This is a genomic window from Paenarthrobacter sp. TAF1, from assembly GCF_052113825.1.
GTDB lineage: Bacteria > Actinomycetota > Actinomycetes > Actinomycetales > Micrococcaceae > Arthrobacter > Arthrobacter nicotinovorans.
On record NZ_JBFRDO010000009.1, the window covers coordinates 1 to 55,653 of the forward strand.

Annotated in this window: 55 protein-coding genes, 1 pseudogene and 2 riboswitches; of the genes and pseudogenes, 28 read left to right on the plus strand and 28 right to left on the minus strand. The window is 63.9% G+C overall.

Translation table 11 applies throughout. From position 1 onward, the window contains the following. A partial coding sequence (locus AB4Y81_RS13045; RefSeq protein WP_441996049.1) for an aldehyde dehydrogenase family protein occupies nt 1-822 on the plus strand: 822 nt, incomplete at its 5' end. On the opposite strand, the pseudogene AB4Y81_RS13050 reads toward AB4Y81_RS13045, so the two are convergent. Beyond that, nucleotides 767-1,168, minus strand: a pseudogene (locus AB4Y81_RS13050) (MepB family protein); the annotation flags it as partial. The gene AB4Y81_RS13045 and the pseudogene AB4Y81_RS13050 overlap by 56 nt on opposite strands. Nucleotides 1,169-1,253: 85 nt before the next feature. Here AB4Y81_RS13050 and AB4Y81_RS13055 point away from each other — a divergent pair. Beyond that, nucleotides 1,254-2,111: a prephenate dehydratase gene (locus AB4Y81_RS13055; protein WP_018778233.1), complete on the plus strand. Its 858-nt coding sequence runs from the start codon at nt 1,254-1,256 to the stop codon at nt 2,109-2,111. 21 nt (nt 2,112-2,132) lie between these two features. On the opposite strand, the gene AB4Y81_RS13060 is transcribed toward AB4Y81_RS13055, so the two are convergent. Genes AB4Y81_RS13060 through arsB form a run of 4 tightly spaced genes read right to left on the minus strand, consistent with a single transcriptional unit; the run spans nt 2,133 to nt 6,075 of the window. After that, nucleotides 2,133-3,506, minus strand: coding sequence for an NAD(P)-binding domain-containing protein (locus AB4Y81_RS13060; protein WP_441996050.1), 1,374 nt, complete (start codon nt 3,504-3,506; stop codon nt 2,133-2,135). A 28-nt stretch (nt 3,507-3,534) separates the two neighbouring features. Continuing rightward, nucleotides 3,535-4,512, minus strand: a complete 978-nt coding sequence (gene trxB, locus AB4Y81_RS13065; protein WP_055972774.1) for a thioredoxin-disulfide reductase — start codon at nt 4,510-4,512, stop codon at nt 3,535-3,537. 25 nt (nt 4,513-4,537) lie between these two features. Then, nucleotides 4,538-4,960, minus strand: a complete 423-nt coding sequence (locus tag AB4Y81_RS13070) for an arsenate reductase ArsC (protein ID WP_039243062.1) — start codon at nt 4,958-4,960, stop codon at nt 4,538-4,540. Between the two features lie 14 nt (nt 4,961-4,974). Next, nucleotides 4,975-6,075, minus strand: a complete 1,101-nt coding sequence (arsB, locus tag AB4Y81_RS13075; RefSeq protein ID WP_441996051.1) for an ACR3 family arsenite efflux transporter — start codon at nt 6,073-6,075, stop codon at nt 4,975-4,977. Nucleotides 6,076-6,185: 110 nt separating this feature from the next. On the opposite strand from arsB, the gene AB4Y81_RS13080 reads away from it, so the two are divergent. Further along, nucleotides 6,186-6,542, plus strand: a complete 357-nt coding sequence (locus AB4Y81_RS13080) for an ArsR/SmtB family transcription factor (protein WP_018778228.1) — start codon at nt 6,186-6,188, stop codon at nt 6,540-6,542. A gap of 59 nt (nt 6,543-6,601) precedes the next feature. Continuing rightward, complete coding sequence (locus AB4Y81_RS13085; protein WP_441996096.1) at nt 6,602-7,084, plus strand: GNAT family N-acetyltransferase; 483 nt, start codon at nt 6,602-6,604, stop codon at nt 7,082-7,084. On the opposite strand, the gene AB4Y81_RS13090 is transcribed toward AB4Y81_RS13085, so the two are convergent. Further along, nucleotides 7,085-9,259 (minus strand): MMPL family transporter, encoded by a 2,175-nt coding sequence (locus AB4Y81_RS13090; protein ID WP_441996052.1) that lies wholly within the window; start codon nt 9,257-9,259, stop codon nt 7,085-7,087. A gap of 168 nt (nt 9,260-9,427) precedes the next feature. Between AB4Y81_RS13090 and AB4Y81_RS13095 the strand changes: the two genes are divergently transcribed. The 5 genes from AB4Y81_RS13095 (at nt 9,428) to AB4Y81_RS13115 (ending at nt 13,504) form a co-directional block, all read left to right on the plus strand. Then, nucleotides 9,428-9,952: a MarR family winged helix-turn-helix transcriptional regulator gene (locus tag AB4Y81_RS13095; protein ID WP_441996053.1), complete on the plus strand. Its 525-nt coding sequence runs from the start codon at nt 9,428-9,430 to the stop codon at nt 9,950-9,952. Nucleotides 9,953-10,006: 54 nt separating this feature from the next. Continuing rightward, nucleotides 10,007-10,822, plus strand: a complete 816-nt coding sequence (locus AB4Y81_RS13100; protein WP_018778224.1) for a methyltransferase domain-containing protein — start codon at nt 10,007-10,009, stop codon at nt 10,820-10,822. Between the two features lie 90 nt (nt 10,823-10,912). After that, the gene (locus tag AB4Y81_RS13105; protein ID WP_018778223.1) at nt 10,913-11,272 is read left to right on the plus strand and encodes a YciI family protein; all 360 of its coding nucleotides are present in this window, start codon (nt 10,913-10,915) and stop codon (nt 11,270-11,272) included. A gap of 18 nt (nt 11,273-11,290) precedes the next feature. Next, nucleotides 11,291-12,502, plus strand: coding sequence for an RNA polymerase sigma factor (locus AB4Y81_RS13110; protein WP_441996054.1), 1,212 nt, complete (start codon nt 11,291-11,293; stop codon nt 12,500-12,502). A gap of 18 nt (nt 12,503-12,520) precedes the next feature. Beyond that, a complete protein-coding gene (locus tag AB4Y81_RS13115; protein ID WP_416429610.1) occupies nt 12,521-13,504 on the plus strand; it encodes an aldo/keto reductase in 984 nt (327 codons plus the stop codon). Here the strand turns inward: AB4Y81_RS13115 and AB4Y81_RS13120 are convergent. The 3 genes from AB4Y81_RS13120 to AB4Y81_RS13130 form a co-directional block, all read right to left on the minus strand. After that, on the minus strand, nt 13,489-13,935 hold the full coding sequence (locus AB4Y81_RS13120) for a hypothetical protein (RefSeq protein ID WP_144401333.1): 447 nt from the start codon (nt 13,933-13,935) through the stop codon (nt 13,489-13,491). The genes AB4Y81_RS13115 and AB4Y81_RS13120 overlap by 16 nt on opposite strands. Continuing rightward, a complete protein-coding gene (locus AB4Y81_RS13125; RefSeq protein WP_189076286.1) occupies nt 13,932-14,123 on the minus strand; it encodes a hypothetical protein in 192 nt (63 codons plus the stop codon). The genes AB4Y81_RS13120 and AB4Y81_RS13125 overlap by 4 nt, the downstream gene beginning before the upstream one ends. Nucleotides 14,124-14,344: 221 nt before the next feature. Then, entirely contained in the window at nt 14,345-15,436 is a 1,092-nt protein-coding gene (locus AB4Y81_RS13130; protein WP_441996055.1) for a DNA polymerase IV, read from the minus strand. A gap of 654 nt (nt 15,437-16,090) precedes the next feature. On the opposite strand from AB4Y81_RS13130, the gene AB4Y81_RS13135 reads away from it, so the two are divergent. Both AB4Y81_RS13135 and AB4Y81_RS13140 read left to right on the plus strand, forming a co-directional pair. Beyond that, the gene (locus AB4Y81_RS13135; protein ID WP_431229738.1) at nt 16,091-16,717 is read left to right on the plus strand and encodes a LysE family transporter; all 627 of its coding nucleotides are present in this window, start codon (nt 16,091-16,093) and stop codon (nt 16,715-16,717) included. A gap of 37 nt (nt 16,718-16,754) precedes the next feature. Then, on the plus strand, nt 16,755-17,108 hold the full coding sequence (locus AB4Y81_RS13140) for a hypothetical protein (RefSeq protein WP_275776485.1): 354 nt from the start codon (nt 16,755-16,757) through the stop codon (nt 17,106-17,108). Between the two features lie 25 nt (nt 17,109-17,133). Here AB4Y81_RS13140 and AB4Y81_RS13145 read toward each other — a convergent pair whose 3' ends face one another. Further along, entirely contained in the window at nt 17,134-18,171 is a 1,038-nt protein-coding gene (locus AB4Y81_RS13145) for a LacI family DNA-binding transcriptional regulator (protein WP_055972802.1), read from the minus strand. 173 nt (nt 18,172-18,344) lie between these two features. On the opposite strand from AB4Y81_RS13145, the gene uriH reads away from it, so the two are divergent. From uriH to AB4Y81_RS13160, 3 genes are read left to right on the plus strand one after another with little or no spacing between them, the layout of a single operon-like run. Then, complete coding sequence (gene uriH, locus AB4Y81_RS13150) at nt 18,345-19,361, plus strand: uridine-preferring nucleoside hydrolase UriH (RefSeq protein ID WP_018778214.1); 1,017 nt, start codon at nt 18,345-18,347, stop codon at nt 19,359-19,361. Then, nucleotides 19,361-20,803 (plus strand): uridine transporter UriT, encoded by a 1,443-nt coding sequence (gene uriT, locus AB4Y81_RS13155; RefSeq protein WP_275776491.1) that lies wholly within the window; start codon nt 19,361-19,363, stop codon nt 20,801-20,803. Before uriH ends, uriT begins: the two co-directional genes overlap by 1 nt. After that, nucleotides 20,800-21,765, plus strand: coding sequence for a ribokinase (locus AB4Y81_RS13160; RefSeq protein WP_441996056.1), 966 nt, complete (start codon nt 20,800-20,802; stop codon nt 21,763-21,765). The genes uriT and AB4Y81_RS13160 overlap by 4 nt, the downstream gene beginning before the upstream one ends. Nucleotides 21,766-21,896: 131 nt before the next feature. Here AB4Y81_RS13160 and AB4Y81_RS13165 read toward each other — a convergent pair whose 3' ends face one another. Further along, nucleotides 21,897-22,211: a hypothetical protein gene (locus AB4Y81_RS13165; RefSeq protein WP_210077589.1), complete on the minus strand. Its 315-nt coding sequence runs from the start codon at nt 22,209-22,211 to the stop codon at nt 21,897-21,899. A gap of 99 nt (nt 22,212-22,310) precedes the next feature. Between AB4Y81_RS13165 and AB4Y81_RS13170 the strand changes: the two genes are divergently transcribed. The 3 genes from AB4Y81_RS13170 (at nt 22,311) to pabB (ending at nt 25,616) form a co-directional block, all read left to right on the plus strand. Beyond that, nucleotides 22,311-22,916: a TetR/AcrR family transcriptional regulator gene (locus AB4Y81_RS13170; RefSeq protein ID WP_018778210.1), complete on the plus strand. Its 606-nt coding sequence runs from the start codon at nt 22,311-22,313 to the stop codon at nt 22,914-22,916. 106 nt (nt 22,917-23,022) lie between these two features. Further along, nucleotides 23,023-23,583: a low molecular weight protein-tyrosine-phosphatase gene (locus AB4Y81_RS13175; RefSeq protein ID WP_441996057.1), complete on the plus strand. Its 561-nt coding sequence runs from the start codon at nt 23,023-23,025 to the stop codon at nt 23,581-23,583. Beyond that, complete coding sequence (gene pabB, locus AB4Y81_RS13180) at nt 23,580-25,616, plus strand: aminodeoxychorismate synthase component I (protein ID WP_441996058.1); 2,037 nt, start codon at nt 23,580-23,582, stop codon at nt 25,614-25,616. Before AB4Y81_RS13175 ends, pabB begins: the two co-directional genes overlap by 4 nt. A 14-nt stretch (nt 25,617-25,630) precedes the next feature. Here pabB and cls read toward each other — a convergent pair whose 3' ends face one another. Then, on the minus strand, nt 25,631-27,103 hold the full coding sequence (gene cls / locus AB4Y81_RS13185) for a cardiolipin synthase (RefSeq protein WP_018778206.1): 1,473 nt from the start codon (nt 27,101-27,103) through the stop codon (nt 25,631-25,633). An 87-nt stretch (nt 27,104-27,190) separates the two neighbouring features. On the opposite strand from cls, the gene AB4Y81_RS13190 reads away from it, so the two are divergent. Further along, nucleotides 27,191-28,132, plus strand: coding sequence for an aminodeoxychorismate lyase (locus AB4Y81_RS13190; RefSeq protein WP_055972822.1), 942 nt, complete (start codon nt 27,191-27,193; stop codon nt 28,130-28,132). 251 nt (nt 28,133-28,383) lie between these two features. Continuing rightward, complete coding sequence (locus AB4Y81_RS13195; protein ID WP_018778204.1) at nt 28,384-29,838, plus strand: amino acid permease; 1,455 nt, start codon at nt 28,384-28,386, stop codon at nt 29,836-29,838. Between the two features lie 146 nt (nt 29,839-29,984). Here AB4Y81_RS13195 and AB4Y81_RS13200 read toward each other — a convergent pair whose 3' ends face one another. From AB4Y81_RS13200 to AB4Y81_RS13215, 4 genes are all read right to left on the minus strand, one after another. Then, the gene (locus AB4Y81_RS13200; RefSeq protein ID WP_018778203.1) at nt 29,985-30,467 is read right to left on the minus strand and encodes a carboxymuconolactone decarboxylase family protein; all 483 of its coding nucleotides are present in this window, start codon (nt 30,465-30,467) and stop codon (nt 29,985-29,987) included. Nucleotides 30,468-30,546: 79 nt separating this feature from the next. Then, the gene (locus AB4Y81_RS13205; RefSeq protein ID WP_441996059.1) at nt 30,547-31,599 is read right to left on the minus strand and encodes a PLP-dependent cysteine synthase family protein; all 1,053 of its coding nucleotides are present in this window, start codon (nt 31,597-31,599) and stop codon (nt 30,547-30,549) included. After that, nucleotides 31,596-33,158, minus strand: a complete 1,563-nt coding sequence (locus AB4Y81_RS13210) for an aromatic amino acid ammonia-lyase (protein WP_416429616.1) — start codon at nt 33,156-33,158, stop codon at nt 31,596-31,598. Before AB4Y81_RS13210 ends, AB4Y81_RS13205 begins: the two co-directional genes overlap by 4 nt. Continuing rightward, on the minus strand, nt 33,158-34,486 hold the full coding sequence (locus AB4Y81_RS13215) for an NtaA/DmoA family FMN-dependent monooxygenase (RefSeq protein WP_018778200.1): 1,329 nt from the start codon (nt 34,484-34,486) through the stop codon (nt 33,158-33,160). The genes AB4Y81_RS13210 and AB4Y81_RS13215 overlap by 1 nt, the downstream gene beginning before the upstream one ends. Nucleotides 34,487-34,641: 155 nt before the next feature. Beyond that, nucleotides 34,642-34,753, plus strand: a riboswitch (SAM riboswitch). Nucleotides 34,754-34,766: 13 nt separating this feature from the next. Here AB4Y81_RS13215 and AB4Y81_RS13220 point away from each other — a divergent pair. From AB4Y81_RS13220 to AB4Y81_RS13235, 4 genes are read left to right on the plus strand one after another with little or no spacing between them, the layout of a single operon-like run. After that, nucleotides 34,767-35,030, plus strand: coding sequence for a DUF1737 domain-containing protein (locus AB4Y81_RS13220; protein WP_018778199.1), 264 nt, complete (start codon nt 34,767-34,769; stop codon nt 35,028-35,030). Next, the gene (locus AB4Y81_RS13225; protein WP_039243084.1) at nt 35,027-35,437 is read left to right on the plus strand and encodes a rhodanese-like domain-containing protein; all 411 of its coding nucleotides are present in this window, start codon (nt 35,027-35,029) and stop codon (nt 35,435-35,437) included. The genes AB4Y81_RS13220 and AB4Y81_RS13225 overlap by 4 nt, the downstream gene beginning before the upstream one ends. Beyond that, nucleotides 35,438-36,646 (plus strand): O-succinylhomoserine sulfhydrylase, encoded by a 1,209-nt coding sequence (locus AB4Y81_RS13230; protein ID WP_079581891.1) that lies wholly within the window; start codon nt 35,438-35,440, stop codon nt 36,644-36,646. Nucleotides 36,647-36,656: 10 nt separating this feature from the next. After that, entirely contained in the window at nt 36,657-37,274 is a 618-nt protein-coding gene (locus AB4Y81_RS13235; protein ID WP_441996060.1) for a hypothetical protein, read from the plus strand. On the opposite strand, the gene AB4Y81_RS13240 is transcribed toward AB4Y81_RS13235, so the two are convergent. Further along, complete coding sequence (locus tag AB4Y81_RS13240) at nt 37,271-38,455, minus strand: glutamate--cysteine ligase 2 (RefSeq protein WP_441996061.1); 1,185 nt, start codon at nt 38,453-38,455, stop codon at nt 37,271-37,273. The two genes, AB4Y81_RS13235 and AB4Y81_RS13240, sit on opposite strands and share 4 nt — an antisense overlap. A gap of 218 nt (nt 38,456-38,673) precedes the next feature. Between AB4Y81_RS13240 and AB4Y81_RS13245 the strand changes: the two genes are divergently transcribed. Continuing rightward, on the plus strand, nt 38,674-39,498 hold the full coding sequence (locus tag AB4Y81_RS13245) for an endonuclease domain-containing protein (RefSeq protein ID WP_441996062.1): 825 nt from the start codon (nt 38,674-38,676) through the stop codon (nt 39,496-39,498). 103 nt (nt 39,499-39,601) lie between these two features. On the opposite strand, the gene AB4Y81_RS13250 is transcribed toward AB4Y81_RS13245, so the two are convergent. After that, a complete protein-coding gene (locus AB4Y81_RS13250; RefSeq protein WP_018778193.1) occupies nt 39,602-41,125 on the minus strand; it encodes a UDP-N-acetylglucosamine 1-carboxyvinyltransferase in 1,524 nt (507 codons plus the stop codon). Nucleotides 41,126-41,275: 150 nt separating this feature from the next. After that, nucleotides 41,276-42,001, minus strand: a complete 726-nt coding sequence (locus AB4Y81_RS13255; protein WP_441996063.1) for a siderophore-interacting protein — start codon at nt 41,999-42,001, stop codon at nt 41,276-41,278. Between the two features lie 102 nt (nt 42,002-42,103). On the opposite strand from AB4Y81_RS13255, the gene AB4Y81_RS13260 reads away from it, so the two are divergent. Further along, nucleotides 42,104-44,227, plus strand: a complete 2,124-nt coding sequence (locus AB4Y81_RS13260) for a penicillin acylase family protein (RefSeq protein ID WP_441996064.1) — start codon at nt 42,104-42,106, stop codon at nt 44,225-44,227. A gap of 29 nt (nt 44,228-44,256) precedes the next feature. Then, nucleotides 44,257-44,856 carry a GNAT family N-acetyltransferase gene (locus tag AB4Y81_RS13265; RefSeq protein WP_441996065.1) on the plus strand — a complete coding sequence of 200 codons (600 nt, stop codon included), beginning with the start codon at nt 44,257-44,259 and terminating at the stop codon, nt 44,854-44,856. Here the strand turns inward: AB4Y81_RS13265 and AB4Y81_RS13270 are convergent. The 3 genes from AB4Y81_RS13270 to AB4Y81_RS13280 are packed head-to-tail and all read right to left on the minus strand — an operon-like array spanning nt 44,853 to nt 47,835. Beyond that, entirely contained in the window at nt 44,853-45,647 is a 795-nt protein-coding gene (locus AB4Y81_RS13270) for an energy-coupling factor transporter transmembrane component T family protein (RefSeq protein WP_018778189.1), read from the minus strand. The two genes, AB4Y81_RS13265 and AB4Y81_RS13270, sit on opposite strands and share 4 nt — an antisense overlap. Then, complete coding sequence (locus AB4Y81_RS13275) at nt 45,644-47,215, minus strand: ABC transporter ATP-binding protein (protein ID WP_441996066.1); 1,572 nt, start codon at nt 47,213-47,215, stop codon at nt 45,644-45,646. Before AB4Y81_RS13275 ends, AB4Y81_RS13270 begins: the two co-directional genes overlap by 4 nt. After that, the gene (locus tag AB4Y81_RS13280; protein WP_018778187.1) at nt 47,215-47,835 is read right to left on the minus strand and encodes an ECF transporter S component; all 621 of its coding nucleotides are present in this window, start codon (nt 47,833-47,835) and stop codon (nt 47,215-47,217) included. Before AB4Y81_RS13280 ends, AB4Y81_RS13275 begins: the two co-directional genes overlap by 1 nt. 76 nt (nt 47,836-47,911) lie before the next feature. Further along, nucleotides 47,912-48,048: riboswitch (TPP riboswitch) on the minus strand. A gap of 225 nt (nt 48,049-48,273) precedes the next feature. Between AB4Y81_RS13280 and AB4Y81_RS13285 the strand changes: the two genes are divergently transcribed. Together AB4Y81_RS13285 and AB4Y81_RS13290 are read left to right on the plus strand one after the other, a co-directional pair. Beyond that, the gene (locus tag AB4Y81_RS13285) at nt 48,274-48,951 is read left to right on the plus strand and encodes an NUDIX hydrolase (RefSeq protein WP_441996067.1); all 678 of its coding nucleotides are present in this window, start codon (nt 48,274-48,276) and stop codon (nt 48,949-48,951) included. Nucleotides 48,952-48,977: 26 nt separating this feature from the next. Further along, on the plus strand, nt 48,978-49,226 hold the full coding sequence (locus AB4Y81_RS13290) for a DUF4235 domain-containing protein (protein WP_441996068.1): 249 nt from the start codon (nt 48,978-48,980) through the stop codon (nt 49,224-49,226). 92 nt (nt 49,227-49,318) lie between these two features. Here AB4Y81_RS13290 and mnhG read toward each other — a convergent pair whose 3' ends face one another. From mnhG to AB4Y81_RS13320, 6 genes are read right to left on the minus strand one after another with little or no spacing between them, the layout of a single operon-like run. Next, complete coding sequence (gene mnhG / locus AB4Y81_RS13295; RefSeq protein ID WP_018778184.1) at nt 49,319-49,708, minus strand: monovalent cation/H(+) antiporter subunit G; 390 nt, start codon at nt 49,706-49,708, stop codon at nt 49,319-49,321. Continuing rightward, a complete protein-coding gene (locus AB4Y81_RS13300) occupies nt 49,698-49,976 on the minus strand; it encodes a monovalent cation/H+ antiporter complex subunit F (protein ID WP_018778183.1) in 279 nt (92 codons plus the stop codon). Before AB4Y81_RS13300 ends, mnhG begins: the two co-directional genes overlap by 11 nt. Next, nucleotides 49,973-50,539 (minus strand): Na+/H+ antiporter subunit E, encoded by a 567-nt coding sequence (locus AB4Y81_RS13305; protein WP_018778182.1) that lies wholly within the window; start codon nt 50,537-50,539, stop codon nt 49,973-49,975. The genes AB4Y81_RS13300 and AB4Y81_RS13305 overlap by 4 nt, the downstream gene beginning before the upstream one ends. Beyond that, entirely contained in the window at nt 50,536-52,104 is a 1,569-nt protein-coding gene (locus AB4Y81_RS13310) for a Na+/H+ antiporter subunit D (RefSeq protein ID WP_039243098.1), read from the minus strand. Before AB4Y81_RS13310 ends, AB4Y81_RS13305 begins: the two co-directional genes overlap by 4 nt. Next, nucleotides 52,101-52,601 (minus strand): Na(+)/H(+) antiporter subunit C, encoded by a 501-nt coding sequence (locus AB4Y81_RS13315; RefSeq protein ID WP_018778180.1) that lies wholly within the window; start codon nt 52,599-52,601, stop codon nt 52,101-52,103. Before AB4Y81_RS13315 ends, AB4Y81_RS13310 begins: the two co-directional genes overlap by 4 nt. Continuing rightward, on the minus strand, nt 52,598-55,633 hold the full coding sequence (locus tag AB4Y81_RS13320; protein WP_441996069.1) for a Na+/H+ antiporter subunit A: 3,036 nt from the start codon (nt 55,631-55,633) through the stop codon (nt 52,598-52,600). The genes AB4Y81_RS13315 and AB4Y81_RS13320 overlap by 4 nt, the downstream gene beginning before the upstream one ends. Between the last annotated feature and the right edge of the window lie 20 nt (nt 55,634-55,653).

The window sequence follows — 55,653 nt, forward strand, 5'->3', positions numbered from 1 at the left end:
ATCAACCAGGAACTGCCTGAAGGACTGCTGTCCGTGGTCTCCGGCGGCCGCGACGTCGGCGAAGCGCTGGCCTCGCACGACGCCATCGGCAAGGTCATGTTCACCGGCTCCACCGCCACGGGCAAGGCGATCATCCGTTCGTCGGCCGACACGGTCAAGCGGCTCACGCTGGAACTCGGCGGCAACGACGCCGGTATCGTCCTGCCGGACTCCGACCCCAAGGCCATCGCCGAGGGGCTGTTCTGGGGGGCGTTCATCAACACCGGCCAGACCTGCGCCGCCCTGAAGCGCCTGTACGTGCACGAGTCCCAGTACGAAGCCGTCTGCTCAGAGCTTGCAGCTGTTGCTGCTGCCATGCCGATGGGCAACGGYCTGGATGAGAACAACGTTCTGGGCCCGCTGCAGAACCGGCAGCAGTACGACATCGTGGCCCGCCTGGTTGAAGCCGCCCGCGATTCCGGTGCGCGCGTGTTGATCGGCGGCAACCCCGACGCCGACCAGCCCGGCAACTTCTACCCGACCACCCTGGTGGCGGACATCGATAACGACAACCCGCTGGTGGCTGAAGAACAGTTCGGACCCGCGCTGCCGATCATCAAGTACAGCACCGTTGACGAGGCCGTCGCCAAGGCGAACGCGCTCGACGTCGGACTGGGCGCCTCACTCCACCGGCCGGGGCAGGCCCCGCTGCGCATGTCGACGGTAGCTCGACGAACGCAGCGGCCTGCCCGCGCTGGGTGCGCAGCGCCTGGGGATTCAGTTGAGTGCACCACGGTGGATAGACCCGGAAGCCGCGTTTGCCCTGACTCGGGCCGGAACTGACATAGCCCAGTGAGATCAACTGTTCAGGGGTGAACCGGAATACTCCGAAACGCTCACCGTCCTCCACGAAGACGAGCAGGCCTGACAACGACTCCGCCGCGGTGAACGGGCGGGTTGAACCACTGACGTCCCGCTTCCACACCGCCACAAAAGCACCCGGTTTCGTCGGCGTGATCCGCGCAGTCCGTATGCGCCACTGCTGTCCGGCGATCAACGCAACTCCGGATTCATAGTCGCTGTTCTGCTCTTCCGCGTGGACAATGCCGCTGGAATCATCAGGAACCGGCTGCCGGGCTACGAAGCGCTCAAAGGCGTGGAAGTTCACCTGTCGAACCCTACAGGCCACGAAAGCTGTTCCTCGCCCCCGCTTGTCCAGTCACAGGTTGGACGCGGTTGGGTCGCCGGACGCTCACCGTGTAACCATGAGCAGCATGGCCCAAAAGATTGCGTACCAAGGCGAGCCCGGAGCCAATTCGGATCTCGCATGTAAGGAAATGTTCCCCGAGCTTGAAAGCGTCCCATGCGCCAGCTTTGAGGACGCGTTTGAACTGGTCTCCAATGGAGACGTCGATCTGGCCATGATCCCCATCGAGAACTCCATCGCTGGACGAGTGGCCGACATCCACGTGCTGCTCCCCCAGTCGAAACTCCAGATCGTCGGCGAGTACTTCCTGCCGATCCACTTTGACCTGATGGGAATCCCAGGCAGCACCATTGAGGACGCCACCGAGGTCCACAGCCACATCCATGCGCTGGGTCAGTGCCGCAGGATTATCCGCGAAGCCGGGCTCAAGCCTGTCATTGCCGGGGACACAGCGGGATCAGCCCGCGAAGTCAGCGAGTGGAATGATCCGCGCAAACTGTCGCTGGCTCCGCCGCTTGCCGCCAAACTGTACGGACTGGACGTGCTTGCCTCCGGCGTCGAAGACAACCCAAGCAACACCACCCGCTTTGTTGTCCTGGCCCGGGAACGCGAACTTCCCACCAAGGAAGAACTCCCCGGTCCCGCAATCACCAGCTTCGTCTTCCGGGTCCGCAACGTTCCCTCAGCCCTCTACAAGGCACTGGGTGGATTCGCGACCAACGGCCTCAACATGACCCGTTTGGAAAGCTATATGGTGGGCGACGAGTTCGCGGCAACCATGTTCCTGTCCGACGTGGAGGGGCACCCCGAGGACGCCCGCCTGCGCCGTGCGCTGGAGGAATTGGAGTTCTTCACCACGGAAGTGCGCGTCCTCGGCGTCTACGCAGCAGATGCCTACAGGGAACGGAACACGGTCAGCGCCTGACCCGGTTGATAGCCACAGCGTCTAGGCTCCGGAACGACCGTGGGCCAGCCCGGTCGGAATGCCGATGAGCACCGGCTCCGGAGCGGAGCAGCAACTGTTGGAATCATCCTCCGCAGACGCAGCGGCAACAGCAGGAACGTCACAACTGGTGCCGGCATCGGACGAACACACGCCGGTTTCCGGTAGTTCCAAGTGCACGGCGTCAGCCGCCACTCGATCCCCTGCCAGCGCCGCCGCCACCGAGCGGACCTGCTCGTAGCCGGTAGCCAACAGGAATGTGGGAGCACGGCCGTAGGACTTCATGCCCACAATGTAGAAGTCCTTCTCCGGGTGCGAAAGTACCTTGGCGCCGTGCGGCGGAACAGTGCCGCAGGAATGGAACTCGGGATCGATGAGCGGCCCCAGTTCAGTAGGCGCCTCAACAGCCGGGTCCAGGTCCAGGCGCAGCTCACGGAGCATATCCAGGTCCGGGCGGAATCCAGTACAAGGCACGACGACGTCTGCCACCAGGTCGCGTCCGTCGCCGGACTTTACGGTCACGCCGTGCTCGGCATCGGTCAGCGAGCTGATGCCAAAGCCCGTGTGGAGTTCTATCGTTCCGGCGTCGACCAAGCGGCGAAGACGGGAGCCAAGTTGTCCGCGCGCGGGCAGTCCATCGGCATCTCCGCCACCGTAGGCTTTCTCTGCCGAGGCTCCCCGGACAGCCCAAAGAATACGTGTTCCCGGTTCTTCCTTGGCCAGTTCCGCAAGGTTGATCAAAGTATTCGCCGCGGAGTGCCCCGCACCGACCACCAGGACCCGGCGTCCAGCGAAGGTATGCCGGTCCCGCCCTGAGACGTCGGGAAGGGATGATGAGATCCTGTCAGAGGCGCGGTCCTCACCGATGGCAGGCAGGCCCGACATCCCCAGCGGGTTACGCCTTGACCATGTGCCTGAGGCATCGATGACCGCCGAAACGGCGTAGTCGCGTACCTCCCCCGCGGTATCTTGAACGCGCACAACAAAGGGGGTCGTGTCGCGGTTGCGCCCTTGGGTCTTGTCCAGGCCGCTACGGGTGACGGCGAGAACCCGGTCTCCCGTCCGGAGTCGGGAAGCGATCGCCGGGATGGCGGACAACGGGGCAAGGTAGTTGTCGATGAGTTCGCCGCCGTAGGGAAGCGCAGTCAGCCGCGGTGACTCCCAACCCGTGGGTTCAAGCAGGCGGACGGCCGCGGCGTCGAGGTTGAATCGCCATGGCGAGAACAACCGGATGTGGCGCCATTGTCCAATGGCGGCACCTGCCGTTGCTCCGGCTTCGAAGATCAGCGGGTCCAGGCCGCGCTCGAGCACGTGGGCTGCTGCAGCCAATCCGACGGGACCCGCACCGATTATGGCGACGGGAAGGTTTTCAACCATGAGTGACTCATACCTCCATTGGTATTGCTCAGAAGTGGGTTGGCTCTTCGACCAGTGCTGTTGCGATGCTGTCCGCATCATCCAGGGCGGCCAGGTACCGTTCGGCGTCCAAGGCAGCCGCGCAGCCCGTGCCGGCCGCTGTGATGGCTTGCCGATAGCGGTGATCCACGGCGTCGCCGCAGGCGAAGACACCCGACAAGTTGGTCAGCGTGGTGGGCGACTCCACCTTGATGTAGCCCTCGTCGTCGAGGTCCACCTGGCCCGCAACGAGCTCCGTGCGTGGCAGGTGGCCAATAGCAACGAAGATGCCTGTAGCTCCCTGCTCCCGGGTTTCGCCGGTACGGGTGTCCGTGAGGGTCACGCCAGTTACTTTGCTGTCGCCGTGGATCTTGGTGATGGCCGAGTTCCAGGCGAACGTGATTTTCGGATTGTCCTTGGCGCGCTGGGCCATGATGCGGGATGCCCGCAATTCACCCTTCCGGACCACCACTGTCACGGACTTGCCGAAGCGCGTGAGGAACGTGGCCTCCTCCATGGCTGAGTCCCCGCCACCAACCACGATGATGTCCTGTTCGCGGAAGAAGAAACCGTCACAGGTGGCACACCAGGACACACCGTGTCCGCTGAGCTTCTTCTCCTCCGGGAGGCCTAGCTCCTTGTACGCGGAACCGGTGGCAAGGATGACGGCCGGAGCCTCGTGGGTCTCACCCGCCCCGGTAACCACCCGCTTCAGGTGACCTCTGAGTTCAACTTCCGTGACGTCGTCGAACACTATGCGGGCGCCGAACTTTTCGGCCTGTTCCTGGAGACCGTCCATGAGCTCGGGACCTTGGATGCCTGCCGGGAAACCGGGGAAGTTCTCCACTTCGGTGGTGTTCATCAGGGCGCCGCCGGCCGTGACTGAACCTGCCAGGACCAGGGGGTTCAGGCCTGCCCGGGCGGCATAAATGGCGGCCGTGTACCCCGCGGGGCCGGACCCGATGATGATCAATTGTTCGTTGCTCACGGGTGTCTCTCCTGTTTCTCGGGGTTTACTTGGCTGCAGGGATCAATGAGGCAATCAGGTCCTCGATACGTGTCTTGATTTCGTCGCGGATCGGGCGGACTGCGTCCAGGCCTTGGCCTGCGGGGTCTTCCAAAACCCAGTCCTCGTAGCGCTTGCCTGGAAAATACGGGCACTCGTCGCCGCATCCCATGGTGATGACGACGTCGGACTCCTTGACCGCCTCCGTGGTGAGGACCTTTGGTATCTCGGCGGACATATCGATGCCAAGTTCAGACATGGCTTCGACGGCAGCAGGGTTGACTTTGTCTGCGGGCTGCGAACCGGCGGAGCGGACTTCGATGGCTCCGTCGGAGAGCGTCGTGAGGAATGCTGCGGCCATCTGGGAGCGTCCCGCGTTATGGACGCAGACGAACAGGACTGAAGGCTTCTTGGCGTTTTCGGTGGTCATGGTTTCCTCGAAGGTCAGGCAGCGATGGTGGTGGAAGGAAAATAGCGCTCGCGCGCCCAGAGGGCTACATACACAAGTGCAACAAGGACGGGTACTTCAATCAAGGGCCCGACGACGCCGGCGAGGGCTTGGCCCGAGGTTACGCCAAAGGTTCCGATCGCTACAGCGATGGCGAGTTCGAAGTTGTTGCCGGCGGCCGTGAAAGCGAGGGTGGTGGTTTTGGCGTAGCCGAGATTCAGCAGGCGGCCTGTCAGCATCCCGGCGCCGAACACCACCAGGAAGTAGACCAGCAACGGCAAAGCAATGCGGAGAACATCCATCGGCCGGGACATGATGATGCCGCCCTGGAGCGCGAACAGAAGTGTGATGGTGAAAAGGAGGCCGTAGAGCGCCCACGGACCAATCCTGGGCAAGAGGACGTCCTCGTACCAGATGCGTCCTTTGGCCTTCTCGCCAAAGACCCGGGTGAGGAAGCCGGCGAGCAGCGGGATACCAAGGAAGACGAGAACTGAGAGCGTGATGGCCCAGAAGGAGAAATCGGCAGCGGTGGTGGGAAGACCAAGAAGGGAGGGCAGCCACTGGAGGTAGAACCAGCCAAGGCCCCCGAATGCGACCACTTGGAAGACTGAGTTGATGAAGACAAGAACGGCCGCGGATTCACGGTCTCCGCACGCGAGGTCGTTCCAGATCATCACCATGGCGATGCAGCGTGCCAAACCCACAATGATCAAGCCTGTCCGGTATTCCGGCAGATCGGGGATGAACAACCACGCCAGCGCAAACATGAAGGCAGGGGCCAGAACCCAGTTGATCACCAGCGAGGTGACCATCAACTTGCGGTCGGCCAGCACCCGGTGTGCCTGGTCGTAGCGGACTTTGGCGAGAACCGGGTACATCATCGCCAGCAGGCCCAGGGCGATAGGCAACGAGACTTCGCCGATCTTCACGCCCTCCAGGGCACTATTCAGCCCTGGAATGAGACCGCCCAGAAGCAAACCCAGGACCATGGCGGCGATTATCCAGAGGGGGAGGAAACGGTCAACGGCCGAAAGCTTTCCCACGACGGCGGCGCCCTGGTTCACCTCACGGGCTGCGGTTTTCGTCGGGATGCTCACGTGGCTCCTGATCTCGATGCCCGCTATCGACGGGGCAGAACATTGATGAACTTCGATATTGAGTATGTCCAACTATATCGATGCTTGTCAATGTATGGCACCATGGGTGTATGAAGTCCGGGCCTGTTCTTGAGTTGACACAAGTAGAAGCGGAAGAGTGCTGCGAGCCGTCGGGGCCGTCGTCCATCGACGAATACGAGGCTCAACTCCGGGCATCGGTATTCAAAGCCCTTGCGGACCCCAACCGCCTGCGCCTTTTGTCCATCGTCAAGGGTTCGGAAGGAGGCGAAGCCTGCGTTTGCGACCTCACCGGGCCCCTGAGCCTCGGCCAGCCCACAGTGTCCCACCACCTTAGAATCCTCGTGGATGCGGGCCTCCTCCACCGCGAGAAGCGCGGCACCTGGGCTTATTACTCCATGGTCCCCGGCGCAATGGAACGGACCAGCAGCCTCCTGGAAAGCCTGTGACTTTCCCAGCCGCCACCAGCCCACGCCCGCTGGACGGCGCACGGCAAGTTATACGTCCGATGACGGGACAGGACTGGCCCGGAGTGAGGGAGATCTTCACAGCCGGAATCGAGTCCGGGCACGCCACTTTCGAAGCCAATGCACCGGAATGGGAGCAATTCGACGCTTCGCGCCTGCAGGAACACCGGCTGGTTGCTGACGTGGACGGCGTGGTGCTGGGCTGGGCCGCGGTTTCGGCGGTGTCGTCCCGGGCCGCTTACGCCGGCGTCGTGGAGCATTCCATCTACGTTGCCCGGGAAGCCAGGGGCTTGGGCATTGGGAAGAACCTCCTCCGGGCACTGATCGCCTCCACGGAGAGTGCCGGCATCTGGACCATCCAAGCCAGCGTGTTCCCCGAGAACGAAGCCAGCCTTCGGCTCCACACAGCCGAAGGCTTCGTCGTTGTCGGACGCCGGGAGCGCATCGCCCGCATGCCTGGAGGTCCCCGCGTCGGTCAGTGGCGTGACACCGTCCTGATTGAGCGCCGGTCGCGGCAGGTGTAACTACCTCCCCACCGGCGCTTCTTCCTCTTCACGGGTCCCGGCCGAAGGTGCCGAAGATTCACGGGCCAGCTTGCCCGGCCACCAGATCCTGCTGCCGATGTCATAGGCGAGCGCGGGGACCAGCAGCGAGCGGACCAGCACGGTATCCAGCAGCACGCCGAAGGCCACGATGAATGCCAGCTGCACCAGGAACATGATGGGGATGACGCCCAACGCCGCGAACGTAGCTGCCAGAACCACACCGGCGGAAGTGATGACCCCGCCAGTAACGCCCAAGCCGCGGAGGATGCCTGGGCGGGTTCCGTGCTTCAACGACTCTTCGCGGACCCGGCTCATCAGGAAGATGTTGTAGTCCACACCCAAGGCAACAAGGAACACGAAGCCGAACAGCGGCACGGTGGCATCGGCTCCGGAGAATCCGAAGAACCCGTTGAACACCCATGCCGAGACACCCATCGCGGCACCGTAGGAGAGCACTACGGAGAGCACCAGCAGCACAGGTGCTACCACGGAGCGCAGGAGGAGCATCAGGATGAAGAGGATGACCACCAGGACGATCGGAATGATGACCACGAGGTCGCGCTGGGCAGTGGTGTTGGTATCCAGCGCTGTGGCTGTCACCCCGCCCACCAATGCCCCGGAGTCAACCTCGCGGACTGATGACCGCAGTTCTTTCACGGCGTTTTCGGCTTCGATGGAGTCCGCCGCTGAGTCCAGGGTGGCATTGATGAGGACCCGGCCGTCGCGGACGGCGGGATCGGAAGGAGTTCCCGGCGCTCCGGTAATGGGGACGTTTCCTTCGGCCAAAAGGTAGGCGTCACCAACTCCGTTGGCTGCTTTGACCTTGTCCAGGACCTGCTGCGCGGAACTTTGCGAGGCGACGACGACGGCGGGGCTGCCGCTGCCGGCGTCGAAATGGCGCGCCAAAGCTTCCTGGCCGTCGACGGCGTCGGACTTGGCCAAAATGACGTCCGTCTGCGGCACACCGTTTGCCTTCAGCTGCAACACACCTGTGGCAGCGACCAGGAGCAGCAACACCGATGCCACCCAGACAACGCGGGGACGTCGTGAAACCAGACGGCCCGTGGCGCGCCACAAACCCTTTTGCCCCTCAAGTCCGGTGACAATCTCAGGTTCGCGTTCGTCGTCGGGCAGGAGCTTGGGGCGGAAGGGCCAGAAGGCAGCGCGGCCCAGCAGCGCCATCAAGGCGGGCAGGAGCGTGAGCGCGGCGAACAATGAGCAGAGAATGCCTGCCGCCGCTACGGGACCGAGGGCCTTGTTGGAATTCAGGTCTGAGAAGAGCAGGCAGAGCAGGGCGATGATCACTGTGGCACCCGAGGCGAGGATCGGCTCAAAGGACGCCTTCCAAGCTGTCAGGACTGCCCGCGTCCGGTTGCTGGTGTGGGTCAGGGCCTCACGGAAGCGGGCCACGAACAGCAGCGCATAGTCGGTGGCCGCGCCGATCACCAGGATGGACAGGATGCCCTGGCTTTGCCCGTTGAGCTGGATCCAGCCCATCTTGGCCATGGCGAAGACCAGCAGTATTGCGGCGCACAAGGCGAACACCGAGGTGAAGAGTACCGCCAGCGGGAGCACCACCGAGCGGTAGACCAAAAGCAGGATCACGAACACGGCGCCCAAAGCGACCAACAGCAGGATGCCGTCAATGCCGCCGAATGCGTTGACCAGGTCAGCGGTCAATCCCGCGGGGCCTGTAACGAAGGCCTTCATGCCATCCGGGGCGCCCGGCTGCACGACGTCGCGCAGTTCCTTCACCACGTCCCGTATTTCATCGGTGGAAGCGATCGGAACGATGTACTGGACGGCTTTTCCGTCTTCGGACGGAATAGGCCCGACGACGGCGCTCCCCAGCTTGAGTGCCTCAATGTCGGTTTTCAGTTTGGCTGCTTCGCCCAGTTGGGCCGGGGTGAACGCTGCATCGTTTTCGAGGATGACCACCGCGGGGATCTCTTCGGAGTCGCGGAACTTGGCCTGCCAGTCGCCGGCTTCGGTAGCTTCGGCCCCGGCCGGGAGGAAGGAAGCCTGGTCATTCGATGAGACCTCGTCCAAACGCCCGAAGGTAGGGCCGCCGACTCCTGCAATGCCCAGCCAGGTGATGACCAGCACCACGGGCACCAGCCAGCGTAGCCAGAACGGTACTTTCTTCGGGTTCATGAGTCCTTCTTCTGTGGGGATGCCAGTGCGGGTCTTTATTCCACCATAGATTATCTCTATGATGGAACTATTCCAAGGCCTCAAGGGAAGGAATGCCGGATTCGGGGACTGCGGGGAGTAATATCCGGAAGGCAGCAAACACGAGACGACGCTGGCAGGAGGGCGGACATGTCGGACTCATCAGTCCCGCGCCCCGACGCATTCCAAGGAGCGGACTTTCCTCAATCCGCCGCGCCCCAAGAACTTGTGCGGATCCTCCAGGACTTCACCTTGGAAGCCAACCATTACGTGGACGCAGCCGGCGGGCAGAACGACATGCACCGGACCGACATGAATGCCCTGGCCGTCATCATGCGCCACTCCGCGGCCGGCCAAGTGGTCACGCCTGGCGTGCTCCGTGCTGAACTCCGGCTCAGTTCCCCCGCCACCACCGCCTTGATTGATCGCCTGCACGCCTCCGGGCACGTTGTCCGTGAGCGTCTGGGAACGGACCGCCGCCAGGTCCAGCTCCACATGACACCCAAGGCGTACCGCGACGGCAGCGCAATGTTCATGCCGCTCGCCATCCGGATGGGCAAGGCGATGGCCGCGTACAGCACCGAAGAACTGGAGCTGGTCCAGCGCTTCATGACCGACATGGTGGAGGCAACCGTCGAGGCCCGCCAACAGGCAACGCACCCGGAACCGAAGTAGCGGCAGTTCAGGCCGTTCCACCAAAACCGGCATGCGTGGTTGTAGCGTTTCCCTATGAACGCGCAGCAGCCTGAAGATGTCTATACCCACGGACACCACGAGTCGGTTGTCCGGGCCCACGCCTCACGGACGGTCGAAAATTCGGCCGCGTTTGTCATCCCGCATCTCACCACCGGGATATCGGTCCTCGACGTCGGCTGCGGACCTGGCAGCATAACGTGCGATTTCGCGGGGCTGGTTGCGCCCGGGCAAGTAATAGGCCTGGACCGGTCTGCCGATATTGTGGCTCAGGCAACCGCACTCGCCGCCGAGCGCGGCGTGGACAACGTGACCTTCCAGACGGGCAACATCTACGATCTCGACTTCGAAGACGAATCCTTCGACCTCGTCCACGCCCACCAGGTCCTCCAGCACCTCACCGACCCCGTCGCCGCGCTGCGCGAGATGCGCCGGGTGGCCAAGCCCGGCGCTATCGTTGCCGTGCGGGACGCCGATTTCCACGGCATGAGCTGGTACCCGGAAGTCCCTGAACTTGATCACTGGATGGAGCTCTACCAGAAGATCGCGCGCCGCAACGGAGCAGAACCCGACGCCGGCCGACGCCTGGTCTCGTGGGCGCAGCAGGCAGGTTTCACACAGGTGGCGCCCACCAGCAGCAACTGGCTCTACGCCACGGCCCAACAGCGCGCCTGGCAATCCCGGGTGTGGAGTGAACGGGTACTGCACTCCGCTTTTGCCGAGCAGGCCTTGGAGTACGGCTTCGCAAACGAGGCCGACCTCGCCCGGATCGCAGCCGGATGGCACCGCTGGGGCGCTACCGAAGACGGCTTTTTCCTCATTCCCAACGGAGAGGTCATCGCCCGGGCCTAGAAAGTTTTGGGACCCATGTAGAAAAGTCCGCCGCTGTTCCGACCCATGGGTGAAGCGCCCACACAGGGCGCCACGTCAAAGGAGTTTGAGATGAAATACATGATCATGATGTTCGGATCGGCCGAGGGCATGATGGAGACCGCCGATCCGGAATGGATCCGGGAAATGATCGGCTTCATGATCCAGATCGACAAGGACCTGACCGAATCCGGCGAACTCGTCTTCAACGCGGGCCTGGCCGACGGCAGCACCGCCAAGCTCGTCAAACAAACCCCGGATGGCGTGATCACCACCGACGGACCCTACGCCGAGGCCAAGGAGTCCTTGGTGGGCTACTGGGTGGTCGATGTTGCCAGCGAGGAACGCGCCGTGGAGATCTGCTCAAGCATTGTGAAATACGCGCAGGTCGTGGAGCTTCGTGCCATCCCGGACGGACCACCGGAGGTCTAGCTGGACTCTGACCGGGACATGCACATCGAGGACCTGCTGCGCACCCTCGCGCCGCAGGTCCTCGGCGTGCTGGCACGCAAGAACGGCCAGTTCGATGCATGCGAAGACGCCGTCCAGGAAGCCCTGCTGGAGGCCGCACTTCAGTGGCCCCATGACATGCCACGTGATCCGAAGGCCTGGCTGACGGCCGTCGCAAACCGAAGGCTTGTGGATATGTGGCGGAGCGAAAGCGCCCGGCGTGCCCGCGAAGAACGCGTGTCGGCCATGGACGCCGATCACTCCTACCAGTCAGCTCCGGAAGCAGACGACACCCTTACCCTCATGTTCCTTTGCTGCCACCCCGCCTTATCGGCACCGTCGCAACTCGCCCTTACCCTGCGGGCAGTTGGAGGACTCACGACGGCGGAAATCGCCTCGGCTTTCCTGGTCCCCGAAGCGACCATGGGACAACGCATCAGCCGTGCGAAACAGGGGATCCAAAAGGCGGGAGCGACGTTCAGCATGCCGCCGCCTGCCGAGCGGAAGGCGAGGCTCGGCGTCGTACTTCACGTCCTGTACTTGATCTTCAACGAAGGCTACGCAGCGAGTTCGGGTTCGTCGCTGCAGCGCGAGGACCTCACCACGGAAGCCATCCGGCTGACCCGGTTGCTGGTGGCCGCTGTGCCGTCGGAGCCTGAGGCGACCGGGCTGCTGGCGCTTATGCTGCTGACCGATTCCCGTCGCCCGGCACGTGCCATGGCCGATGGAACACCGGTTCCGCTGGCTGAGCAGGACCGGAGCCTGTGGAACCGCGGGCAGATCGATGAGGGCATTGCGTTGTTGTCTTCAGTGCTGGGACGGCGCGCCGCCGGACCGTACCAACTGCAGGCGGCGATTGCTGCTGTGCACTCCGAAGCGTCCTCCCATGACCAAACCGACTGGCCTCAGATCCTGGCCCTCTACACGGTCCTGGAGGCCATGGCTCCCAGCCCCGTCGTGACGCTGAACCGTGCGGTTGCGGTGGCGATGGTGAACGGGCCGGCCGCCGGTTTGGAGTTGCTCGCCGGCTTGGATGATGCACTCGGTCGGTCACACCGCCTGGACGCAGTCAGGGCCCATCTGCACGAGATGGCGGGCTCCTTTCCCGAGGCCCGCGCAGCGTTCCTGGACGCAGCAAGGAAAACCCGCAGCCTCCAGGAGCGGCGATACCTGCTGGGCAAAGCCGCAAAGCTGGACTCCACCGGGCCCTGACCCCATATAGTCGGAACCATGGAACAGCGCATACTTGGCAGGACCGGCCGATCCGTTTCAACCGTCGGGCTGGGAACATGGCAACTCGGAGCCGACTGGGGTTCCGTCACTGAAGCGGACGCCTTTGCCGTGCTGGAAGCCTCAGTGGAGCATGGCGTCACGTTCTTCGACACGGCGGACGTCTACGGCGATGGGCGCAGCGAGCAGTTCATTGGACGCTTCCTCAGTGCCCACCCGGAACTGAATGTCACCGTAGCCACCAAAATGGGGCGCAGGGTCGATCAAGTCCCCGAAAATTACACCCTCAAGAACTTCCGCGAATGGACCGATCGTTCGCGCCGCAACCTGCAGCAGGACACCCTGGACCTCGTCCAGTTGCACTGCCCGCCCACCTCTGTTTACAGCAACGATGAAGTGTACGACGCCCTGGATACCTTGGTCAGTGAGGGTGCCATCCGCAACTACGGCGTCAGCGTGGAGCGGACGGACGAGGCCCTCGAAGCCATCAAACGCGGAAACACTGCCTCCGTGCAGATCATCCTCAACGCGTTCCGCCTGAAGCCCCTCGACGAGGTCCTGCCCGCAGCCAAGGAAGCCGGCGTCGGCATCATCGCACGCGTACCGCTCGCCTCCGGCCTGCTCTCCGGAAAGTACACGCCCGAAACAGAGTTCCCCGCCAATGACCACCGGAACTACAACCGGGACGGGTCCTCGTTCGATGTCGGCGAAACGTTCTCCGGCGTCGACTTCGCCACCGGCGTCAAGGCCGCGCAGGAGTTCAGCGCACTGGTTCCCGACGGCGTCACCACCCCGCAAGCGGCCCTCGCCTGGGTCGTAGCCCAGGACGGCGTCACGTCAGTGATTCCGGGAGCCCGCTCCGCCCAGCAGGCTGCTGCCAACGCGGAAGCCGGAGAGATGAAGGTTGTCGGTGCGGGTCTCGGCGATGGGGTTCGGGATATCTACGACCGTTACTTCCGCGAAGCGATTCACCCGCGCTGGTAGGCGGCAGGCCGGCGTCGCTTGCTGTGAATCGTGTCCGCTGCGATGACCGCGATAAACCCCAATATCAGTGGGGAAATGCCCCCATCAACAAATGCCATGGCCAAGAGACTCGTCCTTGTCGTGTGAACGGTTTCATAAAACAGCAGAGACAGAACCGACGCCAATACCAAGGTGCCAAACACGAGCATCTTTAGACGCCTGTCGACTGCAAGTCTTCGATAGGCAACCGAGGCAGCGAAGCACGCCAGCACGGTGGCGACCTGAAGCTCCCACGGAAAGCGTTTGGCAATTGAGGTGGCCGGGGTGCCGGAGAGATCGAACAAGTACCCACTAAGCATGCCCTCCGTTTGAAGAGCGAGGTAGCCGATCACCAGTACCACCAACACTGAGCCGATGGGCATCACCACTGCTGCGAGTTTTGGTTTTTTCATGTGAACGACTGCTTCAAAGCAAAGAGCAAATTGGAAAAAGTAAATTTGACGGGCGTTGCATCCACATCCGAGGACAGCAGGTAAATGGTGACGGAGCGGCCGCCACACCTGGCGTTTGCGTCCTTATCCAAAACTCGACCACTGACGGTATCAACGGCAATATTCATTCTTGATGATGCAATTTGCATTTCTCTCCATCCCCATTACGGGACCCCCGGTTAGAGAATAATACTGAAGCGCAAAGCGATCAACTATAGTCACCGGCAATTTTCGAAGCCCAAGACATGCTGGACAAACATGGAGATGCACTTAGAACGTGAACCATCAATTCGTGACGCGAATTGTGAAACTATTTATTGAATCTTAGCTGTCAGGTCCGCGCCGATAGGCGGCAGGCCGGCGTCGGGCGTTACCAACCGCTGCGCGTTGGCGTGTGGCCCTTCCTGGCTTCCTCGGGCATGGCCATTTCTGCCCGCAATCCGAGTAATCGGATGGGGCGGTCGGGCTCGATCTTGGCGGTGAGGCCGAGGGCCTGGGCCAGGACTTCGTCGCGGTCGTAAGTCTCGGGAATTTTCCTGGCATAGGTCTTGGTGAAGAACGGCTTATACCTGACCTTGAGCGTCAACCCAACCACGGGGCGACCTTCGGCGGCGACGTCTTCCAGGACCCGGGCCGTCAGCTCCTTGAGGGCGTCCTCGATCTGGCCAGGTTCCGTCAGGTCCTGTTGGAACGTGGTTTCGCGGCCGTGGGCCCGGGCAACCCAAGGGGTGTCGTCCACTTCCGCGGCACCCTCGCCACGGCCCAGTTGCGCGTACCACGGGCCCATTTTCGGGCCGAATTCCGGGACCAGGTCCTGGGGATCAGCGGCAGCGAGGTCGTTGACTGTGGTGATCACGTGGGTGGCCAGCCGCTTGGAAATCTTCGGCCCGACGCCCCACAGCTCAATGGTTGGCCTGTCCCCCATGACCTCCAGCCAGTTGTCCTTCGTCAGGCGGAAGATGCCGGCGGGTTTGCCGAAATCAGTTGCGTTCTTGGCGCGGACCAGCGTGTCACCGATACCCACGCTGCAATGGAGCCGGGTGGTTTCGAGCACGGCTTCCTGGATCTGCTGTGCGTAAGCTACCGGGTCCTCGGTTTCCACTCCGACAAAGGCCTCGTCCCAGCCCAGCACTTGCACCGTTGCGCCGGGTTGCTCACGCAGGGTGGCCATCACGGTTTCCGAGGCCGCCAGATAGGCTTCCTGGTCGACCGGCAGGATGATGGCGTCCGGCACTTTCCGCGCTGCGATGCGCAGCGGCATGCCCGAGCCCACGCCGAACGCCCTGGCCTCGTAGGACGCCGTCGAAACGACTGCCCGTTCGGTGGGGTCTCCGCGGCCGCCGACAATGATCGGCTTACCGGCCAGCTCGGGCCGCCTCAGTACCTCGACCGCCGCTATGAACTGGTCGAGATCAACGTGCAGCACCCAGGGAGTTCCGCTCACGGGATCAGTCTGCCTCATTGCCGGGGGCCTTGGCTGTACCTTCACGACCCTCTTTCAACCCACAGCAGCGCTAAATCAACCTATTCCGGGTGCATTCCGTGGCTGCAGCGGCTAAACAAGGTCAGGAAGCATCGCGTCCCGGGCACCCGGCCTGAGCCTTCTCAACAAAGCAGCAGGGAAGCGATCCACAGCTTAAAACCCCTCGGGGGAAAGAAGCCTCCGTTCCCTTAGGGTTGGAGGACCAGGAAGAAGTCCTGTGGTGCCGTTAAAGAACAATGGACCCGACGGCAATCGGGTCCCTGTTCGGCGCGGTGCGCTCATTTGGTGCGGTTGGAGGGCCTTAGAACCTCAAACATCACCTCTTGAGTCTATGGCCCCCGACACCATGGGCGCAACGCTTGTAGCTCCCATGGTGTGGCCGCGTCCTGTTCCCTCGGGAGGAGGTGCCCGGTATGAAGTCCAAACGGAAACGCGAGGAATCATGGGGCGCCTGGAACCTCGTGGTCAACATCATCCGGCTAGCCGTTGATGTTGCCCGCTGGTTCTGGCACAACATCCCCTAAGCGGGGGCAGTGGCCGCCAGCCCCAGGTTGGCGGCCACTGTCACAAGTCCGGCAAAGGTGGTCGTCGCGGTACGCGTCCCGGCCACCCGCCGCCCCCGCATAAGCTGAGATGGTGCAGTTTTCACTTTGGCTGGCCCTGGTAAGCGCCGGCACCCTCATCAGTTTCACTCCCGGCGCCGGCGCGATCTTCACCATGAGCAACTCGCTGAACTCAGGCTTCCGACGCTCCATCTGGGGCATCCTCGGCCAACAGGTGGCGTTGATCATCCACATCCTGATCGTCGCTCTCGGTGTGGGTGTCCTGGTTTCCAATTCGCCGGTCATCTTCAACGTCATCCGATACGCTGGCGCCGCGTACCTGGTCTACCTTGGTATCCGCCAGTTCCTGCGCAAGCCTGACTTGGACAAAGAGCAGGTCGATGACAAGAAGAACGAGCCCGCACTGTCCATGTTCCAGCGGGGTGTCTGGGTCAACCTGCTGAACCCAAAGGCAATTGTTTTCTTCCTGGCCTTCATGCCGCAGTTCATCCGCCCGGACCAGCCCCTGGTACAGCAATATGTAGTGCTGACCGCAACAGTCCTCGCCATCGACATCATTGTCATGTGGTTCTTCTTCGCCTTGGCAGCACGTTCATTCCAACGCTTTACCCATGACCAGAAGGGCCAAAAGGTCCTCAACCGCGTGTTCGGTTGCCTATTTGTGCTGGTCGGCATCCTGCTGGCGGTCATTCACTAACCCCGGTACGTCATGGCCGAATGCTACGGTCGGAGGCATGGAAGCTGACTGGATCGAGCACCGGCGTGCGGATGGCGGCGAGCATGTGGGGTGGATGAAGCCCGTGGATGAGGGATTCGTCGCCATCGACATGCTGGGACGCCCGCGCACGGACGTTGTGGATTGGTTCACCGCCGAGGAAACGCTCAATGACCTCGGCCTGCGGTACCTGGCCGACCCCCATGAATTACGGCTCGACGACGGCGGCTGGCTGCGCGTGCGGATCGCGGAGGTCACGCCCTCCGCAGTTCGGGTGAAGAAGGACGACTGGGGCGACATGACCGCTCCGCAGATCTACTTCACAGTTTCGCTGCCTGTCACAGAGGAACAGCTCCGCCCGTTGAAGCGATAGCCGGCCGGAGCTATGCAGACCGGTTCTACGCCGTAGATCCGCGCACCACCAGGGAGCTCTCCAGCGTCACATGCGGCTCCTTGAGAGCCACACCCTCCATCAGCCCGCGGAGCTGCTCCCCAGCTCTGCGGCCCAGCGGTCTCGCGGGCAGGTGCACAGTGGTGAGGCTGGGATTGCTGGTGGCCGAGTATGGAAGGTCATCGAAGCCCGCCACGGCCAGCTTTCCCGGAATGGCGACACCCTCCACCCGCGCTTCCTGCAGTACGCCGTAGGCATGGGTATCCGTACCGCAGACGACGGCGGTCACCCCCTCGCGCTCCCACGCGGGCCAGGCGTCGGCGAAAGCAGCGGCGGCAGCACCGACGTCGATCGCTGTACTGATGACATGCCCGGCGTCGACCACCAGCCCGCAGGCAGCGGCTTCTTCCAGGAAGGCTTCACGGCGCAGCTGGAACGTCGCGGTTCCGGTGATGCCGTCGACGTAGGCGGCACGGGTGTGTCCGGATGCAGCCAGGTGCCGGGCCAGTTCGCGGGCTCCTTGGGCGACGTCGAGGTTCACGGACGGCGCGTACGACTCCAGCCCGGGAGCGTCCAGCAGCACCAGTGGACCGGCTGCGGAAAGGTCTTCCAGGAACTCTGCGCTCGGGGCACCCACCAGCAAACCTGCCGGGCGGAGGGCCAACAACTTCTGCACGTCGGAAGCCTGCGGCGATTCGCCGGCGTCGGTCACTGAGAGGAGCAGCTGGTACTCCGCACCCAAGGATTCCCGCACCCCGGCGATGACGTTGGCGAAGAACGGGTTGGACACGTCAGGGGTGACCAGGATGACGATGGAGCTGACTCCGCGGGCCAGCGAGCTGCCGATACTGTCCACCACGTAGCCCAGTTCGGCGATCGCAGTACGGACGCGGGAGATGTTGTCGTCGGATACCCGGCCCTGGGTTTTGCCGTTGGCCACCAGGGAGACCGTGGCTGTGGAAACACCGGCCCGGGCGGCCACCATGGCAGCCGTCACCCTGGGCGTGCGATGAGCACGGCTGCTGCGCCGATCCAGGGATTCCATGCATCGATCGTAGCGTTGTTCCGCTGCTCTGACCTGCGCCAAGGCATCAAGCGCTTGACGCACTCTACGTTAAGCGTTTGACGTTCTGGCCGGTCGGATGCCAGAATCGCCCTGAATGCTTATCGCCCTGCCCGGGCAAGTTCCCGGCAGGCCCCAATGACGTGGAGACAAACGTGGACCCCAACACACGCAAGAAGATCATTCTTGACTGCGACCCCGGCCATGACGACGCAGTGGCACTGCTGCTGGCGCACGGCAACCCGGACATCGAATTGCTCGCTGTGACCACTGTGGTGGGCAACCAGACCCTTGAGAAAGTCACGCGCAACGCCCTCTCGGTAGCCACCATCGCAGGCATCACCGGAGTTCCGTTCGCCGCCGGCTGCGACCGCCCCTTGGTCCGCACCATCGAAACGGCCCCCAGCATCCACGGCGACTCGGGCATGGACGGCCCGGAACAGCCCGAGTCCGCCATCGAGCTCGACCCGCGCCACGCCGTCGACCTCATCATTGAAACCGTCATGGCGCACGAGCCGGGCACCGTCACCCTGGTTCCCACCGCCGGACTCACCAACATCGCGATGGCCGCGCGCAAAGAACCGCGCATCGTGGAGCGCGTGAAGGAAGTCGTCCTCATGGGCGGCGGCTACCACGTGGGCAACTGGAGCGCGGTGGCCGAGTTCAACATCATCATCGACCCCGAGGCCGCACACATCGTCTTCAACGAAAAGTGGCCCGTGGTGATGGTCGGCCTCGACCTCACGCACCAGGCACTGGCCACGGACGAGGTGGTCAACAACATCGCGGCCATCGGCACCAAGCCGGCCAAGTTCGTCCTGGAACTCATGGAATTCTTCAAGAAGACCTACAAGGACGCCCAGGGCTTCGACTTCCCGCCGGTCCACGATCCGTGCGCCGTGGCCTACGTCATCGATCCCAGCGTCATGACCACCCGCAAGGTGCCCGTGGACATCGAACTCCAGGGCAAGCTCACCCTCGGCATGACCGTAGCCGACTTCCGCGCGCCCGCGCCGGAGGACTGCCACACCTCGGTGGCAGTTGACCTCGACCACAAGAAGTTCTGGGACCTGGTCACCGATGCGATCCAACGGATCGGCGAACCAACGCACGACGGCGGCGCTGACGCCACCGTGATTGCCGAAACGGTCCTGGCAGGAGAGTCCAACTAATGTCCACGCTCACCGAAACAAAGTCCGCCCGCGGCAACGTCACCGCGCTCATGGTTGCCCTGCTGGCAGCCTGCGTGGCCTTCCAGCTCAACGCCTCCATGCTCAGCCCTGCCCTGGTCACCATGGGCAACGAACTCAACACGGATCAAGCCACCATCGGCCTGTCCCAGACCTGGTTCTTCACCGCTGCTGCCCTGTTCTCGCTCTTCCTTCCGCGCCTGAGCGACATCGTTGGCCGCAAGAAGATCCTGGTGGGCATGATGCTCCTCATGGCCGTCGGATCCGTCATCGCCGCGATGGCCCCTGACGTGACGTGGCTCTTCGTGGGCCGCATCATCCAGGGCGTCAGCGGACCGACCGTCCCGCTGTGCCTGATCATGCTTCGCTCCGCCGTCAGCAACCCGCGCAAGTACGGCACGCTCATGGGCCTCATCACGGCCGTCAACGGCGGCGTGGCCGGCGTCGACTCTTTTGTCGGAGGCTACTTCGCTGAGAACTTCGGCTTCCGCAGCATCTTCTGGCTCATGGTGGCCCTCGCCGTGGTGGCCACGGTCCTTATCGCCGTCCTGGCCGGCGAGAGCAAGCCCGCCGCCGGCACCACCATGGACTGGCTGGGCGTCTTCTTCATCGTGATCGCCGTGGGCGCACTGCTGACGGCACTGAACGAAGGCTCCAAACTGGCCACCGCCTTCGATTCCGGCACGTTGACCCTGGCCATCAGCCTGACGGTGATTGCCGCCGTCGCCTTCTTTGCGTTCTGGACTGTCGAGAAGCGCGCCAAGCAGCCCATGGTGGAAACCGTGCACCTGCGCCAGCGCTCCACGTGGGCACCACTGCTGACCACCACCCTCACCATGACCGGTATCTTCGCGGTCATCAACGGCATCGTCCCGGCCTACGTCCAAGCTGCCGATCCGGGCTTCGGCGTCGGCCCCACGGAGATGTCGCTGATCATCCTGACGCCATACGCGCTGCTCGGTTGGATCTTCGGCCCGATCAGTGGCCGCCTCGCACCGATTCTGGGCTACACCAAGGTCCTGCGCATCGGCCTGGTCGGCAGCCTCGTGGCACTGGCCATCATTGCGTTCTTCGGCCTCAACAACCTGCCCATGATGATCCTGGGCACGGCCCTGCTGGGCATCATGTACGCCGGCACCGTCAACATCATGCTGAACGGACTTGGCGTGGTCCTTTCGCCGCAGGGCAACCCCGGCTTCCTCCCGGGCATGAACGCCGGCGCGTTCAACCTCGGTGCCGGGTTGAGCTTCCTGGTCCTTCCCGCGGTCCTCGTCGCAACGGCCTCCTTGAATGACGCCAAGGCGTCGTACCTGACCGTTGTGGTAGTGGGCCTCGCGATCACCTTCGCCGCGTTTGCCGCTTCGCTGCTGATCCCCAAGCCGGTGGACGCAGAAGTGGCCGAGGCCGGGACGGTGGCCGCATGAGCAACGGCAGCAACGCGCCCAAAGCGGGGATCGTCGTCGTCGGCTCCCTCAACGCCGACCTCACCATCTACACCGACCGCCTCCCCAACCCAGGCGAGACGGTCCATGGCAACGGGTTCGCGGTGAACCCCGGGGGCAAGAGCGCCAACCAGGCGGTGGCTGCCAGCAAGCTCGGCGGCAAGGTCAGCCTGATTGGCGCGGTGGGCGAGGACCCCAACGGCACCATGCTCCTGGACTCGACCGCCAGCGCCGGAGTGGACGTGTCCCGCGTCCGACGCTCCGATGCAGCTACCGGAGTCGCGGTCATTTCCGTCGATGCGCGCGGCGAGAACAGCATCATCATCTCCGCCGGAGCCAACGGGACGCTGCGGCCAGCGGACGTGGAGGCTGCCGCTTTCGCCGACGCTGCCGTCGTCTGCCTGTGCCTGGAAGTGGGGATGGATACCGTGGTGGCCGCCGCGCAGGCAGGGCACGACGCCGGAGCTACAGTCTTGCTGAACCTCTCACCGTACGCTGAGGTGCCCGAGGTTCTGGCCGGCCTGAGCGACGTTCTGCTAGTGAATACGCACGAGGCCGCGATGTTCCTTGGCTCGGAGGCCGACATTCCCGATGCCGACGCCGAAGCTGAGGCATGGGAGCCGGTCCGGGCCCAATTCGCGGACCGTGGACTGCAGCGTGTGCTCGTGACGCTGGGCGCGCAGGGCTCCGTGGTCTTGGACTCGATCGCCCGTGGAGCGGAGGACCAGATCACGCGCATCTCCCCCACCAGGGTGGACGCCGTGGACACGACGGGCGCCGGAGATGCGTTCACGGGTGCTGTTGCTGCCCGGCTGGCCGCAGGTGATTCGCTGGCCGACGCGGCCGCGTTTGCCTCGGTGGCCGCCGCCCTGGCCGCAACGAAGAAGGGCACGCAGGCCGCGTATGCGAGCCGCGAAGAAGTCGAGGCTGCACGGGCGTCCTAAGCGGCACGGCACCCAACCAGGGGACAGCACGCGCTCTCATGAGCCTTCATTGGAGCGTGCACTGTCCCCTCTTTGGGTTAAGCGGACTTGCGGGCTGCCTTGGGTTAAGCGGACTTGCGGGCTGCCTTGGGTTAAGCGGACTTGCGGGCTGCGCGCTCCACGGCTTTGCGCTCCACGGCTTTGCGGGACAGCGCTCCGTGGCCGGCCATGAGGCGCGGCACCACGAGATAGACGGCCGTGGGGACAACGAATGCGGTCAGCACGAGTGCGCGCAGAACGGGATGCCAAGGCTCCATGATCGGGCCGAGCAGCAGCATTCCTACAGATACAAGCGGAAATATGGCGATCCAGGTAATGAGCGCCCGCATGTGAACGGAGGGCCCCTGTGGGCGGGCTGCGGCCGGGGCCACGGGGGCAGTTGTTTCGGCGGCGACTTCGGTCGTCATCAGATTCTCCAACCAGATAGTTGCAATTGACTTGAGATCACAATAGCCGGACCTTGGAACAATTACAACTACTTAGTTGGAAACTGCTAATATGACCCTATGGCATGGGACACGGAACGAACCAAGGCACTGCTGCTGGAAGCGGCAACCACCGAGTTCTGCACACGTGGACTGGCGGGCGCCCGCATCGACAGGATCGCGTCCGAGGCCGGCGTCAACAAAGAGCGGATCTACCAGTACTTCGGGAACAAGAACGGGCTGTTCGACGCCGTGATTGTCGCGGCGCTCAGCTCCCTCATGGACGAAGTACCCATCGAGGGCAACGGCCCCGAAGCCATGGCGGACTATGCGGGCCGGCTCTTCGACCATCACCAGGAAGACGCAACGGCCCCCCGTTTGCTGTTCTGGGAAGGCCTGGAACGGGGGTCCGACGTGGTTGGCCTGCCTAAACGCATGGCCAACTGCGCATCGAAGGTAAACAGCACCATCGCAGCCCTGCCCGGAATCTCCCGGGAAGACGCGGGAGACCTCCTCATCACCATCGTGAGCCTCTGCGATTCCGCACCGGTGTTGCCGGCCTTGGACGGACTCATGGCCGGCAATGACCCCGGCCGCATCCAAAGGCGACGCGCCGCCGTCGTGCGCACCGTCCACCTGGCCGCAGCAGCGCTGGCCGCCGAAGCCACAGCAGCCGCCACCGCCTGATCGAAGCGGTGCAGAACCTCCCCCTGTGACAGCTTTGACAGCAAAAGTGACTCACTTGTGAAGTTGCCCCTAGCCAAGAGGGGGTGCCATCAACCATGCTTGCTCCATGTACTCAACGACGAGCCCATACCGCATCATCACGGTCTGCACCGGAAACATCTGCCGCTCGCCCATGGCAGCGCTCATGCTGACCGAAGCCTTCACTGCGGAAGGGCTCGGCAAGCTTGTAGTGGTGGATTCAGCGGGCACTACGGGCTACGAGGTCGGCCACCCCATCGACCCACGCGCCGCCCGCGTCCTGACAGCCCAGCACATCGCCTCCGAGGACCACGTGGCCCGGGAATGGCGGCACGAATGGTTCGCCGGGCGGGACCTGATCCTGGCCCTGGACGTCGACCACTTCGGCTGGCTCCAGGAAGGCGCCCCTGACCGCGCCTCACTGGAAAAGGTCCGCATGCTGCGAAGCTTCGACCCCCAAGTGGCCGACCGCAGCTCCCTGGACCTTGGCATCGAAGACCCCTGGTACGGCGGGCACACGGACTTCGACAACACCTGGACGCTCATCAAATCGGCCATCCCGGGAATCGTGGAACACGTCAAAGCAGCCATCGCCTCCGGAGACACCGAAGCAGGCCAGGAGCACCAGCAGGTAACCTCTATGACATGACCCCTGCACCCGTGATCATCGCTGTTGACGGCAGGTCCGGCGCAGGCAAAACCACACTGGCCGTCGAGCTGGCGGCCCGGCTTCGGCAACACCATAAAGTTTCGCTCTTCCACCTCGAGGACATCTATCCGGGGTGGAACGGCCTGCGTACCGGCATCGAGCGTTACGTGGCCACCGTGCTCACCCCGCTCAGCCAGGGAACGGCCGCAGAATGGGTCAGCTGGGACTGGGAACGGCACTACGACGGCGGGTTGAACGTCACGCTGCCCGCGGAAATCGTCATCGTGGAGGGCGTGGGATCCGCCGCCGACGCCGCCCGCCCCATGCTGGACGCCGTGGTGTGGGTGGAAGCGCCGGGTGACGATCGCCGTCGTCGAGCCCTGACGCGCGACGGAAGCACCTACGAACCCTACTGGGACACCTGGGCTGCGCAGGAAGAAGAGTGGCTCTCGGACGACTCCGTCATCGCCGAAGCCGACATCCACGTCCAAAATCCCGCCAACGGCAGCGCGCCGGACCACGTTCTCCAGGCACTCATGTACCTGCCGGCGCTGGCAGCCATCCTCTCCCCCGAACTGAGCGCACGGCGCGGGCTGCAGTTGCGGTCCGAGCGCCTGGAGGCGACGCCGGACGCCGCACGCCTTTTCGAAACCCTCTACGGGCAGTCGCGGAACGCCGTGTGGCTCGACTCGTCCAACGCGGCCGCAGTGGCCGGCCGCTCCCAAGCCGCGGCCCGCAGCCGCTTCAGCATCCTGGCCGACGACGGCGGCACTTTCGGCCAGACGGTATCGCACCGTTCCGGGGTCACCACCGTCACGGCAGGGTCAGCCTCTGTGACCACATCCGGCCCCTTCTTCCGGTGGCTGGACTCGGTCTGGGGCAGACGGGCGGTCCGCGCGCCCCGCGGATACGACGGCCAATTCACGCTCGGCTGGCTGGGGTACCTGGGGTACGAACTCAAGCGCGAGACCGGGGGCAACGATGTCCGTTCCGACACCCCGGACGCCGCACTCCTCTTCGCGGGCCGGGCCGTGGTGCTGGACCACCGCGAACAGACAGTATGGCTGCTGGCCCTGGACGCCCCCGACGCGGACGAGTGGCTACGCGAGGCGCGGGCCGCCGTCGTCGGGTCTTCCGGTGCCGCTTCTCCAGGCGCGGATGCCGCCCCCACGGCAACCGTCCCCGAATTCGTCAGCCGCGATTCCGCCACCGACTACAAACGCAAAATCGCCGACTCCCAGCACCAAATCGGCGAGGGCAACTCCTACGAAATCTGCCTGACCACCACGCTGGAAGCACCCGCGGGGAGCTTCGACGTGTGGACCAGCTACCTTGCACTGCGACGCCGGAACCCGGCCCCGTTCGCCAGTTACCTGCGGTTCGGGGAGCTGGAGGTCGCCAGCACCTCACCTGAGCGGTTCCTGCGGATCCTGTCCGACGGCGGCATGCGCGCCGAACCGATCAAGGGCACCAGGGGCCGGTCTGCCGACCCTGACGCGGACGCAGCCCTGCGGCAGGACCTCGAGACATCGCTGAAGGACCGCGCCGAAAACATCATGATCGTGGACCTGCTCCGCAACGATCTCAGCCACTTCGCCATCCCCGGTTCGGTGACGGTGAGCAGGCTGTGCGCCATCGAAAGCTACGCGACCGTCCACCAGATGGTGAGCACCGTGGACGCACACCTGAGGCCAGGCGCTCCCCGGGCAGAAGCAGTAGCCGCCGCGTTCCCGGCAGGATCCATGACCGGGGCGCCCAAGATCAGCACCATGGACATCCTCGACCAACTCGAAGCAGGGCCGCGCGGCATCTACTCCGGCGCCATCGGCTACTTCTCCCTGAACGCCGCCACCGACCTCGCGGTGGTCATCCGCACCTTGGTGGCCAATCCCGACGGCGGCAGGGGGCGTACCCTCACGCTCGGCGTAGGCGGCGCCATCACCTCGGACTCCGTGGCCGACGACGAATACGAGGAAATAAGGACCAAGGCCTTCGGGGTGCTCTCCACCCTCGGCGCCGGCTTCCCCGACTGAATCCCCGGTGAGGACTACTGGAGCGTTGCCGTCAATCTGGCCACGTTATCCACATACTTGGCCAACGGGGGCCGGTCCATCCAGTCGTCCAGCATAAGCTCACGGGATACCTCGCGGTACGTGGATTCCACGGCCCGCATGAGGTTCACGGTCTCGGAGCCCAGCAGCATCACCGAGACCTCCATGTTGAGGGAGAAGGAGCGCATATCCATGTTGCTGGAACCAAGAACCGCCACCTCGTCATCAATGGTGAAATGCTTGGCGTGGAGGACGTATGGCGCGCGGTAGAGATAGATGCGCACCCCTGCATTCAGCAGCGCCTCGTAGTAGGAGCGCTGGGCATGGTGCACCAGGAACTGGTCGCCCTTCTCCGAGACGAACAACTCCACGTCCACCCCCCGCTGGGCGGCAGTGGTGATGGCGTACAGCAAGGAATCATCGGGGACGAAGTACGGGCTGCAGATTGAAATCCGGTGCTGCGCCGAGTAGATCAACGTGTTGAAGAGCCGCAGGTTGTTCTCTGTCGCGAACCCCGGGCCGCTGGGCACAACCTGTGCGGTGACCTGGCCGGGGGACGGCAACGCCGGCAGGCGCAGCTGGTCCTCCAAGGACTCGTCCGTTTCGCTGAGCCAGTCCGTCGCGAAGACCACGTTGAGGGTGGGGACGATCGGGCCTTCAAGCCTGGACATGAGCTCAACCCATTTGCGTCCCACCTTGTGGTGCTTGGGGTTGTTGTAGGACGGCTCAATGAGGTTCTGCGAACCGGTGAAGGCCACCTGTCCGTCGATCACCATGATCTTGCGGTGGTTCCTCAAGTCCGGACGCCGCCATTGGCCGTGGATGGGCAGCAGGGGCAGCATGCGCTTCCACTGGATCTTGCCCGCTTTGAGCCTGCGGATCAGGCGGCGGTAGCCCTTGACGCGCAACGTTCCAATGTGGTCGAAGAGGAGCCGCACAGTGACGCCCCGCTCAGCCGCTTTCTCCAGCTCAGTCAGGAGCTCATCAGTCACGGAGTCACTGCTCATGATGTAGAACTCGGCGTTGATGTAATTCTTGGCGTCCCTGACGGCCTCGGCCATGGCCTTAATGGACTCGTGGTAGCCGGGGATCAGCTCCACCTTGTTGCCATCCACCATGGGCAGCGAGCCCAGCCTGTGGTTAAGCTCCCCGGCCGACTTCACCCACTCGGGTCCGGAGTAGACGCTCACCGGATCCGAAAGATCGGAGGTCACGGCACGGACGCGGCGGTTGACTTCTTCCTGCTGCTCCCGCCTGCGCTTGGAAAGTTTGAAATTGCCAAACAACAGGAACAGGACGAAGCCCACGGATGGGATGAGGAACACAGCCAAAAGCCATGCCATGGCCGTCGTGGGACGGCGATTGCCGGGAATGATACCCAGCAGGACGATCCGCATGATGACTTCCGCGATGGCCCACGCACCCAGCAACCAGGTCCACTCCTGGCCAAACGGAAAAGGAAAGAGCACCTGACAAACCCCCACGGTTCATGGACAACAGTGACCACAGCCTATCCGGCAAAGTCATCAGCGGTGGCCCCGCACTAAGCTGGGACCATGACTTCAGCAGCCCCCACGGTCCTCGTTTTCCTGGACCCCGCCTTCGAAAACGGCCGAATTGCCGATTCCAGCCAACCGCAGCTCATGGCCACGGACCTGGGAGCTACACGCGGAGATGGCGTGTTCGAATCACTCCTGGCTGTCCAGGGCCGGCCCCGGAAAGTCCAGGCACACCTGAACAGGCTGGCCGGTTCTGCAGCAGCTTTGGACCTGACGCTGCCCGATCAGGACGCCTGGCGGCGGGCCATCGAAACGGCCATCACGGAATTCCGCAGCAGCCACCCTGCGCCCACGCCTGAGGAGGACGAGGTTGTGGTCAAACTCATCGTCACCCGCGGTGTTGAAGGTGCCGCGAGCCCCACATGCTGGGTACAGGCTTCGCCCTCACCCGCAGGCAGTCGCCGGCAGCGCGAGACGGGCATCGACGTCGTGCTTCTGGACCGCGGCTTCGACACCGAAGCCGGCGAGCGCGCGCCATGGCTGTTGCTCGGCGCCAAAACACTTTCCTATGCCGTCAACATGGCCGCACTGCGCTACGCGCATAAGCAAGGCGCCGACGACGCGATCTTCACCTCGACCGACGGCCGCGTCCTGGAAGGGCCGACGTCCACCGTGCTGCTGGCGCACCTTGAAGAAGTGGACGACGGCGCTGGTTCCGTCAGGACTGTTCGCCGCCTGATTACACCGCAGCTGGACAGCGGCATCCTTCCGGGAACCTCGCAGGGCGCGCTGTTCGCTGCGGCCAAGGCCGCCGGCTGGGAACTTGGCTACGGTCCACTGGAGCCGCAAGACTTGTTCGACGCCGACGCCGTGTGGCTCATCTCGAGTATTCGCTTGATCGCTCCGGTGAACCACATCAACGGCAAGGAAGTCGGCACACCCGCCATCCGAAAGCAGCTCACAGCCGAGCTGAACGAATTGTTCGCGGGTATCGAATAGAGGTCCGCCCTGGGGCGTCTGCCAAGGATGCTCCGCTTGGAACCTAGCAGGTCGCAAGTAGAGTAATTGCTCGCATGACTCAATGATAAGGAACTCTTGGCCTCAGCCATGAGCAAATTGTGCGTCCAATCGCATTTCTTATCCTCCTTGAAATGGTCATTCGTCATGTGATGAATCTTGTTCTCGTGTTAGTTGGATCACGTCCGACTGCCACTACTTCAGACTTTGCTGGCTAACTTCCCGGAGGGAATATGGGACTCAGCTCCCCCACAAAAGCCGAAGCATCGGCAACCGAGGCGCAGTCCGCAACTGCCGCCTCACCATCAGGACTCCGCCGGTCCATGGAGGCCCGGCACCTGGTCATGATCGCCATGGGCGGTGTCATCGGTTCAGGCCTCTTCGTCAGTTCCGGCTACACCATCGCCACCGCCGGCCCCCTGGGCGCGGTGCTTGCCTTCCTGATCGGCGCTGTCGTGGTGTATCTCGTGATGGCCTGCCTCGGGGAACTCGCTGTTGCGTTTCCCGTTTCGGGCGCATTCCACATCTATGCCGCCCGCACCATCGGACCCGCCACGGGCTTCGCCACGGCGTGGTTGTACTGGCTCTGCTGGGCTGTGGCCCTTGGTTCGGAATTCACCGCGGCCGGGCTGCTCATGCAACGGTGGTTCCCGGGCGTGGATGTCTGGATCTGGTGTTTCGTTTTCGCAACTGTCCTCTTCACCCTGAACGCCATTTCATCGCGCGTCTTTGGGGAATCGGAGTTCTGGTTCGCGCTCATCAAGGTCGCCGCCGTCGTCGGCCTCATCATCCTGGGCGGCGCCGCGCTTACCGGTTTCCACCCCCTTGCAACGGGCGACTACCCCACGTTTGGCGAGAACTTCAGCACCCCTGACGGGCTCTTCCCGAACGGCTTCACGGGAGTCTTTGTCACTTGCCTGGCCGTCTTCTATGCCTTCTCGGGTTCCGAACTGATCGGTGTTGCAGCTGGTGAGACCGCCAACCCCGGCGCGAACATCCCCAAGGCAATGCGTACCACGGTGATCCGCCTAATGATCTTCTTCGTTGGTGCCATCACGGTGATTGCGGCAACCATCCCGTACGAAAAAGTCAGCGTCGACGAGAGCCCGTTCGTTACCGTCTTCTCCATGCTCGGCATCCCGTACGCGGCGGACATCATGAACTTCGTGATCATCACGGCGTTGCTTTCGGCCGGAAACTGCGGCCTCTTCTCCTGTGCCCGCATGCTGTTCTCGCTGGCCGACGAAGGCCACGCACCCCAGGTCTTCAAGAAGCTCACCAAGCGCGGCATCCCGCTGGTTGCCCTCTGCGTGAGCATGCTCGGCGGTCTCGCCTCGCTGATCAGCAGCGTCGTTGCGCCGGCTACCGTTTACCTGGTGCTCGTTTCCGTGGCCGGCTTTGCGACGGTAGGTGTGTGGATGTCGATCGTGGCTTCACACTTCATCTACCGGAGGACGTTCGTGAGGAACGGTGGCGACGTCAACACTCTGCCGTACAAAGCGCCGCTGTTCCCGCTGGTGCCGATCCTCGCATTCGCCTTGTGCGTTGTGTCGTTGATCGGCATCGCGTTCGATCCCAACCAAGTGGCGGCCCTCCTGTTCGGAGTGCCCTTCGTGGGTGCCTGCTACGCGTTCTTCTACTTCAAGTACGGACGCCGCCGCTCGCTCAAAAAGGCCGTCAACTCCTAGCGCCGCGGATTCCTGACCCTGTTGGGATGCAGATCAGCCCCTGGACAACTCTTTCGGTTGCCCAGGGGCTGATCTGTTGTGGAAGGTCGACGGCGGACCTCACCCCGCCTGCGCTTAATCACTCTCCGCGGCTGATGGCCTTGGGTCTACTTCTTGTTTGCCCGCACCGGGTGCTCGCTCAGAATTGACAGCCTGTTGAAAGCGTTGATTCCAATCGCCGCCATGCAGAGGACACTGATCTGTTCGTCACTGTAGTGCTGACGCGCCACGGCAAACAGTTCCGGGCTGGGACGGGAGGTACTCATGCGGGTAATCTGCTCCGCGATCTCCATGGCGACGACCTCGCTGGGTTCGAACAACTGCACTTCCTTGTACACAGCCACCAATGACAGGCGCTGCTCCGTTTCGCCGTACTTCAGTGCCCGACGGTGGTGGAGATCCAAACAGAACGCGCACCCGTTGATCTGCGAACACAGGTAATTGATCAGTTCGAGGGTCCGGCGCGGGATCCCCAGCCGGTCAGCTTCGTCAACGAGTTGCTGTGAATAGTGGCTGAGCGTCGCGTAGAGGTCCGGTTGCTGCTTATCGAGATAACCGGCCAGCCGCGGTTTTGTTTCCTGTTCAGGCATGTTTGGAGCTTAACGCACCGCGCTCGGAGAGCTTAAGTGAGCGAGCGTCACAGCCAAGCACGCGGGATGTGAGGGAGGGTCACTCCGGGGTGTCGGCGGCCAGGCGGATGCCGTTCTCGGCCAGCCATACGGGATTGAAGGCCTTGCTCAGGTAGTTGGTGCCGGCGTCGGGCGCAATGGCCACCACCACCGAACCGTGAGGCGCGGCGCGGGCCACGCGCACTGCTGCCGCGACAGCGAGACCGGACGACGGCCCCAGCGCGAGCCCTTCTTCGTCAAGAAGCCGATGGACCGTGCTGTAGACCTCGTCGTTGGGGATCCGGAGGAAGCGGTCAACGATGGAGCGGTCGAAGATCTTGGGCCATTCTGACTGCGGCCAAGAGTTGCCGACGCCGTCCACCAGGATTTCGCCGGGATGACCCCCGCTGTACGCGGATCCGTAGGGGTCGGCACCCACCACTTCAACGTGCCCGCCCGGCCTTGAGGCTGCCACCTGTTCCTTCAAGTACCGCCCGTTGCCGCTGATGGTCCCGCCCGTACCGATGCCGGCCACGAAATGCGTCACCAGCCCACCCGTCTGTTCCCAGATCTCCGGCCCCGTGGACTCGTAATGTGCCAAAGGATTGGCCGGATTGTCGAACTGCATGGGCCGCCAGGCGCCGGGTGTTTCCGCGGTAATCCGAGCGGCCACGGCTCGCGCGTTCTCCGGAGACTCGGACGGCGCGTTCCAATCCGTCAGGATCACCCGCGCGCCATAGTTGTGCAGCGCAGCGAGTTTTTCCTCGGAAATGGTGTCGCCCGTGACCACCACCACCGGGTGGCCCGTGAGGTGCCCGATCAGCGCCAGCCCTATCCCGGTGTTACCGGACGTGCTCTCCACAATCGTGGCCCCCGGCCTCAACTCCCCCGAGCGCTCGGCAGCCCGCACCATACTTAGTGCCGTGCGGTCCTTGATGGAACCACCGGGGTTCTCGGACTCCAGCTTGACGTGGATGACACTGCCGAGCCCGCGGCTGAAATTCTCCAGCTTGACCAGCGGAGTGTTCCCCACCTTTTCCAGGACCGAGGCGTCCAGACCATCAAGACCCCCGGGCAGTGCATGCAACCCATGTTTACGGGTGGCCGTGCTCATGGCGTCGCCTCCTCTGTTTCAGTGAAAAGCTGATCCACGGCTTCGCGCAGCACCGTCCGCGAGCGCTCCACCAGGTCCGGCGCCGACGGCCGGTCCGCCAACACATCAGCAAGCCGGCCCGCCACCAGCCCGGTCCCGTTGCCGAGCGGCTGTGCAGCTTCGGCTTCCAGCAGGAGGTAGGAAGCCGTGAGGGACTCGATGGCCAGGAGCTTCTCCGCGGCATCAATCGACTTCTCCAGCTGTTGCAAGGCCAGCGGAGCAAGCGTCGAGTGGTCCTCGATGTCGGCTGAGAGCGTTGGCGCGCCGAGGGTCGCCGGAGCCGCCAGGAATTTGAGTTCGGCCAACAGTCCGGCCGCGGAGTACCAGAGCAGCCCGGGCAGCTCCTCCTGGATCAAGGCAGACGCCGCACCGGGCGCGGAGGACGCCGCTGCCAGGTGCCTCGCCCGGATGGCCCGCTGCGGTGGATACAGCTTGGCGATCCGCCGCTCGCTGGAAATCCCCACGTGCGCCAATCCCAACCGCAGGCTTTCGAAGGACAACGCCAGCTGCATGGGTTGGAAGTTCCCGCCGGACACCATCGTTCCCGACTCCACATCGACCAACGGGTTGTCTCCCCGGCCGTTCAGCTCCACTTCCAGGCCCGAACGCAACTGCGCCACCAAGAACCGGAACGCCCCGTGGGTCTGCGGTGCAGCCCGGAAGGACAACGCGTCCTGTACCGACGCTTCCCTGCGGACATCCTCCAGCCAGCCACCGCTGAGAAGCCGTCGAACAGCGGCGGCCGAGTCCCGCTGGCCGTCAACCGCCTTGGCCGCTTGGATGGCCGGCGAAAAGGGACTGAGGTTTCCGCCGCCGTCGTACCTTGCGATCGCCTCCAGCGACAATGAAAGCGCGACGTCGGCGAGCCGGGCCAGGTGCTGCAGGCGCACCAAGGCGAGGGCTCCCGCGCCCACGGAGTAGGCATTGGCGCTCACCAGGGCCAAGGCCTCTCCGGCAGCAGGTTGCAGGGCTTGCAGGCCGGCGTCCGCGAGGGCTTTGGCGCCGGGCACCAGCATGCCGGAGGCGTCGAACGCTTCCCCCTCGCCCAGGGCTACGGCAGCGACGGCGGCCAGCTGGGTCAGGTCGGAGGAACCCACGGACCCTTCCCGCGGGATGGCGGGGTAGACGCCGCGGTTGAGCAGTTCGGCGTAGAACCCGGCGGTCCCGGCACGCACTCCGGAGCCGCCCCGGCTGAACCCGACAAGCCGGGCCAGGATCACTGCGCGCGCTGCGGCACGATCCAGATACGGGCCTACGCCGCTGTTGTGATACCTGATGACCTGCACCTGGTAGGCGAGGAGGGACTTCTCCTCCACAGCAGTGTCCCGGCCTGACCCTAGAAGGGTATTCAGGCCGTAGACCCGTTGGCCGGAAGCGGCCGCCTGCTCCACGATCTCCCTTCCCCGTCCGATCAAATTCAACGCATCTTGGTTGAGTTCCACGTGAAACGTCGGATCCGCAGCCGCTTCCGCCACAGCCAATGCGGAAACGGGGCCCGTCCCGATGGTGAAAATGCCCATTAGAAATCCAGCAGGTTTTGGCGGAATCCGCCGTTGCCGTAACTCTTCCTCAACAGGCCGCGGCGGCGGAGTTCCGGGGTCAGCTTGTCCAGCACACCGTGCACGGTCACCGGATCAACAAAGCCGGAGAACAGGAAGCCGTCGCCCCCTACCGCCGCGCCGGTCTCCTCCAGATAATCCGCAATTTCTCCCACCGTGCCGATGATCGAATCCCCCGCACCACCGCTGCGTGCCTGCAGGATTTCGCGCAGCGTGGACCCGGGAGGGGCAGCCTTGGCGAAGTGCTCCAACGTGCCCTGGTTGCTGTTGGTGCTCAACTCCGGAAGCGGGGCATCGAGGTCGAACTTCTTAAAGTCGATCACGGACAGGTAGGAGATGGAGTTGAGCTGGCTGTCGATGTCACGCTGCGTCAATTCCCGGCGCTGCGCCCGTAGCTCCTCGGCCTCGGCTGTGGAACCCACCACGGTGGGCTTCAGCACGAAAAGCACCTTCACGTCGTCGGGATTCCGCCCGGCTTTCGCCGCCTCGGCCCGGATCGAATCCCGGTAGGCCTTCATACCGTCAACGCCGCGGGCGAGCGCAATTGCCACATCCGCGTGACCGCCGGCAAACGCTTTGCCCCGCGGAGAGGCGCCCGCTTGGACAAGCACGGGTTCCTCGGGCAACGGTGCCGTGTTCAGCGGCCCACGGACCTTGAAGAAGTCGCCGTCGTGGTTGATCGGATGCACTTTGGTATGGTCCGCAAACACCCCGGCTGAAACGTCCTCAAGTACAGCGTCGGCCTCCCAGCTACGCCAAAGCCGCCTGACGACGTCGACGAATTCCTCCGCTTTTTCGTACCGGAGGTCGTGTTCGATCTGCTGGTCCAAGCCGTAGTTCTGCGCGGCGAGATCGCTGCCCGAGGTGACCACATTCCATCCGAGCTGCCCCTCGGAGAAGTGCTGCAGGGTAGCGAGGAGCCGGGCCGCGGTGAAGGGCGGGTAGAAGGAAGCGCTGACCGTGGGAACGATCCCCAGGTGCTCCGTGGCGGAAAGCAAGTACGGGACCAACGCCAAGGGATCGTGTTTCGGCGCAAAGGACGCATGGGCCAGCGAAACCTCGGCAGTACCGCCATAGGTGTCCGGGACGGTCAGGGAATCCTCGATGATGAACAGGTCCAGCCCGGACAGCTCGAACGCGCGCACGGCCTCCTGGTACAGGGCGGGCTTCTTCCAGTCGTACCCCAGGCTGTAGCCCGGAGTGCCCCAGCCCTGCACCCCGAAACCGTGCCCCACGAACCAACCAAAATGCAGCATGGGCTTGAGTGTAGAACTGCTCTGTCCGTTCACCGCGACCTGATTTCATACGAAGTTACAGGGGGTCGTACTGCGTCAATTATGCTCCCGGGACGTCTTAATTGGACCCGTACTCCAGTACCGCCCGGTTACGCAACATGACGACGGCCGCCGTGCGGGCCGTCGTCGTGAATGCTACGTTTTTCTTGAGTAATGAGAACCAGCGCAAAGCCCTGACTTGCTGGTCGGCAACCCTCTCTCCGGCGGGGTGCCTCAGGTGACTACTCGGCGTATCGACAACTCGAACTGCAAGCGTGACTGAGGAGCACCAGCAATGCCTGAACCCACTGAAGAAAAACTCTCTTACCGCCTGATAACAGGCCCGGATACCCGCGACTTTTGTGAGCGGATCACCAACGCCCTGGCGGATGGGTACGTACTGCACGGCAGCCCCGCCGCCACGTTCAACGGAACCGACGTGATCGTCGCGCAGGCCGTCGTCCTGCCCGCCGCGATTGCCAGCGCCGATGCCGCAGTCGCCAACGCCGTTGATGAACTGGATACCGACGACGAAGAAGCATTCGAGGGCCACGCATGAGCTACGCAGGTGACCTGACCCCGCAAGACGCGTGGGCCAAGCTTGAACAGGGCGCCATCCTGGTGGACGTCCGCACCGAGGGCGAATGGGCCCACATCGGAATCCCCGACACGAAAGCCACCGAGAACGATCCCCTGTTCATCCAGTGGAACCTCGCCGGCGGCATCCCGAACTCCCGCTTCATCGAGGACCTGCAACAACAGGCACCCGAGGACGACGGCGTGGAGCTCGTCTTCATCTGCCGCTCCGGCCAGCGCTCCATCGCCGCCGCCATCGCCGCCACGCAGGCAGGCTTCACCGCCTACAACGTCCTTGAAGGCTTTGAGGGCGAACCCGACCGTTACGGCGAACGCACCGTCAATGGTTGGAAGAACCGTGGCCTGCCAACGAATCTGGGGACCGAGTAAGTGACTTTCAATCCTGACGCCGCCGGCTGGAGCCCCGACACCCAGGCCGTTCGCGGTGGACTTGACCGTACCAACTTCCAGGAAACGGCTGAACCCGTCTTCCTGAACTCCGGCTTCGTTTACGAATCCGCCGCCGCGGCAGAACGCGCCTTCACCGGCGAGGACGAACGCTTCGTCTACTCCCGCTACGGCAACCCGTCCGTGGCCACCTTCCAGGAGCGGCTGCGCCTCCTCGAAGGTACCGAGGCTTGCTTCGCGACGGCGTCCGGCATGTCCGCCGTGTTCACCGCACTGGGTGCCCTGCTGGCTGCCGGTGACCGCGTGGTTGCTGCCCGTTCCCTCTTCGGCTCCTGCTTCGTGATCCTCAACGAGATCCTTCCGCGCTGGGGCGTGGAGACCGTGTTTGTGGACGGACCGGACCTTGACCAGTGGCGTGAGGCTCTCTCCGAGCCGACCACCGCCGTCTTCTTCGAGTCACCGTCCAACCCGATGCAGGAAATCGTGGACATCCAGGCTGTCAGCGAACTGGCGCATGCCGCTGGGGCGACTGTCGTCGTCGACAACGTCTTTGCCACCCCCCTGCTGCAGCGCTGTGGCGAGCTGGGCGCCGACGTGATTGTGTACTCAGGCACCAAGCACATCGACGGCCAGGGACGCGTCCTCGGTGGCGCGATCCTGGGCACCAAGGAGTTCATCGATGGACCGGTGAAGCAGCTCATGCGCCACACGGGGCCATCGCTTTCGGCTTTCAACGCCTGGGTGTTGACCAAAGGCCTGGAAACCATCGGGCTCCGAGTCAACCACAGCTCGGCATCGGCCCTGAAGATCGCGGAATGGTTGGAGCAGCAACCCGCCATCAGCTGGGTCAAGTACCCCTTGCTGAAGTCGCACCCGCAGTACGAGCTCGCCGCGAAGCAGATGAAAGCCGGAGGCACAGTGCTCACGTTCGAGCTCTCGCCGTCCGCCGGCCGCTCCGCGAAAGAAGCCGCGTTCGCGCTGCTTGATGGATTGCGTGTCATCGACATCTCCAACAACCTTGGTGACTCCAAGTCGCTGATCACCCACCCTGCCACCACCACCCACCGGGCCATGGGTCCGGAGGGCCGGGCGGCGATCGGGCTGTCCGATGGCGTGGTGCGCTTGTCGGTGGGGCTGGAGGACGTGGACGATCTCATCCTGGATCTGGAGAAGGCCCTCAAACAGGTCTAACCTTGCTGGCATGAGGCATCCATACCGCCGGGCGGGGGCTGTCATCGTTGCGGGATCGGTGGTGTGGTTGGCCGGGATTTCACCGGGATCCCGCGTGTACCTCATGCACGACCCCGCAGAGCGCCTGCGTTTGCTGCTTGCCAGCGAGCGCGGATGGGTGATCGGCCACCACGCGGCCGCTGCAGGAACCGTCGCAGTCCCGGTGGGCTTCATGGCGTTCTCGAAAGCACAACCGGCAGGGACCTCCAAAGCGTGGGCGTCCGCGGCAGCAACAGCGCTGCTTGCGGGCGCACCATTCTTCGTCTACAGCTTGTCGCGGCGGGCCTCGGACCTTGAGCGTTTCGCTTATTTTCGGGGATCCAATGCACCGTTCCTCGCCTACTCATGGCTGCATGTGCTGGGCTTGGCTGCCTTGGGCGGCAGCCTGCTGAAGTCCCCCGCCAAACGATGGGCGGGGATGACGGCAGCAGGGATGGCCGTGGTTTCCGGGACCGTCCTGGCGACCACCAAGGACATCCCGCCCCTTGTTTTCTACCTCACCGAAGGAGCCGTCGGAGCGTACCTGATGGCGTGGCCGGAACCCGGGGACATCGGGGATAGCGAGAACATCGGAGACATCGAGGGCTAAGGCCGCCGCACTCTGGTCAGCAGCGGGACCGGGTCCTTGAACGCGCCCGTCGCGGTGCCACGAACAGTCACCTTCGCAGCGTGCGAGACCACGGCGGCAAGGGCTTCGGAGCCGGGCGGGTTCCCGCCGTCGCGATGCCCGGCGCTGTACCGTGCCGCTGCGTCCCGTTGTTCGAGCGCTCCGTTGCCGCGCTCCAGAATTCCGGCAATGCCCGCCTTGACCAGGGCCAATTCACCTTGGTCATCCAGTACCGGGCTGAGATAGTCAACCAACGCCCACACGACATCAGCGGCAGGCTGGGGCCGGAAATCGCCGAAGTCCAGGAGGTCTCCCCGCAAACCGGAATTACTGGCCCGCCAACCCGCCATCCGCAGCAGGGCGGTCGGCACCGGGGTGGGATCAACGCCGTCGAGCATTTCCAAGGAGGCCGTCTCCACCAAAGCCCGCACCAGCACCGCGATCAGCGCCGCGTCCTCCGCGCGGAGGCAGACGTCGGCGACCCGGACCTCCACGGTGGGCTGGTTCCTGGCTATCCGGGCATCGAAGTAGATCATCCCCTCATCCAGGACTACACCGGTATCAAGCAAGCGCTGCACCACGCGTCGATAAGCCGTGAGCGAGCCAAAAAGCGATGACGGCCCGGACGTGGGCCAACGGTTCCATGCCTGCGTGCGGTAGCTGTCGAACCCGGTCGGAAGCCCGCGCCAGTAGGGCGAATTGGCCGAGAGCGCGGTGAGCACCGCGAGTTTGTCCCGGATGTGGTCCAGCACCACCACGCCTTCCTCCGGGGACTCCACTGAAGTGTGCACGTGGAAACCGCACGTCAACTGCTCGGTGGCGATGATGCCGAAGTGGTCCAGCATCGCGGCGTACCGGGGATCCGGGGTGGTGTGCGTGTTCGAGGCCAATGGTGAAGTGGCGATCGCTGCAACCCTTGCGCCGTGCCGCCGGGCAGCTTCATCGGCCATGGCGCGGCCCCGGCGAATCTGCTGCAGGAGTTCGGCATAGCTGTGACACGGCCGCGTTTGGGTTTCGATTTGCTCCAGCTTGAGCTCCTGGCTCAGTCCGGTCTCCGTGGCAGGTTCCTCGTAGCCGGCCAGAAGCGCGTCCGCGAGAGCCAAGGGCATGCCCGTCACCGGATCAACGATGAGCAGTTCTTCCTCGACCCCGAAAGTCCGCATGCTCCATTCTGCGTCACGGGTGGCCTCCAGAACACAGGGTGGGACTGGCAGTTTGGCCTGCCGCAAAGAGATTCTGCTGGATCATCGTCCGTGGAAACGGAGAGGACCCGCGGATTAGCCGGCCAAGCAAGCTGGCCGGGGCCGATGATCCAGCAGATTTGTCCACATAGGCGAAGTTTCCGGGCTGGGGAGGGACCAGTCCGTGGCTGACTGAAGGCATGAACGCATTCGAATTCTTGTCGTCAGTAGGTGGAGTAGCCAAGGTAGGGCTGCTTAAGGCCCACGGGCACACCCCGGCGGACCTAAGGAAGCTCGAGGGGGCCTATCAACCGCGGCATGGCATATGGGCTCTGCCCTCCGCAGATACGGAGTTTGTCTCTGCCCTCGTAAACAACGGACTTCTGACATGCGCAAGCGCAGCTGCCCGCTATGGCCTCTGGCTTAAAGACAAACCGGGAAGACTGCATCTGGCAACCAAGCACAACAGAGGCCGGGGGTTTATCCGGCACGGAGGTCTCAGGCTGGGCTCGGAGTCCTACGTTCCAGTTGCCTCGCTGGAAGACACTGTCATTCRCGCTCTCACGTGCCTGCCGGACGTTGACGCCATTGCCGTGGCCCAGTCCGCTATGAAAAACCGGGGAGTTCCCCGTGACGTCCTGGAGGGCGAACTGCGGGCCAACTACTTCGGGAATGCGAGGAAACGACTGCGCAAGGCCGACGGTTTGTCTGAATCCGTCCCGGAGATCAGTGCCCGCCTGCTTTTTGAGGCGGCGGGACTCTCCTTTGAACGGCAGGTCCAAATCCCAGGAGTGGGCCGGGTGGACACCCTGATTGACGGCTGGCTGATTGTGGAGGTCAATGGCTATCAGTTCCACAGTTCACGGGAGGCCTGGAGAAAGGACATGGGCAGGTTGAACGCGGCGCAGGCAATGGGTTACCGCGTCCTGAGCTTCGCCCCCGAGCAAATCTGGAACTCTCCGGAGCTGGTCTTGGGCCAGATCCGGGCGTGCCTTGGGCTCGGAAGGCCGCGGGATGGGCGATGACAGAGTATTTGCTGGATCATCGCCCGAAGCAGCATCCGGAAGGCCCGTAATTCCGGGCTTTTCCGTTGCTGCGAGCTCCGATGATCCAGCAAATACGTCAGCATCAGTCCTGGAAGTACTCCACCTTCGCGCCGATGGTGTTCAGTCGTTCGGCCAGGTCCTCGTAACCGCGCTCAATCACGTAGATGTTGCGCAGCTCGGAGGTACCCCTGGCCGCAAGCATCGCCAGGAGAAGGCAGGCAGCGGGACGCAGGGCCGGAGGGCAGCCGACTTCTGCTGCCCGCCATTTGGTTGGTCCGTTGACGTAGATCCGGTGCGGATCCAGGAGCTGAACCTGGGCGCCGAGTTTGTTGAGTTCTGTCAAGTAGATGGCCCGGTTTTCGTAGACCCAGTCATGGATCATGGTCTGTCCTTCGGCGTTGCCGGCAATCACGGCGAAGAAGGGCAGGTTGTCGATGTTCAGGCCCGGGAACGGCATGGGGTGGATCTTGTCCTGCGGCGCATGCAGCTCCGAGGGCTTGGTTGTCACGTCCACCAGGCGCGTGCGGCCGTTGCGTGCCATGTATTCGCCGGAGATCTCGAGCTTCTGGCCCATCTGCTCCAGCGTGGCCAGCTCGATCTCCATGAACTCGATGGGAACCCGGCGGATGGTGACTTCCGAGTTGGTCACGATTCCGGCAGTGATCAGGCTCATGGCTTCGATGGGATCTTCGGACGGGAAGTATTCAATGTCCACGTCGATGGCCGGCCGCCCGGTGATCTTCAACGTGGTGGTGCCCACACCCTGGATATCCACGCCAAGGCCCTGCAGATAGAAGCAGAGGTCCTGGACCATGTAGTTGGGGCTGGCGTTGCGGATGACCGTGGTGCCTTCGCGGTGCGCGGCTGCCATGATGGCGTTCTCCGTGACGGTGTCGCCGCGTTCGGTCAGTACGAACGAACGGTGGTGTCCGTCGGCGGCGGGGGCCGTGACGGAGTAGAAACCGGACTTCGCCTCAACCTCGAGGCCGAACTGGCGCAGCGCCTGCATGTGGGGCTCAACGGTGCGGGTTCCGAGATCGCATCCGCCGGCGTAGGGAAGAAGGTATTCACTGGTCTCGTCAAGGAGCGGTCCCAGCAGCATGATCACGCTGCGGGTCCGGCGGGCGGCGTCCACATCCATTGATTCGAGGTCAAGGACCTCGGGCCTGCGGATGCGCAGATCGCTTCCGTTAAGCCAGGTGCATTCCACGCCGATGGACGTCAGCACTTCGACGATCCTGTTGACCTCTTCGATACGTGCCAGGCGGCGCAGCGTGGTGGTGCCGCGGTTGATCAGGCTCGCGCACAGCAGGGCCACACCGGCGTTCTTGCTGCTGTTGACGTCCACCTCTCCGGAGAGCGTACGGCCGCCTTCCACCCGCAGGTGGGTCATTTGGGGCTTGCCCACCTTGACGATGGAACGGCCGAAGATCGCTTCGAGGCGTTCGATCATCCGGAGGCTCAGGTTCTGCTTGCCCTGTTCCATCCGGGCGATGGCGCTCTGGCTGGTTCCCAGCTCAGTAGCCAGCTGCCCCTGCGTCCAGCCCTTTTCGCCGCGGGCGTTGCGGAGCAGGAGGCCTACGTGTTCTGCGGTCGGTTGCGTCATAACCAAGAAATATCACAAGTGAGTTAGAAGTGGCTAGCAAAACACCGTTTAGGCGGCAAACGTCACACCCTACCCGTATTGTGCGATATATAGCCCGACGGCGGCACTCGCCTCATCGGGGCCGCTCACTGCGGCGGTGGGTTCAGTTCCCTATGCCCGCCAGTACCCCAAAGCGTCAATCCGATGCTTATCCACCCCGAGTTCCTTCTTCAGGTGCTTCACGATGGCACGGGTGCTGGATGCCTCGCATGCGACCCAGAAGAAGTCATCCGTCGCTGACACGGCCTGTGGTGCCAGCCCCGCGCAGACTTCCTCAACCAGTGAGGCGCCGTCGCGTTTGCGCGGAATCCAGGTGACGACGTCGTCGCCGGACGTCCGGACGGCGAGCGTGGTGTCGGCGTCGTGCTGGTATTCGAGCCAGGCGGTGACCGGTGTGCTGTGCGGTCCCCGCGCGTCCAGGAGCGAGTTGATGGCCGGAAGTGAGGCAGGATCGCCGACCACCCAGATGCGGCGCGGCGCGGGCTGCGGGAACGCGAAGGAGCTGCCTTGGACTGTGGCGTCGATGGTGTCGCCGGCCTGGACGGTGCGGGCCCAATCAGCTGCCACCCCGCGGTGCATGGCGAAGTCCATGCTGAACGTGCCAGCCTCCGGATCCGCGTTGACCAGGGTGTAGGCGCGCTGGTGGGCCTTGCCGGAGTCGTTGAACCAGAGGCGGATCCACATGGTCGGGTGCAGGCCGCTGGCCTTGAGGAGCCCGCCGTCGCGCACGTGCACGCGAAGGAAGTCGGGGGTGATTTCTTCCCGGGCGGTGACCTGCAGGGTGAAATCCTTGGCGCCCATGACTTTCAGGACGACACCTTCCCAATTGCGCTTCAAGCAGCACTCCTTCACGAATGGCCCACGATTTGTGCCCGGGGCCAAAGCCATTTATCTTGAACTTAAGTAAGCCTAACCTAAGCTCGAAAGCGGCCTGACATCATGACGCCTGCCCTGACGCAACAATCCGCCCCGGCAGGCGGCACCGGAACCTACCGCGACACCTGGGGAATCCCGCACCTGTGGGCTGACTCCGCGGACGAACTCGCCTTCCTCCAAGGCCGGAACGCCGCGACGGACCGGTCCTGGCAGATCGAACTGGAGCGCTGGCGTTCAGAAGGCCGAGTCGCCGAAGTGCTGGGGCCCGACGCCGTGGTCTGGGACCGGTTCGCCCGGCAGGCCCGGCTCGATGACACCGCGCGCCGCTGCTTCGACAAACTCCCCCACGAAACGCAACGCTGGTGCGGACAGTACGTTGCCGGCATCAACCAGGCCCTCGCCGACGGCCTTCGTGGCGGTCCCGAGTTCGACGAAGCCCGCTGCGCCCCTGAGCCTTGGCTTCCGTGGACACCGCTGGGAGTCTTCCTGGTGCACCACATCCTCTTCTCCACCTTTCCCAACAAGCTGTTCCGCGCCCACGTCGCGCGGACTCTCGGGGAAGATGCAGTGGACCTGTTCAGCATCGAAGCTCCAGTCTGGTCCGGCAGCAACGCCTGGGCCGCCCACGGTTCCACGACTGCGAGCGGCCTGCCCTTGATCGCCGGAGACCCGCACCGCCTTATGGAACTGCCCGGCGTGTACCAGCAGGTGCGGCTGGCCTGCCCCGAATTCGACGTCGCAGGCTTCGCGTTCCCCGGAGTGCCAGGGCTGCCGCACTTCGCCCACACAGGCCATGCCGCCTGGGCCGTCACGAATGCGATGGCCGACTACCAGGACCTCTTTCTGGAAGAACTCCGCCGGATCACCGACAGCAATGGCGAACGCATCGAGGCGCACGGAGCGGAAGGTTGGGAACCCGCCGTCGTCAGTACCGAGACCATCAGCGTCCGCGGTGGCGACGCGGTGACCGTTGAGGTGATCGAGACTGCCCGCGGCCCCGTCATTTCGGAAATGCCCGACGGCGGTGCGCTGAGCCTGCGTTTTCCCGCGCGGGTTGAGGGGCGGCTGGGTTTTGAGGCCCTCCTGCCGCTGTTGAGGAGCCGGAGCGTCGCTGACGTTGAAGCTGCATTCGATGCATGGGTGGAGCCCGTCAACAGTGTGGTGGCGGCGGATTCATCCGGGGCCGTGAGGCATTTCGTCGCCGGACTGGTTCCGCAGCGCAACCCGGCGAACCGTCGGCTGCCCACACCGGCCTTGTCACCACGCCATGCCTGGGAAGGACCTTATGTTGCGCTGCCCCGCACCGAGGTCCGGCAGTTTGCCGTCAGCGCGAACGATCGGGCAGCCGGTGGTGGGGACGCCGTGGCCATGGAGTTCGCCCCCTCATACCGGGCGCTGCGCATCCAACAATTGCTGGAGTCCGCGCCGGCAGGGACGCTGTCCGGCGACACCATGCAGGGAATCCATACCGACACGTTGCTCGGTCCGTGGCCGTTCTTCCGGAAGATCCTGGCTGCACTGGAGACAACCGGGCTGTCCGACGAGGCTAGGAAACTACGATCACAGCTGTTGGCGTGGGATGGCCGGATGGACGCCGGCAGCCATCCCGCGGCCGTTTTCGCTGCCTGGCGCAGTGCATTGGTCCAGCGCCTCGGACGGCATGCCGCTCTTGCTCCCCTGAACACCCCGAGCGGCTATTCCCCCTTGTTTGGCCCGTGGTTGTCCGTGGCATCGCGCATCGGCTTCGCACTGGAGACCCTGCTGGCCCGCGGCTCCGAACTTGGCATCGCCGTCTCCGTGGAGGCAGCGGCGGCGTTGGAAGCCACGGCATTGGAAGAAGCATTGCTGGACGGCGGGTCCTGGGGTGACCGGCACACGCTGCTGGCAATCCATGTGCTCCCCGAAACCCTTGCCGCTGCGGCGCCCACAGCCGCCCTCAGTGGAGACACCGGCTGCGTGCTGAGCACCGAAAGCCTCCCTGGAGTGGACGACCGAAGCTTCCGCGGACCTGTGGCCCGTTACGTCTGGGACCTGGACTGCCGGGAGAACAGCCGGTGGATTGTGCCTTTCGGCGCCGCCGGATCGCCCGGCCACAGCCACTTCGCGGACCAGCTCCCGCTCTGGAGCGAAGGCCGGATGGTCCCTGTAACCACGGACTGGTCCGCCCTGGCCAAAGACCCGAACTGACACCAGACACCCGCCTACCGAAGGAACACATGAGCACCGCCACCCAGGACTTCTCTGTCCGCACCACCGCCTACTCCGAGAACCTCGAAGGCTGGGGTGAATTGCGCCTTGTCCCGCTGGTCCCCAGCGAAGACATCGGGCTCATCTTCGAATGGGTCAAGCAACCCCGCGCCAGGTTCTGGGGCATGACGGAGAAGTCCCAAGAGGAAGTGCTGGAAATCTACGGATTCCTTGACTCACTGGACACGCACCACGCTTTCCTGGCCCTCCTCGACGGCGAGCCCCTGGCCCTGTTCCAGACATACGAACCACTGCACGATCCCGTGGGCGAGGCCTACCCCGCCCGCGAGGCGGACATCGGGATGCATCTGCTGCTGGCACCGGCAACGCGCCCCATTCCGCACTTCACCCCCAGGCTCGGCACCTCCCTTATCAGGTACATGTTCTCGCTCCCGGGCAAGGACCGGATCATCGTGGAGCCAGACTCACGCAACGCCAAAGCCCTGCGCCGGCTTGAAGCGACGTGCTTCGAACTCGGCCCGATCATCCAGCTCGAGGAGAAGGAGGCCCAGCTCGGCTTCCTCACCCGCGCAGATTTCGACGAAATCCAGGAGCTACCGGCCCGCTAACGCCACACGAAGCTCCACGTTCCGGCGCCCAAAGCCGTGAGGACGGCGCCTCCGGCTATGGCCACGCCGCCAAGTACCACCCAGACGTCCATCAGCGAGTACGTGGACTCACGCGCCCACGTCCGTTGTCCCCCGCCGAAACCGCGGGCTTCCATGGTCACGGCCAACCGCGAAGCCCGCCGGACGGCCTGGACCAGCAGCCCGAAGCTCTGTCCGAGCGTCGCTTTGAGGCGCTGGATCGGGCTTCCCTGCGAGCCGACACCGCGGGCGCGCCGGGCCATGCCGATGGTCTGCCACTCCTCCGCCATGAGGCCCACCAGCCGCATGGCGGCAAGGGAACCGAGGACAAATCGGTGCGGCAGCTTTGCCTTCTGGGCCAGTGCGTCCGCCAGGTCCGTCGGGTCGGTGCAGGACATCAGCAGGATCGCGGGGAGGGCGATCGCCAAACCGCGCAGCATGAAGCCGAGCCCCAGCTCAAGGGAACCTTCGCTGATGGACCAGAGTCCGACGTCGAGCAGTACTGCGCCGCTGTCAGCGGCGACAATCGCGGTACTCCAGCCCCCTATCGCCGCCGCGATGATCAGCGGCCAGGCGCGCTGCCAGAGAAGGCGGAGGGTGAGGCCGGCCAAGGGGAAGAGGGCCAGTTCCGCGAGGAGAGCCGTGGACGCGGAAACCCAGTCGATGGACAGGGCCAGCACCAGGGAGATAAGGAAGACGGCCACGAACTTCGCCAACGGGTTTGCCCGGGTCAGGAGTGCGTGGTTGCCGCGCAGGTTCAGGGCGTCCCTCATACCGCACCCGCTTCCTGGGGGGCCGTCTCACCTTGGGACACCGGCCCGAGCCGCAGTTCCGTCCCGCCCAGTACGGCACTGAATTCCTGGTCGTGGGTCACGGAAACCACGGCGGTACCGGCGTCCAGCAACTCCGAGAGGAACGAGGCCAGTTCGGCCCAGGTATTGGCGTCCTGTCCGAAGGTGGGCTCATCGAGGACGAGTACCTTCGGGTGCGCCGCCAACACCGTAGCCACTGAAAGCCTGCGTTTCTCACCGCCGGACAGGGTGTAGGGATTGGCATCCACCAGATGGGAGAGCCTCAGCCGCTCCACCAATTCGTCCACGCGTTCCCCGCCGTGGCCCAGGTGCCTGGGACCGAACATGAGCTCATCCAGGACCTTGCCCGTGACGAACTGGTGCTCCGGTTCCTGGAAGACCGTGCCGATCCTGGAGATGAGCTGATCGGCCTTCCATTTGTACGGGTCGATGCCCGCCCCCTCCGAAAGGTCGACGCCGGCGCTCACCATGCCGTCCACCGGCGCCAGAAGGCCGGCCAACGTCAGCGCAAAAGTGGACTTCCCGGCACCATTGGGCCCGGTAATGGTCAACGCCTGGCCAGCACGGACCTGGGCGGTGATGTCCCTCTGCACCGGAACCGGAGGGATGGTTCGGAAGCGCTTCCGCCTGGGCTTTTCCCGGGACACGGCCAGGTCCTGTGCTGCGAGGAGGAGTTCGTTTGTCCCGGACGTCCGGGCACGCGCCCTTGTGGCGGGAACGTAGCCGGGAACCCACACGCCCGCCGTCATCAGCATGGAGCGCGCCTGGGTGAGGACCTGCTCCGGCGGACCATCCAGGAGGACTCCCGGGGTGCCTGATTGCGGGCCTGCGGTACCGGGTTGCAGGACCACGATCCTGTCCACCAGGTCCTTCCACACGGACACCCTGTGCTCCACCACCACCAGCGTGGCGCCGGTCTTGTCCAGGCAGCGGGCCACGGCGTCGCGGACCTCGAGGACCCCTGCAGGATCGAGGTTGGCCGTGGGTTCGTCCAACAGGATCAAGCCTGGCCGCATCGCCAAAATGCCGGCCAGCGCGAGGCGCTGCTTCTGTCCCCCGGAAAGTGCCGCCGTCGGGTGGTCCAATGCCAAACCGCCGCCTGATGCGGTACGCAAGCCGACGTCGTCGAGCGCTTCATGCACCCGGGACCAGATCTCCTCGCGCGGCACGGCAAGGTTCTCGGCGCCGAAGGCGACGTCGTCGCCCACCCGGGAGAGAACCACCTGCGTTTCGGGATCCTGCTGCATCAGCCCGGCGCGGCCACGCTGCTCGCGGGGGGTAACGCCGTCGATCAGCAGCGAACCGGTCTCGTCAGAGTCGTCTTCCTCGTCCCCCAGCACCCCGGCGAGGGCGTGCAGGAGCGTGGACTTGCCGGCCCCCGAAGGGCCCAGCAACAGGACGCGTTCCCCCGGTTCAATGCGGAGGTCAAGGCCCTGGATGGCAGGCTGGGCCCGGCCGGCATGCCGCCATCCCCACCCCTCGGCGGAGATGGCGGCAGGCCGGACCGTGCCGCTGTGTGTGGCAGGCATCAGTTGAAGACTGGCTCCGAAGCGGCCTTCCGCGACGCGAAGGAACTCAGGACACCCGTCGTGGCCAGACCGCGGGTGGCGATCCAGGACAGTCCGCCGGCGATCACTGCACCGGAGATGGTGGTGAAGGTGATGTATGTCAGCTTGTCGATGGCCTCGTAGGCGATATTCCAGCCCCAGGGCAGGAACGAATCGTTCAGGCCACAGAAGAGGCCCGCGCCTGCGCCCGCGAGGAGTGCCGTGGGCAGGTTGAACTTCTTGTAGCGGAACGCGGCGAAGATGAGCTCGGCGCCAAGGCCTTGGAGGATGCCGGAGATGAGCACCGTGGTGCCGTACTGCGAACCCATGATGAGCTCACCCGTGGCTGCGACGGCCTCGCAGAAAAGAGCTGCGCCGGGCTTTCGGATAATGAGCATGCCCAGGACTGCGGGGATCATCCAGCCACCGGCGATCAGGCCGGTAAGGGGCGGGTACGCCGCATTCATGGGGATGGATACCAGTGCCGCGCCCTGGGACCAGGCCCAGAAGATCACGCCGCCGGCGATGGCGATGAGGGCCGCCACCACGATGTCTACAACACGCCAGCTATAACTGGTCTTCTTCACGTTTACCGTGGTCATTTTTCTGCCTCCTGAGGTTACAGGAGGGGAAAGTGCTCCCCGGAATCCGCCTGGCTTGCGCCGTCCGGCTCCGGACACTCTGAGAAGCTCGACTCCCTTGCGCCGGTACTAACCGGATCAGGTTCGAGGGTCTGCGGCTGTCCGCACTCTCAGCGCCCTCGCGTCTCCTGCATCGCTGCAAGGTCCGACGGCGGCGCTCCCCTGTCGTTATCAAATCTGCCCTGATGGGCGGGTTCAGTTTACACCTCCGCGTACGGCCGGCTCTGGGCCGCGGTCACAATCCTGTTGCGAGGCCCACTCTGCACCCTATCCCCGCGCCTAAACACGCACACCAGGCCCCACAACAAACGAGGGTGCGTTGCGAGGCCCACTCTGCGCCCTATCCCCACGCCTAAACACGCACAGCAGGCCCCACAACGCACCTGCAAGAATGGCCTGATGACGGATCTTCCAGGCTCCCACGCACCCGTGGCCGAGCCACGCCTCGCTGCCAGCGTGATTCTGCTCCGCGACGCCCCCTCGGGGCTAGAGGCATTTGTCCAGCACAGAGTCAGCACCATGGACTTCGCGGCAGGAATGGTGGTCTTTCCGGGCGGCCGGGTGGACGCTGTGGATCAGTCCGGCTGGGACTACCCCGGGGAACTGCTGCGCAGCCATGCGTTGTCCTGGGCGCAGAGTTCGATTTCCGCGGACACAGCGTTGGCGGAGAGGAACGCGGGAATGGTGCTCACGGCAGCAATCCGCGAAGTCCAGGAAGAAGCCGGGCTGGCCATCGAGCCCGGAGAGCTGCGACCCTGGGCCAACTGGATCACGCCCATAGACATGCCCAAGCGCTTCGACACCTACTTCTATGTGGCCAAGCCGGCACCGGAAGCGCAGCCCCGGCATCAAACCACGGAGGCTTGGCAGTCGCTGTGGATGCCGGTGTCCGGAGTCCTGGAAGCGGAAGCCGCAGGGCAGTTGAAGCTGATGCCACCCACCTACTATCTGCTGAAGGAAATCGCTGTCCTCGATTCCGTAGAGGCAGTGTGGTCCGCCGAGCACCCGGTCGTCCCGGTTCTGGCTCCGGTCGGGTCCTTGGCAGCGTTTCTCAAGGAGCGGGAAAACCGCGGGTAGCCGTGCCGTGCAGCTAGGCTGGTGGCATGAACCTCTTTTTCAAGCTGCTGGGCGCCGGGGTAAGCCTCGGTGCAGGCTTTGTCGGTACCAAACTCGTCAACAAAGGCTGGGAAAAGGCCACGGGCAACAAGCCGCCCACAGGCAACGATGACATGGAGACGAGCCTCCGCTCGGCTCTGACCTTCGCGCTGATTTCCGCTTTCGTGAGCACGCTGATCCAGGTCCTTGCCAGCCGCGGCACCCAGCGGGCGATTGCCCGCTTCGCGAAGTCGTAGGACATCGTCTAAGCATCACCCAACAAGCAACGCGGGGTCACTTATGGCCCATCCCCATGGGGGTAATGGGCCATAAGTGACCCCGCGTTGCTTTAAGGTTCGGAGGGCTCCTGGCCGGCGGCGGCCCTTTGGACCACGGCTTCGAGTTCGTCCTTGGTGAGCTTCTCGCGGTGCCCGTGTTTGGTCCGGTACGCGGAGCGCCCCACCATGTGGGCGGACACCGGCGCGGTGAGAAGTTGGAAAATCCACGCCACCAGCAGGACGGGCCACACCCACCAAGTACGCATCTGCAGGCCGATCGCTGCGAGCATCAGGAACAAGCCCAACACCTGCGGCTTGGTGGCTGCGTGCATGCGGCTCATGAGGTCCGGGAACCTCAGCAAGCCGATCGCGGCACCCAGGGACATCAGCGCGCCCACTATGAGGAACACTGCGGTCACCATGTCGATGACCAAGTCCACTCCGGTGGCGTCAGGACTCATTGCTTTGCTCCCTTCGCTCGGCCACGAACCGGGCAACCGTCACGGAGCCGATGAAACCGATCACCGCGAGGGCCACCAGCAGCATCAGGTTGTTGAGGTGTTGGTTCACGGCCATGTCGATGGCGAGGGCAGCACCAAGGATGGCCAGCAGGACATCGGAAGCAAGGACGCGGTCAAGCAAAGATGGGCCAATCGCGATGCGCACGATCGCACCTGCAGCGGCGAGGCTGAGGATCACCGCCGTGGCCACCAGAACAAATTCCTTCACAGCGTTGCCCCTTCCATGCCGGGCCGGGCTTCTGCCTTCAGGGCCTCGACTTCTTCCCGCGTTCCCATGATGCGGATCAGCCCTGCCTCAATGTTCTGCGTCTCCCGGCGGATCTTGTCGATGTCCGCTTCTTCGTAGATGTTCAGCGCGTGCAAATAGAGCGTGGAGGTGGAGCGGTCCACCTCCACCACCAGCGAGCCGGGGATCAGCGAGATGACATGCCCTGTAGCCGTCACCATGAGGTCCGAGTGGCTTCGCAACGGAACAGCGACGACGGCGCTGCGCACCTTGGGTCCCTTGACCACCGCCAGGTACAGCACCAGGAAGCTCGCTGCCACCACTTTCGCGACGAACATCAGGGCGAACGGAACAGCACGCAGGACATTGAACCTGCCGCTGAGCTCCACAGGCGGGAGGTAGAAGAACTTGGCCACCAGCACGGCAATCAGCGCGCCAAAAAGCAGGTTGCCCGGGCTGAAGTCACGCCACAGCGCACCCCATACGATGACCAGCCAGATGAGCAGCGGCAGTTCCGTGCGGAACGAGATCGGCTTGCGGCTCATTTCGTACCGCCATTCTGCGCCAGCGGGGGCACCTCGACAGAGTCACCCAGTACCGAGTGGATGTAGGCCGAGCGGTCCAGCATGATCTCCGCGGAACCGTCCGCAACCTGGAAGAGCGGACCGGCGAACACTGTCAGCGCCACCCCGAACACCACCAGCGCCGCAGTGGAACCTACCATGGTCCGCGGCAGTACTCCGACGTTGCCGGGGGTCATCAACACGGGATCCGGGTACTCGGCATCCTCTGGTTTGCGCCAGAACGCCCTGTTCCACACACGGGCTATTGCCAGCAACGTCAGCAGGCTGGTGACCACGCCGCCCACTACCAGCACGATCGCCAGTGGGGTTCCGAGCTCCACGCCGGCCTGCAGAAGACCCAGCTTCCCAAGGAAGCCTGAGAACGGAGGAATGCCCGCCAGGTTCATGGCCGGTACGAAGAACAGCAACGCCAGCAACGGCGACAGCTTGGCCAGGCCGCCCAAGCGGTCAATGGAGGAGCTGCCTCCCCGGCGTTCTATGAGTCCCGTGACCAGGAATAAGCTGGTCTGCACGGTGATGTGGTGGGCAACGTAGAACACTGCCGCACCCAGGCCCGCTACGGAGCTCATGGCCAGCCCGAACACCATGTACCCGATGTGGCTGACCAGCGTGAAGGACAGCAGACGTTTGATGTCGCTCTGGGCAAGGGCACCCAGAATACCGACAACCATGGTTAGTAGCGCCACCACCATCAGGGGAACGTTGAGGGTATCCCCGGGGAACAAAAGGGTCTCCGTCCGCACCATGGCGTAGACGCCCACTTTGGTCAGCAACCCGGCGAACACCGCAGTGACGGGGGCCGGTGCCGTGGGATAGGAGTCAGGAAGCCAGAAGGACAGGGGGAACACGGCGGCCTTGATCCCAAAGGCGACCAGGAGCATCACATGCAGCAGGTTCTGCGTGCCTTGGTCCAGCTCTGCCAGCTTGATGGCCAGATCCGCCATGGTGATGGTGCCGGTGGCCCCGTAAATCATGGCGATGGCGATAAGGAACAGGACAGATGACACTACGGAGACCACCACATACGTGACGCCGGCACGGATACGCGGACCCGTCCCGCCGAGGGTCATGAGCACGTAGCTTGCTGTCAGCAGGATCTCGAAGCCGACGTAGAGGTTGAAAAGGTCCCCGGTGAGGAAGGCGTTGGAGACTCCCGCCACCAGGATCAGGTACGTGGGGTGGAAGATCGACACGGGAGCTTCGTGGTCGCCGTCGGCCATGCCCTGGCCGGTGGCGTAGACCAGAACCGCCAGGCTCACCACTGTGGACACCACCAGCATGAGCGAGGAGAACTGGTCCACCACCAGGACCACACCCCATGGCGGCAGCCAACCGCCCAGGGTGACGGAGGTTGTGCCCCCGGACCAGACGGAGAAGAGCAGGAGGCATTCCAGCAGCAACGTGGTGCTGAGGATGCCGATGCTGACCAACCGTTGGGCGCTCTGGTGCCGGATCAGGAGGAACGCCAGCGCGGCGCCCAGGATGGGGAGGAGGACAGCCAGCGGCGACAGGTTTGCGAGGTTCACGCGCTGCCTCCTTCCTGCGTTGATGAAGTGTTGGGGGTTTCTGTGGCTTCCGGGTGGTTCCTGTCCGAGGTGCTGGACGGGGTGACCGCGAACTCCGAGGTTTCCAAGGGCACGATTGCGTCGTCCTCGGCGTCGAAGCTGGGGGTCTTTGCCACGCGGACGTCTTCGAGGTCGTCCTGGATTTCGTCCTGGCGGGCCAGGACCCAGGTGCGGTAGATGATGCCGAGCATGAATGCCGTGACCGCGAACGAAATGACAATCGAGGTCAGGATCAGTGCCTGCGGAAGCGGATCACTGTAGGAATCCGGATTGGTTTCCTTGGTGAAGAAGGGCGCCAGGCCGGCATACCCTCCGGTGCTCAGGATCAGGATGTTGGTGGCGTTGGCCAAGAGCATCAGCCCGAGCAGCACGCGGGTGAGGCTGCGTTCCAGGATCAGGTAGATTCCGCAGGCGTACAGGACGCCCATGACGATCAGCAGGGTCAGGTTGATGCTCATGCCGTACCTTTCCCGGACGCGACGGATTGGGCAGCTTCCTGGGCCAGTCCGGCTTCCTGCGACACCCCGGCCTGCTCGGCTGCCTCTTCCTCGGTGAGGGGCGCGCCCTTGCCTTCAAAATGTTCGTCGATCTCGGCACCAAGGCTGCGGAGGACGTCCAACGCCAATCCCACCACCACGATGTACACGCCGATATCGAAAATGGTGGACGTGACGAACTTGACGTCTCCGAAGACGGGCAGCCAGAACTCGATGATCGCGCTCTGGAAGACCTGTCCGCCCAGGAACAACGGGACAAAACCGGACGCTGCCGCCGTCGCAAGTCCCGTTCCCAAAAGTGTTCCGGCGCTGACTGTCGCAGCTTCGCTCAACTCGAACCGTCCGCCGGCCAGGTAGCGGATGGTCAGTGCGAGCCCGGCGGTCAGGCCGCCGGCGAACCCGCCGCCCGGCAGGTTGTGTCCTGCGAGGAGGAGGTAGATCGAGAAGACAATCATCGAGTGGAAGATGAGCCTGGTGACGACTTCGAAAATGATCGAACGCCGCTCGGGGGCCAGGGTACGGCCCGCCACGAGCCAGGCGTCGCGGGTAACATCCGTGAACTTCTTGGCGACGGCGAGCGTGGCGCCGGCCCGGGAATCACGTTCGACGCCGGTACGGCGCCCCACGCTGCCTTCCGGTACGGCCTCGGAGGTCTTGATGCGGTCACCGCGGCTCCGGACAAAGATCAAGCTCGCCACACCCGTGGCGGCGATCGCCAAGACCGAGATTTCGCCGAAGGTATCCCAGGCGCGGATGTCCACGAGGGTCACGTTGACCACGTTCAGCCCGCCGCCGCCTTCGTAGGCCAGGCGCGGGAAGTCCAGGGAAACCGGAGTAGCAACGCGGGCCCCCATCGCGTAGATGGCAACGAAGATCATGGTGATGCCGAAAGCCGCACCGATGATCACGCGGATCACCCTGAGCCGGCCGCCTGTCCTGTCACGCAATTCCGCAGGAAGGCTCCGCATCGCGAGCACGAAGGCCACCAGCACGATGGTCTCCACCAGCATCTGCGTCAAAGCCAGATCGGGGGCACCCTGAAGGGCAAACATGAGGGCGATGCCGTAACCGGTGACCGACACCATGAGCACGGCGAGGAAGCGCTTGTTGGCCCGAACTGCGGCCAGCGCCCCCACTACGATTCCGGCTCCTGCCACCAGCTGCAGGGGTGAGTTGGGGTCGATGAAGTAGATGCCGTCAGGCAGCGGTTTGTTGGCCATGAGCATGGCAGTCAAGGGAACCGCGAAGGCGACAGTCAGGATTACCGCCAGGTAGAAGTACAGCGAACCACGTTGCGTGCGGCCCGTGACCCAGACGGCCACATCGTCCAAGGCACCAATGGTGTTTTGGTACGCGCGATCGCCATCCACCCAGTCGGGCACCAGGCCCTGGGCGCGGGCAACGAGGTTCCGTCCGTAGAACATGGCCGCACCCAGCACGAAAGTGACCGCGGTCAGGCCCAAAGCAGGCGTCAACCCGTGCCACAAAGCCAGGTGTCCGGCGTCGACGGCGTCCGGTCCGCCGGCGAACAGCGCGGCGTAAGGCTGGACCCAGGTGTCCACCGGCGCGGGCCACAGCCCGTACACGATGGTGAGCAGGCTCAGGATGGCGGGGGCGGCGAGGAAGGCGGGCTTGATCGGTTTGAACGGGGTGGGCTCCACGCCGGGCTTGACGGCGAAGGCTCCCCACATGAACCGGGCGCTGTAGGCGAAGGTGAGGATCGAGCCGATGACAAGGCCCACCAGGATCCAGATCCCCCAGGCAGGGGCGTCGTGGCCGGTTCCGTAGTGAACGAACGCTTCGAAGACCGACTCTTTCGCGACGAAACCTGCCAGCGGAGGAACACCGGCCATGGATGCGGCGGCAATCGCTGCAACCACGCCCAGGGCGCGGGACGAGCGGAAGACGCCGGAGAGCTTGCGGATGTCGCGCGTTCCGGATTGGTGGTCGATGATGCCCACCACCAGGAACAACGCAGCTTTGAACAGGCCGTGGGCCAGCAGCAGCCCCAAACCGGCCAGCGCGGCGTCGGGCCGGCCCAGCCCCACCACCATGGTCAGGAAACCGAGCTGGCTGACGGTGCCGTAAGCAAGGATGAGTTTGATGTCGGTCTGCCGCAGCGCGCGGTAGCCGCCAACAAGCATGGTAGCCAAACCAAGTCCCAGCACCACCGGCAGCCAGAATTCCGAGGCAGCAAAACCCGGAGCGAGCCTCGCGACGATGTAGATACCGGCCTTCACCATGGCCGCCGCATGCAGGTAGGCGCTGACCGGCGTCGGAGCCGCCATCGCGCCGGGGAGCCAGAAGTGGAACGGGACCAGTGCGGATTTGGTGATGGCACCCACCAGGATCAGTACGACGGCGGTGGTCACGGCGCCCTGCATGGGTCCGCTTATGAGCGTCCCGGCTTGGTCCAGAATGGCGGAAATGCGGTAGGTGCCTGCGGCCTGGCCCACGATGATCAGGCCTACGAGCATCGCCAGGCCACCAGCGGTGGTGACCATCAGCGCTTGAAGGGCTGACCGGCGGGCTGCCAAACGGGTGCGGGCGTAGCCGATGAGCAGGTAGGACAGGATGGTGGTGAGTTCCCAGAAGATGAACAGCATCAGCAGGTCATCGGAGGTCACAAGGCCAAACATGGCTCCGGCAAAGGCCAGGAGCTGGGCACCAAAACCGCCCAGTCCAGGATCCTTGTTCTTGAAATACCGGGCACAGTAAACCAGCACCAGCGAACCGACACCCAGAATCAGCAGGGACATGACCCACGCCAAGGGATCCATGCGGAAGGCGAGTTCAAGCTGCAGACTCGGAATCCACGGCAGGATTTCCTCTATGCCGCCACCGGAATATACGGGGCCGTACTGGAGGACCAACCAGACGAAAGCGGCTGCGGGGACGGCGGCCAGCACGTAGAACGCATTTCGTCCAAGTGAGCGGAAGATCAAGGGCGCCACAGTTGCCGCTGCAAAGGTGATGGCGAGAACTGTGATCACTGTTTTCTCCGCAAAGTCAG

Coding starts and splice junctions, on each gene's coding strand:
- AB4Y81_RS13055 (WP_018778233.1), top strand. CDS start 1,254: ATGGCCCAAAAGATTGCGTACCAAGGCGAGCCCGGAGCCAATTCGGAT.
- AB4Y81_RS13060 (WP_441996050.1), bottom strand. CDS start 3,506: ATGGTTGAAAACCTTCCCGTCGCCATAATCGGTGCGGGTCCCGTCGGA.
- AB4Y81_RS13070 (WP_039243062.1), bottom strand. CDS start 4,960: ATGACCACCGAAAACGCCAAGAAGCCTTCAGTCCTGTTCGTCTGCGTC.
- AB4Y81_RS13080 (WP_018778228.1), top strand. CDS start 6,186: ATGAAGTCCGGGCCTGTTCTTGAGTTGACACAAGTAGAAGCGGAAGAG.
- AB4Y81_RS13085 (WP_441996096.1), top strand. CDS start 6,602: ATGACGGGACAGGACTGGCCCGGAGTGAGGGAGATCTTCACAGCCGGA.
- AB4Y81_RS13090 (WP_441996052.1), bottom strand. CDS start 9,259: ATGAACCCGAAGAAAGTACCGTTCTGGCTACGCTGGCTGGTGCCCGTG.
- AB4Y81_RS13095 (WP_441996053.1), top strand. CDS start 9,428: ATGTCGGACTCATCAGTCCCGCGCCCCGACGCATTCCAAGGAGCGGAC.
- AB4Y81_RS13100 (WP_018778224.1), top strand. CDS start 10,007: ATGAACGCGCAGCAGCCTGAAGATGTCTATACCCACGGACACCACGAG.
- AB4Y81_RS13105 (WP_018778223.1), top strand. CDS start 10,913: ATGAAATACATGATCATGATGTTCGGATCGGCCGAGGGCATGATGGAG.
- AB4Y81_RS13110 (WP_441996054.1), top strand. CDS start 11,291: ATGCACATCGAGGACCTGCTGCGCACCCTCGCGCCGCAGGTCCTCGGC.
- AB4Y81_RS13115 (WP_416429610.1), top strand. CDS start 12,521: ATGGAACAGCGCATACTTGGCAGGACCGGCCGATCCGTTTCAACCGTC.
- AB4Y81_RS13120 (WP_144401333.1), bottom strand. CDS start 13,935: ATGAAAAAACCAAAACTCGCAGCAGTGGTGATGCCCATCGGCTCAGTG.
- AB4Y81_RS13125 (WP_189076286.1), bottom strand. CDS start 14,123: ATGCAAATTGCATCATCAAGAATGAATATTGCCGTTGATACCGTCAGT.
- AB4Y81_RS13130 (WP_441996055.1), bottom strand. CDS start 15,436: ATGAGGCAGACTGATCCCGTGAGCGGAACTCCCTGGGTGCTGCACGTT.
- AB4Y81_RS13135 (WP_431229738.1), top strand. CDS start 16,091: ATGGTGCAGTTTTCACTTTGGCTGGCCCTGGTAAGCGCCGGCACCCTC.
- AB4Y81_RS13140 (WP_275776485.1), top strand. CDS start 16,755: ATGGAAGCTGACTGGATCGAGCACCGGCGTGCGGATGGCGGCGAGCAT.
- AB4Y81_RS13145 (WP_055972802.1), bottom strand. CDS start 18,171: ATGGAATCCCTGGATCGGCGCAGCAGCCGTGCTCATCGCACGCCCAGG.
- uriT (WP_275776491.1), top strand. CDS start 19,361: ATGTCCACGCTCACCGAAACAAAGTCCGCCCGCGGCAACGTCACCGCG.
- AB4Y81_RS13160 (WP_441996056.1), top strand. CDS start 20,800: ATGAGCAACGGCAGCAACGCGCCCAAAGCGGGGATCGTCGTCGTCGGC.
- AB4Y81_RS13165 (WP_210077589.1), bottom strand. CDS start 22,211: ATGACGACCGAAGTCGCCGCCGAAACAACTGCCCCCGTGGCCCCGGCC.
- AB4Y81_RS13170 (WP_018778210.1), top strand. CDS start 22,311: ATGGCATGGGACACGGAACGAACCAAGGCACTGCTGCTGGAAGCGGCA.
- AB4Y81_RS13175 (WP_441996057.1), top strand. CDS start 23,023: ATGTACTCAACGACGAGCCCATACCGCATCATCACGGTCTGCACCGGA.
- pabB (WP_441996058.1), top strand. CDS start 23,580: ATGACCCCTGCACCCGTGATCATCGCTGTTGACGGCAGGTCCGGCGCA.
- AB4Y81_RS13190 (WP_055972822.1), top strand. CDS start 27,191: ATGACTTCAGCAGCCCCCACGGTCCTCGTTTTCCTGGACCCCGCCTTC.
- AB4Y81_RS13195 (WP_018778204.1), top strand. CDS start 28,384: ATGGGACTCAGCTCCCCCACAAAAGCCGAAGCATCGGCAACCGAGGCG.
- AB4Y81_RS13200 (WP_018778203.1), bottom strand. CDS start 30,467: ATGCCTGAACAGGAAACAAAACCGCGGCTGGCCGGTTATCTCGATAAG.
- AB4Y81_RS13205 (WP_441996059.1), bottom strand. CDS start 31,599: ATGAGCACGGCCACCCGTAAACATGGGTTGCATGCACTGCCCGGGGGT.
- AB4Y81_RS13210 (WP_416429616.1), bottom strand. CDS start 33,158: ATGGGCATTTTCACCATCGGGACGGGCCCCGTTTCCGCATTGGCTGTG.
- AB4Y81_RS13220 (WP_018778199.1), top strand. CDS start 34,767: ATGCCTGAACCCACTGAAGAAAAACTCTCTTACCGCCTGATAACAGGC.
- AB4Y81_RS13225 (WP_039243084.1), top strand. CDS start 35,027: ATGAGCTACGCAGGTGACCTGACCCCGCAAGACGCGTGGGCCAAGCTT.
- AB4Y81_RS13235 (WP_441996060.1), top strand. CDS start 36,657: ATGAGGCATCCATACCGCCGGGCGGGGGCTGTCATCGTTGCGGGATCG.
- AB4Y81_RS13240 (WP_441996061.1), bottom strand. CDS start 38,455: ATGCGGACTTTCGGGGTCGAGGAAGAACTGCTCATCGTTGATCCGGTG.
- AB4Y81_RS13250 (WP_018778193.1), bottom strand. CDS start 41,125: ATGACGCAACCGACCGCAGAACACGTAGGCCTCCTGCTCCGCAACGCC.
- AB4Y81_RS13260 (WP_441996064.1), top strand. CDS start 42,104: ATGACGCCTGCCCTGACGCAACAATCCGCCCCGGCAGGCGGCACCGGA.
- AB4Y81_RS13265 (WP_441996065.1), top strand. CDS start 44,257: ATGAGCACCGCCACCCAGGACTTCTCTGTCCGCACCACCGCCTACTCC.
- AB4Y81_RS13270 (WP_018778189.1), bottom strand. CDS start 45,647: ATGAGGGACGCCCTGAACCTGCGCGGCAACCACGCACTCCTGACCCGG.
- AB4Y81_RS13275 (WP_441996066.1), bottom strand. CDS start 47,215: ATGCCTGCCACACACAGCGGCACGGTCCGGCCTGCCGCCATCTCCGCC.
- AB4Y81_RS13280 (WP_018778187.1), bottom strand. CDS start 47,835: ATGACCACGGTAAACGTGAAGAAGACCAGTTATAGCTGGCGTGTTGTA.
- AB4Y81_RS13285 (WP_441996067.1), top strand. CDS start 48,274: ATGACGGATCTTCCAGGCTCCCACGCACCCGTGGCCGAGCCACGCCTC.
- AB4Y81_RS13290 (WP_441996068.1), top strand. CDS start 48,978: ATGAACCTCTTTTTCAAGCTGCTGGGCGCCGGGGTAAGCCTCGGTGCA.
- mnhG (WP_018778184.1), bottom strand. CDS start 49,708: ATGAGTCCTGACGCCACCGGAGTGGACTTGGTCATCGACATGGTGACC.
- AB4Y81_RS13305 (WP_018778182.1), bottom strand. CDS start 50,539: ATGAGCCGCAAGCCGATCTCGTTCCGCACGGAACTGCCGCTGCTCATC.
- AB4Y81_RS13315 (WP_018778180.1), bottom strand. CDS start 52,601: ATGAGCATCAACCTGACCCTGCTGATCGTCATGGGCGTCCTGTACGCC.